General features: G+C 30.4%; 55 protein-coding genes and 1 pseudogene (2 of these 56 only partly in view). 41 read left to right on the top strand and 15 right to left on the bottom strand.

Annotated elements, in window-relative coordinates; genetic code table 4:
- The 3 genes from ABWU82_RS00830 to ABWU82_RS00820 form a co-directional block, all read left to right on the top strand.
- Nucleotides 1-4,197 carry the 3' portion of a hypothetical protein gene (locus ABWU82_RS00830; RefSeq protein ID WP_353289619.1) on the top strand. Its footprint begins 78 nt before the window's first position, so 4,197 of the gene's 4,275 nt are visible here — the last part of the coding sequence; its start codon lies off the left edge, out of view; the stop codon is at nucleotides 4,195-4,197.
- A 125-nt stretch (nucleotides 4,198-4,322) separates the two neighbouring features.
- A complete protein-coding gene (locus ABWU82_RS00825; protein WP_353289618.1) occupies nucleotides 4,323-5,819 on the top strand; it encodes a nicotinamide mononucleotide transporter family protein in 1,497 nt (498 codons plus the stop codon).
- A gap of 125 nt (nucleotides 5,820-5,944) precedes the next feature.
- Nucleotides 5,945-7,348 (top strand): alanine--tRNA ligase-related protein, encoded by a 1,404-nt coding sequence (locus ABWU82_RS00820; protein WP_353289617.1) that lies wholly within the window; start codon nucleotides 5,945-5,947, stop codon nucleotides 7,346-7,348.
- 136 nt (nucleotides 7,349-7,484) lie between these two features.
- Here the strand turns inward: ABWU82_RS00820 and rpsT are convergent, their stop codons facing one another.
- Complete coding sequence (gene rpsT / locus ABWU82_RS00815) at nucleotides 7,485-7,739, bottom strand: 30S ribosomal protein S20 (RefSeq protein ID WP_353289616.1); 255 nt, start codon at nucleotides 7,737-7,739, stop codon at nucleotides 7,485-7,487.
- A 93-nt stretch (nucleotides 7,740-7,832) separates the two neighbouring features.
- Here rpsT and ABWU82_RS00810 point away from each other — a divergent pair, with 93 nt between their 5' ends.
- From ABWU82_RS00810 to ABWU82_RS00785, 6 genes are all read left to right on the top strand, one after another.
- A complete protein-coding gene (locus ABWU82_RS00810) occupies nucleotides 7,833-8,093 on the top strand; it encodes a hypothetical protein (RefSeq protein WP_353289615.1) in 261 nt (86 codons plus the stop codon).
- A 37-nt stretch (nucleotides 8,094-8,130) separates the two neighbouring features.
- On the top strand, nucleotides 8,131-10,845 hold the full coding sequence (gene alaS / locus ABWU82_RS00805; RefSeq protein WP_353289614.1) for an alanine--tRNA ligase: 2,715 nt from the start codon (nucleotides 8,131-8,133) through the stop codon (nucleotides 10,843-10,845).
- Nucleotides 10,838-11,281, top strand: a complete 444-nt coding sequence (gene ruvX, locus ABWU82_RS00800; protein WP_353289613.1) for a Holliday junction resolvase RuvX — start codon at nucleotides 10,838-10,840, stop codon at nucleotides 11,279-11,281. Before alaS ends, ruvX begins: the two co-directional genes overlap by 8 nt.
- Complete coding sequence (locus tag ABWU82_RS00795; protein WP_353289612.1) at nucleotides 11,281-12,027, top strand: hypothetical protein; 747 nt, start codon at nucleotides 11,281-11,283, stop codon at nucleotides 12,025-12,027. The genes ruvX and ABWU82_RS00795 overlap by 1 nt, the downstream gene beginning before the upstream one ends.
- A gap of 582 nt (nucleotides 12,028-12,609) precedes the next feature.
- On the top strand, nucleotides 12,610-12,855 hold the full coding sequence (locus tag ABWU82_RS00790; protein ID WP_353289611.1) for a hypothetical protein: 246 nt from the start codon (nucleotides 12,610-12,612) through the stop codon (nucleotides 12,853-12,855).
- A 205-nt stretch (nucleotides 12,856-13,060) separates the two neighbouring features.
- The gene (locus ABWU82_RS00785; protein WP_353289610.1) at nucleotides 13,061-14,059 is read left to right on the top strand and encodes an MSC_0882 family membrane protein; all 999 of its coding nucleotides are present in this window, start codon (nucleotides 13,061-13,063) and stop codon (nucleotides 14,057-14,059) included.
- A gap of 82 nt (nucleotides 14,060-14,141) precedes the next feature.
- Here the strand turns inward: ABWU82_RS00785 and ABWU82_RS00780 are convergent, their stop codons facing one another.
- A complete protein-coding gene (locus tag ABWU82_RS00780) occupies nucleotides 14,142-14,681 on the bottom strand; it encodes a nucleoside 2-deoxyribosyltransferase (RefSeq protein WP_353289609.1) in 540 nt (179 codons plus the stop codon).
- Nucleotides 14,682-14,882: 201 nt separating this feature from the next.
- Between ABWU82_RS00780 and ABWU82_RS00775 the strand changes: the two genes are divergently transcribed.
- The 16 genes from ABWU82_RS00775 (at nucleotide 14,883) to ABWU82_RS00700 (ending at nucleotide 29,305) form a co-directional block, all read left to right on the top strand.
- Nucleotides 14,883-15,194, top strand: coding sequence for a hypothetical protein (locus tag ABWU82_RS00775; RefSeq protein ID WP_353289608.1), 312 nt, complete (start codon nucleotides 14,883-14,885; stop codon nucleotides 15,192-15,194).
- Between the two features lie 43 nt (nucleotides 15,195-15,237).
- Nucleotides 15,238-15,912 carry a hypothetical protein gene (locus ABWU82_RS00770; protein ID WP_353289607.1) on the top strand — a complete coding sequence of 225 codons (675 nt, stop codon included), beginning with the start codon at nucleotides 15,238-15,240 and terminating at the stop codon, nucleotides 15,910-15,912.
- Nucleotides 15,913-17,709, top strand: coding sequence for an excinuclease ABC subunit UvrC (gene uvrC, locus ABWU82_RS00765; protein WP_353289606.1), 1,797 nt, complete (start codon nucleotides 15,913-15,915; stop codon nucleotides 17,707-17,709).
- The gene (locus ABWU82_RS00760; RefSeq protein WP_353289605.1) at nucleotides 17,702-18,547 is read left to right on the top strand and encodes a phosphate acyltransferase; all 846 of its coding nucleotides are present in this window, start codon (nucleotides 17,702-17,704) and stop codon (nucleotides 18,545-18,547) included. Before uvrC ends, ABWU82_RS00760 begins: the two co-directional genes overlap by 8 nt.
- Nucleotides 18,548-18,769: 222 nt before the next feature.
- Nucleotides 18,770-19,345, top strand: a complete 576-nt coding sequence (gene infC, locus ABWU82_RS00755) for a translation initiation factor IF-3 (protein WP_353289604.1) — start codon at nucleotides 18,770-18,772, stop codon at nucleotides 19,343-19,345.
- A 32-nt stretch (nucleotides 19,346-19,377) separates the two neighbouring features.
- Nucleotides 19,378-19,569 carry a 50S ribosomal protein L35 gene (gene rpmI / locus ABWU82_RS00750; RefSeq protein ID WP_353289603.1) on the top strand — a complete coding sequence of 64 codons (192 nt, stop codon included), beginning with the start codon at nucleotides 19,378-19,380 and terminating at the stop codon, nucleotides 19,567-19,569.
- A 46-nt stretch (nucleotides 19,570-19,615) separates the two neighbouring features.
- Complete coding sequence (gene rplT, locus ABWU82_RS00745; protein WP_353289602.1) at nucleotides 19,616-19,963, top strand: 50S ribosomal protein L20; 348 nt, start codon at nucleotides 19,616-19,618, stop codon at nucleotides 19,961-19,963.
- A gap of 197 nt (nucleotides 19,964-20,160) precedes the next feature.
- Complete coding sequence (locus ABWU82_RS00740) at nucleotides 20,161-20,850, top strand: hypothetical protein (protein ID WP_353289601.1); 690 nt, start codon at nucleotides 20,161-20,163, stop codon at nucleotides 20,848-20,850.
- A 6-nt stretch (nucleotides 20,851-20,856) separates the two neighbouring features.
- Nucleotides 20,857-21,930: a nicotinate phosphoribosyltransferase gene (locus ABWU82_RS00735; RefSeq protein WP_353289600.1), complete on the top strand. Its 1,074-nt coding sequence runs from the start codon at nucleotides 20,857-20,859 to the stop codon at nucleotides 21,928-21,930.
- 208 nt (nucleotides 21,931-22,138) lie between these two features.
- Nucleotides 22,139-23,908, top strand: a complete 1,770-nt coding sequence (locus tag ABWU82_RS00730; protein WP_353289599.1) for an ABC transporter ATP-binding protein — start codon at nucleotides 22,139-22,141, stop codon at nucleotides 23,906-23,908.
- Nucleotides 23,908-26,094: an ABC transporter ATP-binding protein gene (locus tag ABWU82_RS00725; protein WP_353289598.1), complete on the top strand. Its 2,187-nt coding sequence runs from the start codon at nucleotides 23,908-23,910 to the stop codon at nucleotides 26,092-26,094. Before ABWU82_RS00730 ends, ABWU82_RS00725 begins: the two co-directional genes overlap by 1 nt.
- Before the next feature lie 81 nt (nucleotides 26,095-26,175).
- Nucleotides 26,176-26,346 (top strand): 30S ribosomal protein S21, encoded by a 171-nt coding sequence (rpsU, locus tag ABWU82_RS00720; RefSeq protein WP_353289597.1) that lies wholly within the window; start codon nucleotides 26,176-26,178, stop codon nucleotides 26,344-26,346.
- Nucleotides 26,347-26,465: 119 nt separating this feature from the next.
- Nucleotides 26,466-28,391, top strand: coding sequence for a cysteine peptidase family C39 domain-containing protein (locus ABWU82_RS00715; RefSeq protein ID WP_353289596.1), 1,926 nt, complete (start codon nucleotides 26,466-26,468; stop codon nucleotides 28,389-28,391).
- Between the two features lie 34 nt (nucleotides 28,392-28,425).
- On the top strand, nucleotides 28,426-28,746 hold the full coding sequence (locus ABWU82_RS00710; protein ID WP_353289595.1) for a hypothetical protein: 321 nt from the start codon (nucleotides 28,426-28,428) through the stop codon (nucleotides 28,744-28,746).
- A 30-nt stretch (nucleotides 28,747-28,776) separates the two neighbouring features.
- On the top strand, nucleotides 28,777-29,052 hold the full coding sequence (locus ABWU82_RS00705) for a hypothetical protein (protein ID WP_353289594.1): 276 nt from the start codon (nucleotides 28,777-28,779) through the stop codon (nucleotides 29,050-29,052).
- Between the two features lies 1 nt (nucleotide 29,053).
- The gene (locus ABWU82_RS00700; protein ID WP_353289593.1) at nucleotides 29,054-29,305 is read left to right on the top strand and encodes a hypothetical protein; all 252 of its coding nucleotides are present in this window, start codon (nucleotides 29,054-29,056) and stop codon (nucleotides 29,303-29,305) included.
- A 38-nt stretch (nucleotides 29,306-29,343) separates the two neighbouring features.
- Here the strand turns inward: ABWU82_RS00700 and ABWU82_RS00695 are convergent, their stop codons facing one another.
- The gene (locus ABWU82_RS00695) at nucleotides 29,344-30,177 is read right to left on the bottom strand and encodes a phosphotransferase (RefSeq protein ID WP_353289592.1); all 834 of its coding nucleotides are present in this window, start codon (nucleotides 30,175-30,177) and stop codon (nucleotides 29,344-29,346) included.
- Between the two features lie 61 nt (nucleotides 30,178-30,238).
- Between ABWU82_RS00695 and ABWU82_RS00690 the strand changes: the two genes are divergently transcribed.
- Together ABWU82_RS00690 and ABWU82_RS00685 are read left to right on the top strand one after the other, a co-directional pair.
- Complete coding sequence (locus ABWU82_RS00690; RefSeq protein ID WP_353289591.1) at nucleotides 30,239-31,021, top strand: hypothetical protein; 783 nt, start codon at nucleotides 30,239-30,241, stop codon at nucleotides 31,019-31,021.
- Nucleotides 31,005-31,511 (top strand): metallophosphoesterase family protein, encoded by a 507-nt coding sequence (locus tag ABWU82_RS00685; protein WP_353289590.1) that lies wholly within the window; start codon nucleotides 31,005-31,007, stop codon nucleotides 31,509-31,511. The genes ABWU82_RS00690 and ABWU82_RS00685 overlap by 17 nt, the downstream gene beginning before the upstream one ends.
- A 1-nt stretch (nucleotide 31,512) precedes the next feature.
- Here the strand turns inward: ABWU82_RS00685 and ABWU82_RS00680 are convergent, their stop codons facing one another.
- From ABWU82_RS00680 to ABWU82_RS00670, 3 genes are read right to left on the bottom strand one after another with little or no spacing between them, the layout of a single operon-like run.
- A complete protein-coding gene (locus ABWU82_RS00680; protein ID WP_353289589.1) occupies nucleotides 31,513-32,505 on the bottom strand; it encodes an NAD(P)H-dependent glycerol-3-phosphate dehydrogenase in 993 nt (330 codons plus the stop codon).
- Complete coding sequence (der, locus tag ABWU82_RS00675; protein ID WP_353289588.1) at nucleotides 32,489-33,829, bottom strand: ribosome biogenesis GTPase Der; 1,341 nt, start codon at nucleotides 33,827-33,829, stop codon at nucleotides 32,489-32,491. Before der ends, ABWU82_RS00680 begins: the two co-directional genes overlap by 17 nt.
- Before the next feature lie 56 nt (nucleotides 33,830-33,885).
- Nucleotides 33,886-34,152 (bottom strand): MG284/MPN403 family protein, encoded by a 267-nt coding sequence (locus ABWU82_RS00670; RefSeq protein WP_353289587.1) that lies wholly within the window; start codon nucleotides 34,150-34,152, stop codon nucleotides 33,886-33,888.
- Nucleotides 34,153-34,422: 270 nt separating this feature from the next.
- Here ABWU82_RS00670 and ABWU82_RS00665 point away from each other — a divergent pair, with 270 nt between their 5' ends.
- The 13 genes from ABWU82_RS00665 (at nucleotide 34,423) to ABWU82_RS00605 (ending at nucleotide 46,665) form a co-directional block, all read left to right on the top strand.
- Complete coding sequence (locus ABWU82_RS00665; protein ID WP_353289586.1) at nucleotides 34,423-35,559, top strand: ComEC/Rec2 family competence protein; 1,137 nt, start codon at nucleotides 34,423-34,425, stop codon at nucleotides 35,557-35,559.
- Between the two features lie 51 nt (nucleotides 35,560-35,610).
- A complete protein-coding gene (gene mraZ, locus ABWU82_RS00660) occupies nucleotides 35,611-36,048 on the top strand; it encodes a division/cell wall cluster transcriptional repressor MraZ (RefSeq protein WP_353289585.1) in 438 nt (145 codons plus the stop codon).
- The gene (gene rsmH, locus ABWU82_RS00655; protein WP_353289584.1) at nucleotides 36,041-36,991 is read left to right on the top strand and encodes a 16S rRNA (cytosine(1402)-N(4))-methyltransferase RsmH; all 951 of its coding nucleotides are present in this window, start codon (nucleotides 36,041-36,043) and stop codon (nucleotides 36,989-36,991) included. Before mraZ ends, rsmH begins: the two co-directional genes overlap by 8 nt.
- A 737-nt stretch (nucleotides 36,992-37,728) precedes the next feature.
- A complete protein-coding gene (leuS, locus tag ABWU82_RS00650) occupies nucleotides 37,729-40,164 on the top strand; it encodes a leucine--tRNA ligase (RefSeq protein WP_353289583.1) in 2,436 nt (811 codons plus the stop codon).
- A gap of 140 nt (nucleotides 40,165-40,304) precedes the next feature.
- Nucleotides 40,305-40,604 (top strand): 50S ribosomal protein L21, encoded by a 300-nt coding sequence (gene rplU / locus ABWU82_RS00645; RefSeq protein WP_353289582.1) that lies wholly within the window; start codon nucleotides 40,305-40,307, stop codon nucleotides 40,602-40,604.
- A gap of 5 nt (nucleotides 40,605-40,609) precedes the next feature.
- Nucleotides 40,610-40,912, top strand: coding sequence for a ribosomal-processing cysteine protease Prp (locus ABWU82_RS00640; protein WP_353289581.1), 303 nt, complete (start codon nucleotides 40,610-40,612; stop codon nucleotides 40,910-40,912).
- A gap of 15 nt (nucleotides 40,913-40,927) precedes the next feature.
- The gene (gene rpmA, locus ABWU82_RS00635; protein WP_353289580.1) at nucleotides 40,928-41,248 is read left to right on the top strand and encodes a 50S ribosomal protein L27; all 321 of its coding nucleotides are present in this window, start codon (nucleotides 40,928-40,930) and stop codon (nucleotides 41,246-41,248) included.
- Between the two features lie 111 nt (nucleotides 41,249-41,359).
- Nucleotides 41,360-43,189 carry an APC family permease gene (locus ABWU82_RS00630; RefSeq protein WP_353289579.1) on the top strand — a complete coding sequence of 610 codons (1,830 nt, stop codon included), beginning with the start codon at nucleotides 41,360-41,362 and terminating at the stop codon, nucleotides 43,187-43,189.
- Nucleotides 43,190-43,300: 111 nt separating this feature from the next.
- Nucleotides 43,301-44,311, top strand: a complete 1,011-nt coding sequence (locus ABWU82_RS00625; RefSeq protein ID WP_353289578.1) for a ribonuclease H1 domain-containing protein — start codon at nucleotides 43,301-43,303, stop codon at nucleotides 44,309-44,311.
- The gene (locus ABWU82_RS00620) at nucleotides 44,260-44,706 is read left to right on the top strand and encodes an RNase LS family HEPN domain-containing protein (protein ID WP_353289577.1); all 447 of its coding nucleotides are present in this window, start codon (nucleotides 44,260-44,262) and stop codon (nucleotides 44,704-44,706) included. The genes ABWU82_RS00625 and ABWU82_RS00620 overlap by 52 nt, the downstream gene beginning before the upstream one ends.
- A gap of 26 nt (nucleotides 44,707-44,732) precedes the next feature.
- A complete protein-coding gene (locus ABWU82_RS00615; protein ID WP_353289576.1) occupies nucleotides 44,733-45,092 on the top strand; it encodes a type II toxin-antitoxin system RnlB family antitoxin in 360 nt (119 codons plus the stop codon).
- A 475-nt stretch (nucleotides 45,093-45,567) separates the two neighbouring features.
- Nucleotides 45,568-45,927: a type II toxin-antitoxin system RnlB family antitoxin gene (locus ABWU82_RS00610; protein ID WP_353289575.1), complete on the top strand. Its 360-nt coding sequence runs from the start codon at nucleotides 45,568-45,570 to the stop codon at nucleotides 45,925-45,927.
- Nucleotides 45,928-46,401: 474 nt separating this feature from the next.
- Nucleotides 46,402-46,665 carry a type II toxin-antitoxin system RnlB family antitoxin gene (locus tag ABWU82_RS00605; RefSeq protein ID WP_353289709.1) on the top strand — a complete coding sequence of 88 codons (264 nt, stop codon included), beginning with the start codon at nucleotides 46,402-46,404 and terminating at the stop codon, nucleotides 46,663-46,665.
- A 282-nt stretch (nucleotides 46,666-46,947) separates the two neighbouring features.
- Here the strand turns inward: ABWU82_RS00605 and ABWU82_RS00600 are convergent, their stop codons facing one another.
- The 4 genes and pseudogenes from ABWU82_RS00600 to ABWU82_RS00585 all read right to left on the bottom strand — a co-directional run bounded on the left by ABWU82_RS00600 (nucleotide 46,948) and on the right by ABWU82_RS00585 (nucleotide 52,237).
- Complete coding sequence (locus tag ABWU82_RS00600; protein WP_353289574.1) at nucleotides 46,948-49,365, bottom strand: ATP-binding protein; 2,418 nt, start codon at nucleotides 49,363-49,365, stop codon at nucleotides 46,948-46,950.
- Between the two features lie 313 nt (nucleotides 49,366-49,678).
- On the bottom strand, nucleotides 49,679-50,194 hold the full coding sequence (locus ABWU82_RS00595) for an IS30 family transposase (protein WP_353289573.1): 516 nt from the start codon (nucleotides 50,192-50,194) through the stop codon (nucleotides 49,679-49,681).
- Nucleotides 50,195-50,529: 335 nt separating this feature from the next.
- A pseudogene (locus tag ABWU82_RS03630) lies at nucleotides 50,530-50,655 on the bottom strand (helix-turn-helix domain-containing protein); the annotation flags it as partial.
- A 115-nt stretch (nucleotides 50,656-50,770) separates the two neighbouring features.
- Nucleotides 50,771-52,237, bottom strand: coding sequence for a catalase (locus ABWU82_RS00585; RefSeq protein WP_353289571.1), 1,467 nt, complete (start codon nucleotides 52,235-52,237; stop codon nucleotides 50,771-50,773).
- 415 nt (nucleotides 52,238-52,652) lie between these two features.
- Here ABWU82_RS00585 and ABWU82_RS00580 point away from each other — a divergent pair, with 415 nt between their 5' ends.
- Nucleotides 52,653-53,009: a hypothetical protein gene (locus tag ABWU82_RS00580; RefSeq protein ID WP_353289570.1), complete on the top strand. Its 357-nt coding sequence runs from the start codon at nucleotides 52,653-52,655 to the stop codon at nucleotides 53,007-53,009.
- Between the two features lie 49 nt (nucleotides 53,010-53,058).
- On the opposite strand, the gene ABWU82_RS00575 is transcribed toward ABWU82_RS00580, so the two are convergent.
- The 5 genes in view from ABWU82_RS00575 to ABWU82_RS00555 are tightly spaced (at most 31 nt apart) and all read right to left on the bottom strand, a layout consistent with a single transcriptional unit that may run on beyond the window.
- Nucleotides 53,059-53,499, bottom strand: a complete 441-nt coding sequence (locus ABWU82_RS00575; protein WP_353289569.1) for an RpiB/LacA/LacB family sugar-phosphate isomerase — start codon at nucleotides 53,497-53,499, stop codon at nucleotides 53,059-53,061.
- Nucleotides 53,500-53,530: 31 nt separating this feature from the next.
- The gene (gene trmB / locus ABWU82_RS00570) at nucleotides 53,531-54,196 is read right to left on the bottom strand and encodes a tRNA (guanosine(46)-N7)-methyltransferase TrmB (protein ID WP_353289568.1); all 666 of its coding nucleotides are present in this window, start codon (nucleotides 54,194-54,196) and stop codon (nucleotides 53,531-53,533) included.
- Between the two features lie 6 nt (nucleotides 54,197-54,202).
- Nucleotides 54,203-54,709, bottom strand: coding sequence for a TrmH family RNA methyltransferase (locus ABWU82_RS00565; RefSeq protein WP_353289567.1), 507 nt, complete (start codon nucleotides 54,707-54,709; stop codon nucleotides 54,203-54,205).
- Between the two features lie 6 nt (nucleotides 54,710-54,715).
- Nucleotides 54,716-55,603, bottom strand: a complete 888-nt coding sequence (gene ispH, locus ABWU82_RS00560) for a 4-hydroxy-3-methylbut-2-enyl diphosphate reductase (RefSeq protein ID WP_353289566.1) — start codon at nucleotides 55,601-55,603, stop codon at nucleotides 54,716-54,718.
- A gap of 1 nt (nucleotide 55,604) precedes the next feature.
- Nucleotides 55,605-57,671, bottom strand: the 3' portion of a protein-coding gene (locus ABWU82_RS00555) for a valine--tRNA ligase (RefSeq protein WP_353289565.1). The gene runs 540 nt beyond the window's last position; 2,067 of the gene's 2,607 nt are visible here — the last part of the coding sequence; its start codon lies off the right edge, out of view — the gene reads right to left on this strand; its stop codon occupies nucleotides 55,605-55,607.

Here is a 57,671-nt window from a genome sequence, read left to right as displayed (position 1 = left end):
GTTGCTGCAACCAGTTGTTCAGCGACAGCAGAAACTAATAATGCGACTCCTGTCAATTTTAATCAAGCGAATGTAACCAGTTTAGTGGCTCAACACACTAACGATTACTGATTAGAACCAAGTAATAAGGCTGAGTTACAAAAAAATGTAGCAGAAAACTTATCTATTACAGATAAAAACTTAACTTTAGACCAAAAACTAGCTTTAATTCAAGATTTAAATATTACTAACAGTAATAATCAAGGTAATGGTATAAACATTACCATTTGATTAAACCCTGACTACAAGTTTAGTAACGGCACTGCTGAATTAGTTTTAAACAATACTCAAACATTACAATGAACTAATGTGACATTTAACCAAGATAAATTTATCGATACAACTAGTCCATTAGCTTATGATTTATTAAATACTCCGAATAAACTAGCTCATTATTTTGTAACAGCTGGCGGTTTAAGCGCGCAATCTTTTGATCCAGACCAAATTCAAATTACTCCTCAACCTGCTCAAACTGATGGCAATTTAACTATTAAGGTTACTGTTCCATTAAAAAATGGTTACCGTGTTTTACATGGTAACGGTCAATATAGCACACAAATTGTTGTTTATGTGACAACTAATACCATTAGTCAAACGGTTGATTTTGATCAAGTCAACTTCTGCAAAGCGGTTAATAAATTAAGTTTAGCTGATGTGGATACTCCGGCTGAAGTACAAGTCTTGTTAAACAAATACGGTTTAACTAATGAAATGGCGCCAGTTCAAAACATTAATGTAACTTCTGTGGCTCATGAAGTTGGTCAAAAACAATCTATTAATGTAACCGTTCAATTAGCTTTTGGTTATTTGTACAATAACAGTCAAGTTATTCGTTTAACTAATATTGCTACAACTACATTAACAACGGCTGAAGTTAGTTTTGAAAAAAGTAACTTTATTAGTTACGTACAAACGATTACTACAACACAAGCACAAAATCAACAAACTTTAGAAGCCGCTTTAAATAATTACGGTTTAGCTCAAGGTCAAATTCAAAAAATTTCTGTAACACCACACGAAGCAGCTAAATATGGTGAAGCTGATACTGTTGATGTGGTTATTAACTTAGCTCCAGGATACTTGTACAACAAGCAAACTACAATCACTTTAAATAATTTAGCTACAGCAACTGTCAAAAGTATTCCTAATTACTGAGTAAGTAGCTTGTTAAGTAATTCGACTAATGATTTATCTAACATGCAAGTAGCTACAGCACCTGTCGCTCTTATCACTAATAAAACTTTAACTAATGCTAATGTTAACGAATTGGGCTTAAAAGGAACTAAAGGCTTAGTAGATAAAAAAACAGCAGAACAATCACCAATGCTCGCTAACATTTTTAAACAATTCTTAGGTTCAATTTCAATTGATCATTCTATTAAAAACGAATTATCATACAATTTTTACCAAAAGTTTATTCAGCTAGTTTACGCAACAGGTATTAACTCAGCTAACTTAAATCCTAATAACACTTTCATGGTAAATAATTTAACATTTGCTAAAAATAGTGAAGGACAAACCACTGTTAGCGGAAAAATTGGTTTTGAATATTTTAATCAAGGTAATACCACTTTAACTATTACTCCGAACGCACCGTTATTAAATAACTCTGATTACATAAACGTAAATCCAGGTCAAGTATTCGGTGCGTGTTACGAATTTAATAACAGTGTGTTAGCACCGAAAATTTATTTTGATGATAGTCAAATTATTGGTGGGACTCAAACGAATACTAATCCTAACGGACAACCATTAGGTAACGCTATGTTAGGTTATGACTTAACTAATGTGAATGTGTATTCAATTTCTGGAACTCCAAATAATAAAGCAACAACTAACGCTGAAAATGATGTAACAAATACTGAAGTAGAAAAAGCTACAACAATATTACCGTTTGCAAAGAATACGAAACTAATCAAGGTGGAACTACCAGATGTTTTAAACCAAAACGCAAATGATTACTACACTGAGCAACCTGAATTTAACAAATATTTACAATCTTTATCTAAAGAAGTTATTACAAATCAATTAAATACACAAGACGACAAGATTTGAAACTTTGTGAATATTATGGCTAATAACGTTCAAATCATTTTTAATGATTTAGGTAACGATGTGACATTAGATCAATTCTTCCATGATTTGCAAATTCCGGTAGCAACTTCAGTAGCTCAATTTACACATAGTGAATTATTGGGTCAGTTAGCTGGTGGCATTTTCAGCAAAGAACCGGTGATGACTTACATTAAAAATAATGAACAAAATTTTATGACCGTGTTTAAACAGTTTAAAACAATGATCATAAATAACCCAGAATACTACGAACAATTAATGAACAAAATTAACAGTTTAATCGGTGATAAACTAAACCCAATTAAACAAAAATTAGGTTTAATGGGAGCTTCATTTGTTCAACTAGCAGTTACTCAAGCTAATAAACCAACGGCTCCTACTAAAGAAAATTTAGGTAACGAGTTTGTTAACATTATTAAATCATTCGCTAAAGGTCCAGAATTAAAAAAATTAGCCCAACAATTGTATAACGAAATTCAAACTGAATCATTGGGTGAAATTTTAGGTACTCAATTACAGCCTTTATTAGGTCAAATTTTACAAGCCGCTAAGTCTCAATATTCTAATACAACAGCTTACCAATTCTTAGATGCAGTAAATAATTTAATTGCTGGTCTAGAGAAAATGCAAGGCGTAACCGATTTAAAAGACTTTAGAGTTTTAGATATTTTCAAAAATCAAAATCAAGCTAATGCGGTTGTTAATTTCTTAAAAACTAGTGTTGTAGCTTTATTGGGAGCGATTTCTCCAGAAAAACAAAAAGCTTTTGAAACTAAAACTTTACCATTGATTGAAATTGCGGTAAATGCAATGTTTGAGCTACATATGAATGATTTACCATTATTGTTCAAAACTTTAGCTCACCCGATTATCGACGGACAACCAAGCACAATTGTAGAATTTTTTAAACAATGTGTGAAATTCACTAAGACCGTTAGTGTTACTGCTTATGACGCTCAAACTCACAAAGTGTCATTTACAAATAAAATGCAATTTGACATCATTAAAACGGCAACCTTTAATTTACAACCAATCTATGATTTGATTCAAAACGATACTTTAGGTCAAATTATGGTAATTGCTAACAAAGTTTTAAAACTAGGTTTAACTGGAGATAATTTTGGTACTAAAGCATTTATTCAAGCTGTGATGAAAAAATATAATTTACCATCAGCTATCTCTATGGCTTTAGGCTACTTACCAGTTTCTAGTCCTAATGATGAAGTGTGAACATTAACTTTAGGTAGAATTTTAAAAGGCGCTGAATTTGGTTTATACCAAGGCGAATCAGTTCAAGAAGAACAACTAGCTGAAAACGTTGTGGTTAACCCAACTGTTAAATTCAATAAGTTTACTTGATGAGTAAACGCTAATATGCAATTAAGATTGCAATTATTACAAACTGGTCAAAAATTCTTCTTACCAATGGCCAATAACTTAGCAAATTTCTTTGATGTTTGAAAAAACCAACAATATGCAAACGAATGATGACCTTACATTGGTTGAACTTTAAACAACAACATTGTTCAAATTTTACATACTACCCCAGAACAAATGTTGAATACATACGCTAATACAACATATAACTTTGCGACTGGTTGAGTAAACCAAATTAACACGCCAGGCCAAACAGAAAACGTTTATAATTATGTTCCTAAAGTTCAAAATGCGGACTACAAAGTAATTGCTTACAAAATTACAGATAATAAATCACCAAACTATAACGAAATTCAAACTATTCTTCGTGGATTCAACAAGTCTTCTGCCTTATATGGTCAGTATATTCCAACAGATAGTTCTGTTATTGATGAAAAATTACTACCATTGATTATCAACGAACAATCAACTCCTTGATTGCAAAACGCAATCGAAGCATACAAGCCAACATTATTAATTCAATACAACCCAACTAGAGAAGTAGATATTAATATTGATGTTTCAGGCTTGTTTAATAAAAGTATTCCGATCAGCATTCCTGGTGGATATGTAGTTCAAGTCAAATTCCCAATGGAAGTTCCGGTAAGTTATGATAATGGTCAAACTTACACGATGACTAATACAATTACAGTGAAATTAGCTGTATAAAAATAAGACACTTAGAGTTCGAACTCTAAGTGTTTTTTTATCACTCATTAATAAGGATTGCTAAAAGAAAAATTTTATATTACGATAAATAGTAATTTAAATAAGGAGTTTAATTTAATGAAAAAATGAGACTACATAGCGAGAATAAGCTAACTCAATCTTTTCAAAAAGAGTGAAAAGAGAATAAATTCGACTGAATTGTTATCTGATTATTAACCCTAACTACGACTATTTTAAGCTTATTTTCAATTAACCAAGGACGTTTTATTTGAGAAGAAAACGTTAACACGGTTCAAAAGGTTCTAGGGATTGCAGTAGCGGTATCTGCTATTACAGGATTCTTAGGTACATATTTATTTTTTAGGAGAAACCAGTGAGCGTTTCTGTTTGCAATTTTTAATGCCGTTTTATACGGTGCATACTGTTATAGTTTAAATTTATTTGCTGAATTTTTAATTTATGTAATTATTTACACACCCACTTACATTGTGTCTTGGTGAAAATTAAAAGTTGGCAAAAAAATTAAGACTTATCGGTTAAATTGAAAGATTAGTCTAATCTTTCTAACTTTATTTATCGTTTTAACGATTGTCTTTTATTTTAGTTTTCCACTAATGACATATCGTTGAAACTTAGCAGTGCACAACCCTCATCCTCAGTTTGACTATTTTTTTAAAGATAAGTTGGCTGGGACGATTTTGGCAATGATTATTGACGCTACTTTAATCGTAGCCTTTTTAATGATGATTTTGGGTTTTAAAGAAACTTGAATTGTGTGGCAAGTTAAAAACGTATTATCGATTATTTTATTTGCCGGGGTAGGCATGCTTAATTATTCGGTAATTGGAATTAATATTTGTTATTTAGTTATAGCTACCTATATTTGTATTAAGGAGTATAAGATGAAAGGAATTAGAATAGGTTTCACAGGGGTGGGATCATCAGGAAAATCTTATATGATCAATGATTTGAGAAGTTGATTCGAAGAACAAGATTTTTTAATTAAAGATGAAAGAGAATACGGCTTAGACCAAGATTCTCAAAGCCAAACAAACGACAATAAGTATATGAATTATTTAAAAGGAGATGCTACTGCTTTTGAGAGCCAAGAACAATTTTTCATAGGCCAAATGGCAGTTGCGGAAGCTGCAGAACAGCATTTAGGTAATGTGTTATTTAATCGAACATTACATGATTCGTTCTTGTATTCAGAAGTTCATGTAAGGAATGGTAACTTTAGTCCAGCAGAAATACTAAAATGGCAGAAATTAAAACAACAAGCTAAAAGATTTTTAGCTACAAAAACCAAATTAGATATTCTGTTTGTGTTTCTACCTAAATCTTGAGATGTGGTGCAACAATTTCGTGAAGAAGGTTTAAAAAATACTTCAGTCGTTGATCACGAAAGAAGAAAATTAGAGTTTAAGAAACTCTCAGAATATCAAGAGTTTTTCAAGGCGTATTTTGATGACTCTTATAATGAATGGTTAGAAATCGCTAGAAGTTCATGTAAAGAAATCATCTTTATTGACTCAAGCAAAGAAAATTACACAATGAATAAAAAAATTATTCAAGAGAAAATTCAAGCGTTAAAAAATAAAAAAGTTTTAAAAAATAATTAAAATAGTTGAAAAACTACCTCTGGATTTAGCTTAGTCCTAATAGAGGTAGTTTTGCTTTCGCTGGATAATTGGCCTTTAAAAATTACTATAAAATTTAAATAGAGTTTGAAATTTGAGGTTAAATTATGGAAAATGGTTTAGAAAAACAACTTGATAAATCTACTACTTTGGAAAACGGGTGAAATGTACCAGGAGATTCTCAATTTTTATATGATACCTTTGCTTGTGAAGCTAAAATTTTAGCATTATTAGACGACAATCACCAACCAGTGACTCATTTAAATGACGATGGTTATGTTGTTTTAGATAAAACACCATTCTATGCAACTGCTGGTGGTCAATTACATGATATCGGTGTTATTAATAAAGATATTATTGTAGATGATGTAATTAAAGCGAATAATGGCACTCATATACACCACGTAATTAATGCTCACTTAACAGTGAATGACTTTGTCAAAGCAGAATTAAATGAAAGTCAACGTCAAAAATTATCTAACCATCACTCTGCTGAACACTTATTAGGTGCGGCTTGTATGAACATCTTGGGTAAAACGTTTAAACAAGTGAGTGCTTTTAAATATCCAGAAAAGTTTACATTTGAATTTGAATATCCTGAAAAATTAACTGACGGGCAATTAAAAGATTTAACTGATTGAATTAATGAACAAATTCAAAAACGCATTCCGATTACAACTTTAGAAATGAGCTTAGCCGAAGCTAAAGCGATTGGTGCGGGGGCGGATTTCGAAAATGTGTACGAACAAATTGATGGTAATCTAAGAGTAATTAAAATAGGTGATATCTCTTTAGAATTATGTGGTGGCACTCACGCACATAATACTGCTGATTTAGAAACTTTTGTGATCACAGAATATTATGCCAAAAATTCTAAAATTTGAAGAATAGATGCTTTAACTGGGAATGAAAACTATCAAACTTATTTAATAAAAGAACAACAAAAATATGTAGATGAAATTATTAGTTTAAAAAATGAATTTAAAGCAGCACACTTAAATGAACACGCTATTGATGAATTATGTCAAGAATTCTGAAAAGCATGAGAAAATACTCCACTTTGAAATCACACAAAATTGTTTAATCAATTAAAGAAACAAGTGAGCGAAGTAAAAACTAACTTGCGTAAAGAACAAATTCAAAAAAATGTTGAATTCTTAAAGGCACAATTTACAGCAATCAATGCGGATAAGAAATTAATTATTTTACACGGTGATTTCATTGAAGATGGTGCTATTACTACAGCAATTTATGACTTAAGCCGCGAAACTGCAGGTGAACAATTTGCTGTTTTAGTTAATGATGTAAAATTGCGTTACTTTATTGGTACTAATCAAGATGTGGCTAAAGCTCGCAGTGTTAACTTAAACACTTTGGCCCAAAGTATTAACGCTGTTTGTTTTGGGCGCGGCGGAGGAAAACCATCTTGTGTTAGCGGTGGCTCAGCACAAACCGATAAACTGAACGACATTATCACTGTATTATCAGAAAATGGTTTCACACAACACTAAGAAATTAGTGACGTTTGAAATAAATAACGAAAAATCTAAAATTAGACAATAAAAAACTGGTTAACCACATCGTTAACCAGTTTTTCTTAAACCAATATCATTAATTAATTAATTTATGATAACCAAGATCATTTAATTATGCAGCTTTTGCTTCAGCGTTAGCTTTTTTAGCCATACGTGATTTTAAACGATTTGCTTTGTTTTTGTGGATGATACCTTTTCTTGCAACAGTGTCAACTGATTTGTATCCAGCGCTTAATTGTCCTTCAGCAGTTGGGTTGTTACGAGTTTTCTTCACCATAGTTCTCATGCTAGCTAATTGAGAGTGGTTGTTTGCATTACGTCTTGCGTCTTGACGAATACTTTTTTCGTTTGATTTAATGTTTGCCATTTAGTTCACCTCCCCTTAAACAAAATTTTATAACTTTTTAATTATACTAATTTATTTTATAATTATAAATTATATATACTCGATAGGAAGAAAATGACCTCAGAACGCGCAAAAAAACCACCAGTCGTGTGAACAAATGCTTTAGATAATCTGTTTGATAATTTCTGGTTGGATCTACATTTGCATTTTGTCAGACAAAATGATTTTTGACAAACCTGCGAAGATCTGTACCAATATTTACACAAGGAGTGAATTGACTTTTTAACACAAGCATTGCAACGTCTCGATGTAACTGATATTGAAGGTCATGTCGATGCCATCCTCTTACGGGTAATTGAATATTTTAAATTGTAAAAAACGCAAACAAACATTGCACAAGGAGAACAAATTTATGAAAAAGATGTCTTCAAACGAAATTAGACAATCATGAATTGAATTTTTTCAATCAAAACAACACAAGTGAGTCGCACCGGTATCTTTAATCCCTCACAACGACCCATCATTGTTATGAATTAATAGTGGGGTAGCCACTTTAAAAGATTACTTTAGTGGAAAAAAGAATCCACCTGCAAATAGATTAGTTAACTCACAAAAAGCTTTAAGAACTAACGACTTCTTTAACGTTGGGGTAACTTCACGTCACCATACATTATTTGAAATGTTAGGTAACTTCTCAATCGGTGATTACTTCAAACTTGAAGCGATCGAATTTGCGTTTGAATTATTAATGAAAAAGTGAGAAATCGAATTAGACAGATTATGATTCACTGTCTTTGAAGATGACACTGACACAATTAACAAATGATTAGAATTAGGTGTTCCTAACGAAAGAATTTTAAGATGTGGTAGAGACCGTAACTTCTGAGATGTAGGTAACGGACCTTGCGGACCATGTACAGAAATTCACTACGACCGTGGTGAAATTTACGATCCAGAACACTTAGGTGAAAAATTAATCTTAGAAGATATTGAAAACGACAGATACGTGGAAATTTGAAACATCGTATTCAGTCAATTCAACAATGATGGTAACAACAACTACCAAGAATTAGCTCGTAAAAACATCGATACTGGTGCTGGTTTAGAAAGAATTGCAAGTATTTCTCAAGAAGTACCAACTAACTTTGATACTGACTTATTCCAACCAATTATTAAAACGATTGAAAAATTTACTGACAGAAAATACAGTACTGAAGCTTACTTCACAAAAGACCCAGAATTTACAAAAAACAACTTTGCTTATAGAGTAATTTCTGACCACTTAAGAGCTTCAACTTTTGCTATTGCTGATGGTGCTATTCCATCAAACAAAGACCGTGGTTACGTTTTAAGAAGATTAATCAGAAGAGCCTTAGTCTTTGCTAACAACTTAGGTATTACAAACGATGCATGATTAGAAGAAGCTGTAAACAGCGTAATTCAAGTAATGCAACCATACTACTCATACTTATTAGAAGAACAAAACAAGATCATTACAGTTATTAAAAAAGAAGCTAACTTATTCAAAAAGACTTTAGACCAAGGTTTAAAACTATTTGAAGAATCAATTACTGATAACGCTGTGGATAACGAAATCGTCTTCCAATTAGTAACAACATACGGTTTTCCAATTGAATTAATTAAAGAAATCGCTAGCGAAAAGAACATTGCAGTTGACTTAGAAGCTTTCGAAAAGAAGTTCAAAGAACACCAATTAATTTCTAACGCTAACAAAGATAAAAAAGCAATGGAACAACAAAACACTGCTTTATTAGCTTTAGATGTTCCATCTGAATTCTTATACGATACATTCGAAATGAATGCCAAAGTGGTGAAATTATTTGACGAAGAATTTAACGAAGTAGACCACTTATTTGGTGATGGTTATGCTGTCTTTGACAAAACACCATTCTACGCAACTTCTGGTGGACAAATTCACGATACAGGTTTAATTAACGACAAATACTTTGTCTTTGACGTAATTAAAGCACCTAACTTCCAACACATCCATGCTGTGAAAGAAGCTGATTTAACTGTGGGTGAAACTGTAAAATTAGCAATTAATGCAGACGACAGAATTAGAGTAACACGTCACCACTCAGTAGAACACTTAGTACAATCATCATTAAAAAACAACATTGATAAGAACATTAAACAAGAAGGGGCATTTAAATCTCCTGATAAAGTTACTTTCGACTTCCAACACCACCAAAAATTAATTGAAGAACAATTACAAGCGGTAGAAGACTGAGTAAACGCAGTTATTCAAGCACAAATTCCAGTTGAAGTATTAAATATGACTTTAGATGAAGCTGAAAAATCAGGTGCTACAGCTTACTTTGGTGAAGTATACAAGAAAATTAAAGGTTTATTGAGAGTTATCAAAATGGGTGACAAATCAATGGAACTTTGTGGTGGTACTCACGTGAAGAATACTGGTGATATCCAAACTTTCAAAATTGTGAACTACTACGCTAAAGGTTCAGGTTCTTGAAGATTAGAAGGTATGGCAAGTTTAAGTAACGTAGAAAACTTTGTTGCCGAACAAACTAACCTAATTAAGAGCGAAATTGAAAAATTCATTAATGAATTTAAAGCAAATGGTTACTCAACTGTTGAATTAGAAGCATTAGCCCAAGAATTATTAGTAAAATTAGAATCAGCAAAGGTAAGACATTATGTAACATTATTCAACGAATTCAAAGACCAAGTGGCTGAATTAAAGAATAAGTTATTTGTAGAAAAAACTAAAGCTGAAGTCCAAGTGTTAAAAGCAAGATTCAATGCAATCGAAGCAACAAGAAAAATCTTAGTAATTAAAGAAGATGAAAACTTCGATAACAGTTCATTAACTAACGCTTTAGATGAATTGAAAAACGAACAACCAAACAATATTTACGGTTACTTGATTGTAAGTGGTTCAAAACTACAATACATGATGGCAATGAACGAAAAAACAGCTAAAGAACAAGGTATTAATTTAAATACTTTCGGTAAAGAATTAAACACATTAGTTGTTGGTAAAGGTGGTGGAAAACCAGCCTTCGTTCGTGGTGGCGGAAACGAAGTTCACCAATTACCGAATGTATTAGAATACTTAGAAACTCAAGGATTTAAACATGCGTAAACTAGGATTAGACTTAGGTACTAAAACTTGTGGAATTGCGATCAGTGATGAAATGTGCATCATTGCTACTGGTTTAGAAAACTTCCACTATGATGAAGGCAACTTCCCAGCCTTACTAGACAGAATTCAATATTGATTAGAAGAATACCAAAACAAGGTAGACACAATTGTTTTAGGTTATCCAACAAACGCTTACGACGGTTCAATGAACCCAAGAAGCTATTTAGTATTAGACTTTAAAGAATTATTAATTAAAAGGTTCCCTGAATTAAGCGTTCAATTATATGACGAAAGATTCACAACCAGAATTGCGACTAACTATTTAAAAGAATATAACGTCAAAAATTCACAAAGAAAAAAAGTGAAAGATAAAATGAGCGCTGTGGTAATCCTAACCGACTACATTACTGCCAATAAATACCAACATTTTAACTAATGTCAAAATTAGCTAAAAAATCATCTATTGTAGCAGCGCTATTCTCGAGAATTTTCTTAATTATCACTTATCTAATTTGTCTCGTTACTTTTATTTTGGGAGCCATTATTTTGCTCCTACCAAATTACGTGCAAACTGTTACTGATTTAACAGTAAATAGCATGACTGAGCACGGGTTAAAAACCGTAGAATTAGCAAAAGGGGTAGCGTTTGGTTATTGACAATTTGTGGATAACGAAGCCATCACTTCAAAACCAACTAGTTTATCTGCTGCCGGGATTGCAGTCGTAGTATTATGAGCTTTTTCGGTCGTAATGTCTTTAATCTTATCGATCTCAATCTCTAAAGCTAAATATACTATTGGTAAGAAAAACAAAGTAATTAGAGCCTTTATTCCAATTCATTTAGCTATTATTTTTGTAGTAGTGGTTGGTTTATTAGCGCAACCTAATTACTTAACTATGGAATATAAAGATAACGGAGCAGTCCAACACAGTTTTAGTTTAGTTTCGAAAAAAATGAACATTTTACTTGCTAACGGGGCAGATAAAAATGCTGAACAAGTAAAATCAACAATTCTAAACACTAACACTTTAGAAGCTAACTTCAAAAACTACACAACCGCTGGTTATGTCTTCTTTGGGGTAGTTATCTCAATTGGTTTAGGTATTGTTATTGATATGTTCATGTTCTTGTTAAGAGTTTTATTTAACAGAACTAGAGATAAAGAACCGGTTAACGCTTAGTTTAAAAATATCACCTTCACGGGTGATATTTTTTTTCTATATTTTTTGTGTAATTTTTTAAAAATGTGTAATAATTAAAGTAGAAGGAGGAAAGTAATGAACAGTCATTTATCACATAGTTGATAGACGTAATTACTTTCTAATTGTTTGTTACGAGAACAAGAATTACTAGTAATTATTACTCTATCAAACCAATCGTATTCTGTCGCAAGATAAGATTAGTTTTTACAAAATATATCTAATTAATCATCGTTTAGCAGCAAGTGAGTAATACCTTTCCTAAGTGCCTCACAATAATAATCATTAATACTTGTACTTATAAATAAACTAACTTATAACTACGCAGAATATCCTTAACGTACACTAGAATAAATATTATATTGGATTCGTTGGTAGTGTTTATTCGCAATAACAATGTAGTGTAGACCAAATATAAAGAAAATCTAAAGAGGTTTCATTGCTTCCTCTTTAGATTTTTTATTATTAAAAGAAGTAGAATTTTCTACTTCCAGACTGTTAAAATATTAGAGTTTGTATTATCATTAAAGAGGAATACTTTAATCAATTAAAAGGGCCCGATTTATGAAAAACGATATGATGGTACAATTCTTCTTTAATGATGAAGAATTAGTCAAAAAAGCTTACAGAACTTTAAACTCAAACAATTTCGTTAGTTCATTCTGTTTCGACAAAGAAACGCACCGTAAAGGTGTAACTGTAGATATTTTAACTTACTTAGACGCTTTAAATTGTTTAATGAAAAGTTCTTCATTTACTACAGAAGAAAAAGTTATTACTTTACGTTTAGAAAACGTAAGAAAAATTTAATTTATTAAAGAAAGGAGCGCATTTGGCTCTTTTCTTTTTTTGTTTGATCAAAAACTAATCAGTCTACAAAAATTACTCCTTTAAAACTGACATTATTTTTTAGTGAATCCAAGGATTTTCGAAATTACGATAAATAATTTTGTATATTATTAATAGAGATTGAAATTGTATTTACAATTTTCTTACGTCAATTTAAAGGTTAATTATGCTTGATAATACAGTCGATACTGAAGAAGAATTAGAATATGACTCTCCATCTGAGACTCAAGCCATGCTTGCATCAGAAGAAGGTGCAGAAATGAACAATCCTTATGAAATTATGGCACAAACCATTAAAGCCACTTTTGATAAGGATGAAATGGAAAAAAAGTACCAGATGTCTGAGTACAAACAAAGACAAAAACTGGCTAACGCCATTGAACAAACCCAACACGATAAACCAAATAAATTACCTGGTTTTTTCAAATCAGAATTAGTGATTTTACAAACTAAAATTGTTCTAACTACATTCTTGATTTTTGCGTGTATTGCTTTAGCAATCACTTTCTACATGATTCAAAGAGAACAAGCGGCCACTTGGTTCCATACCACATATTATGCGCCAATCGGTATTGTTGGCATTCCATGTGTCTTTTTGTGGTGTTTTTATATCGTACGGATCTCGATTTTTAGCCGAGAAGTTCACCGTGCTAAACAAACGTTTGACGCTAATAAAGTGTCGATTATTGTCCAAAAACTGTATAAAAGATTAATCTTGTCGTTTATTAATATCAATTGATTTGCGGCGTATATTTATCTAACAGGAGCCTTTGTGATTTTATTGGTCTTCTTAATTGATTACTTTGTGGGCATTTGATACTTAGGTGGTCATTTAGCTCCCCAATTTGGTACCTTAAACTGAGAAGAACTAGCCAAAAGTGCCCAAGTACCAGCGCGTTACGGTAATATGAATTTCTTGACAGTGGTGATTGTGTGCAGTATCGCTGGGGTAACTTTAGTTTACCAAGTGTTTGCTCAAATCTTTAACTACTTAAGAGTAAATAAAATTGAATTAAGTTACAATGTGCCCATTTTAGCAATGGAAGAAATCCGTTTACTAAAAAAAGACACCAACAAGAGAAATTTAATTATTTTCTGTGTGTTAGCTATTGTGTTTGCATTAGTCTTATTAGCAATTTACTTAATTTTAAGAAAAAAGAAATAATGAAATAAAAAAAAGAATCTCTGTAATCTATTTGTGATTACAGAGATTTTTCTTGCTCTCATTGGTTTTAATGAGATGAAAATTATTTATTTTCGTCCAGCATTGCTTGAATGGCTAATAAATATGAAGGATAAATGTTACCTAGTTCTTCAACACAACCAATTAAGAATTGGTTAATCCCGTAAGGTAAATGATTACCTTGGTATTGGTGCCCAGTCGATAATCTAATATCGCTATGGTGCGCATAAATAGTTTTCTTAGGATATTGGTTCAACAAGTTTTGTAAACTTTCGGTAGAAACGTTACCACTACGAATTAATTGTTCTAATTCTTGTCTCATAAAATTCATGCCAAAGGCTATCCCAATTTCTACGGCCTGACCGATATCATTATCATCTAAAGCACACATCATCAAGTTTGCATCCTTAATTTGGTTAAAATCACCTCATAAGATATCTTTAGCTGTAGGTAATTTAGATTTGTCATTAATGTCTGCAGTAATAGGGTTATAAACGGTTCAGTCAGGTGCTTGTTCTCTGACCGTTTTTTCTTCTAAAATTCTTTGGTTAATGTCTGCTTCTTTAAATAAACTTCCGGCCACATATAATTTATTTGATTTCATAAAAGTCTCCATTATTTTTGGAAAAAAAGTATGTTTTCAGATAATTATTTTATTGAAAATTATTAAAAAATTATTCAGGAAAATTTGTACGAAAGATAATTGTCACTTTATACCATGAAGTGCTAATGAGCAAGTTTTTGCGTTATAATATAAACAGAAGGAAAATGATTTTTAAATTCATTATTAGTGAGGTATTTTTCTATGGAAAACACAGCTAACATTAAAGTAGAATTCGCATGAACTATTGATAGATCAGTTGCATTAGAAAACGAAATGCACGAAAAAGTGGTTGCCACTTTATCAAAGTTTGAATTCGATTACATGAATGTAAAATTAGAAATTAAGAAAGACGGACAAACAACATTTGCTGTTAGAGCAATTCTTGAATTGCCAAGATATAAAACTATTGTCTTAAACGCTGAAGACAATGACGTTATGAACGCTTTTGACAAAGTAAAACACATGTTATTTGACGAAGCTAAAAAAGCAAAAACAATTAAACGTAGTTACTAATTGTTAATTCTGATTAACTCTCCTTCTTGTTAAAATAAAGAGTATGGACTTAAAAAACAGAACTTTATTTTTTAGAGATGGAATTGTGACGCCAGATAACCAACACTTTTATGACGAAATCGCCAAAGTGCTGAACTTATCGACGTTAGAAAACTGAACTTACAAAAAAACGTATAAGTGATTTCATCCTCGGTTCGAACGAGAATATCTCGCTTATCGTTTTTATGTTTTAAGACAGTGGATTAAAAAGAACGCTTTTTATAATAACCATTTCGTAAATACCTTACAAGAACTCCTATCCATCTTAGGGTTAGATGCTGAACTAACCACTCGTGAGCAACAATACATTGAACATTACAAAGCTGTTGTCTTTGCTAAAAACAGAAACATTAAAAACTTGATTGTTGATTTTCAAGTAAACGATAAAGAAGAAGTATGGTACCGGTACGATATCGAATTTTTGTACCAAAAAATTGAAACTAAGTATGTAAATTTGACTAAAAAGTCAGGGATTTATTTCACGAACCAACGTTTAATTATTGATAAAGGTAACGACTACATTTCAATTTATTACAAACAATTAGATGAAGTGAAACTCCATAACAATATGTTATTAATTCGAGCTAATAATTTAAATTTAGTCGTAATTAGTAGTGAGATGCACACAATGTACGTTTCTTTAGAAAGAATTGGAAAATTAATTAGGTTAAAACTGTAAATGAAAAACGCATATTTAAAAGAAAAAATGGCTTTAATCCCTAAAAAGCCAGGTTGTTATTTATGAAAAAACCAAGCTGGTAAAGTTATTTATGTGGGTAAGGCCAAAAATTTATTTAACAGAACCCACCAGTATTTTGATAAAAATGTAAATTACAAAACTTCTAAGTTGGTTAATGAAATTGCTGACTTAGACTACATTGTGGTCAACAATAACAACGAGTCGTTAGTATTAGAAAATAACTTAATTAAAAAGTACTGACCCAAATACAATATCTTATTAAAAGATTCTTCAGAATATCCTTATATTTTGATTACCGATGAAGAACATCCGCGGATTCTATATACAAGACATTACGGCACCATTAAAGGAAAATATTATGGTCCATTAGCTGACGCTTCTTTTAACCGCTACGAATTGTATAAAATGTTAAACGAAATCAGTCCTTTTAAAAAACAAGGTCCATTATACAACCAGTCTTCTTTGTATACAGAAGTTTATAAATTAAAAAATAATTTAGATGATGAGTCTGTAAATATACAAGCTTTATACAAAGAGTGAAAAAAATATATTGATGACTTATTTAACGGCAAATCAGACAGTTTAGTAGCTATTATGCGTGAACGGGAAGAAAAGTCCGTGCTGCGCTTAGATTTTGAAGAAGCGAACCGCTATAAAGAATTAGGCGAAGCGTTAACGAAATTGTCTAAGAGTCAAATTGTTCAGTTAGCTAGTAATAAACATACTGATTATGTAGCTTACTATAAAAATGAAGATTATTTAAGTATTAATATTTTCAGCTACATTGATGGTAAGCTATTAACTAAACACAACTCTATTCACCAAATTTATTCTGAGTTAGAAGAAGAAGTTTGTATTTTTTTAAACCAATATTACTCTAACAACGTGGTACCACCCAAAGTGGTAGTTTCTTTAGATAATGAAGACTTAATGAATCTATCAGAAATTTATAACACTAAATTTGAATCTCCTAACCAAACTAGCGATGCAGAAGTGTTAAAAATGGCTTTACTAAATGCTCAAGATTATTTAAAAAATCATTTCTTAATTACTAAGAAAAAAGAAGAACGAACAATTCTAGCGGCAGAAAAACTAGCTGAATTAGTCAACATTCCGTCAGCTCGGCACATTGAGTTGTTTGACAACTCCAATATTAATTTACAAGATCCGGTTAGTGGCATGGTAGTGTTTATTGATGGTCAAGCTAACAAACGATTATATCGAAAATACCGTTTAATATCTGATGATAACGATAGTGATTATCACTTTATGAAACAAGTAATTTACCGCAGATACAGTAATTTATTAAGAACCGGCGGAGAAATGCCAGATTTAATTATTGTAGACGGTGGTATTATGCAAATTCACGCAGCGTTAGAAAGTTTAACTAAATTAAATTTAGACACTACTTTAAATATTATTGGTTTAAAGAAAGATAACCAGCATAAAACGGACGCAATTGTTTTAAGAAATGGCGAAGAAATTAAATTAGATAAAAAATCACCGTTTTATTTCATGCTTTTAAACATGCAAGAAGAAGTGCATAATTACGCTATTTCTTTTTTTAGAAAAGAACATATTCGGAACGCATTTAAAACCTTTTTTGATGACATCCCCGGTTTAGGTCCAGTGAGACGCAAAAAGTTGTTAGAACATTATCCTACTATGAGTGATATCGAAAAAGCGGAATTGCACGAATTGGCACAAATCATCCCTTTAAAACTAGCAGAATTAATTAAACAAAAATTAAACTTTGAAAAGGACAACCATGCATAAAATTTTAGTACCTGAACAGTCAAAAGAAATTCAAGAAGCTTTAGAATTAGCTCAAACACACCAGATTCTAGCGACTAACAAAATAGAATTACCTGTCGGTTGATACGAAACTACTGTAAACAATTTTAGTGACACCCAAAAAGAATTGATTGCAAAAACGCAGTTAAATATCGATAAAGATAATTTAATCTTTCAAGCATTTGTTGCTTTAAATTTAGGTTTGTATTCAGGGCTTTTGATAGGTCATGAATATACTTCTAAAATGGTCTTTTTGTACACCATTCTCTTTTTTAGTCAAGAAAATTATCTTTCCTCTTGTTTTGTAACGTATCATAACGAACAGTTACAAATTTGAACCGATTGCGCTTTTAATATTCAGCCTAATGCTCAACAGTTAAATGCTATTGCTACTAACGCGGTGCACTTTTATCAAGGTTTGAGCAATAATGAACCTAGCGTAGCATTTTTAAGTTATGCAACTTTAAACTCTGCTGGTGGTGCACCAGTACAACTAGTGAAAGATGCCTTAACAGAATTTCAAAAAACTAACAACGCTATTGCTAGTTTTGGACCATTACAATTTGATGCAGTAATTAATACTCAGGTGTGAGCAAAAAAAGTTGGATCAACAAATACTTTGACTCCTAACGTGTTAGTATTTCCAGATTTAAACTCTGGTAACATTGCTTATAAAGTAGCAAACCAACTAGCGTATCAAGAATTTTACGGTCCGTTCGTATTGGGTCCTAGTCATTTAGTGTGTGATTTAAGCCGGTCAGCCACTAGTTCAGAAATTTTCGAAACCTTGTCTTTAATGCAGAAAATGTTATCGAAATAAGAAATTCATGGTTTTTATAACAAAAATACGTTATAATTATCGGAGTATAAAGAAAGTAGTTTTACACTCACCTGGACGCCCTTCAATGTGGTATCAGGTTATAGAGCTTTAATAATCGTATATATCCAAAGCCATCTGTAATTTACTACTTTTTTGCTATCTCAAAAGCAATTAGGTAGTAATTTTCTTTGTACACACAATAATCTATTAATTAGGAGAAATATGAATCCTCAAACAAATAATTCAAGACAATCTACAGCACCAACAAATAATCAAAATCAACCACGTAAAGATACAGTTTTAATTAACGATAAAATTAAATATCGTGAATTACTTGTGATTGACGAAAACGGTGAACAACTAGGAATTTTACCTCGTAAAGATGCATTACAAATTGCAAGAGATAAAGACCTAGATTTAGTAGTTATCGCTGCTCAAAAAGATAAAGTTATTGCTAAGATTTTAGACTACAGTAAATTTAAATTTGAGCAAAAGAAAAAACAAAAAGAAAACAGAAAAAATCAACAAGTTGTCAAAGTTAAAGAAGTTAAAGTGAAACCTTTAATTGGTGACCACGATTTAAACGTTAAAGCTGAAAACTCAAAGAAATGATTACAAGCTGGCGACAAGGTAAAATTTATCATTGAAGCTAGAGGTAGAATGTCAACTAAAGTTGAATTAGTTCAAGAAATATATGATAAATTTATTGCAATGTTAGACAACAATGGTAAAGTCCAACAAGCAAATAAAAAAGTTTCATATTCTAGATACGAAACAATTATTGAACCTAATAAATAAGAGCATATTATCTTAAAGGAGAAAACTCGTTTATGAAAATCAAACAAAAAACTAAACGTGCTGCTGCTAAAAGATTTAGTGAAACAAAAAGTGGTGAATTAAAGAGAAAACACGCATACCGTTCACACTTAGCACAAGGTCGTTCTACAAAAGCTAAACGTCATTTAAGAAAAGACTCTATCTTAACAGCATCTGATAGACAACGTTACAGCAACTGCTTATAGTTGTTATAAATTAAGTACACACAAATATATTTAAAGGAGATCAATCATGAGAGTTAAAGGTGGAAAAGTTACACGTAGACACCACAAAGCTGTCTTAAGACAAGCTGAAGGTTCATGAGGTACAAGACATACTTCATACAGAATTGCAAAACAAACAGTTATTCGTGCTGGTGAATATGCTTACCGTGACCGTAGAAACAAAAAACGTGACTTCAGAAGATTATGAATTGCACGTATTAACGCTGCTGTAAGAGCAAAAGGTTACACATACAGTGCATTTATGCACCAATTAGCAGTGAATAATATCGAAGTAAACCGTAAAATGTTAGCTGAATTAGCTATCAACAACATCGAATCATTCAATGCTTTAGTTGACCAAGTAATGGCTAAATAATTTATTCAATTTATAAAAAAGACTTGGACACACGTCTAAGTCTTTTATTATCGTTATTTAACTGATTATTTTGTAAAATAGAATAAACTAATGGCTCAAGCTATTACATATAGTAAAGCTTGAGTTGTTATTTTATTAGGTAAATAAATGTTGCAGATGTTATTTGCACATGCCAATTTCAAATTAAAGAATTAAATATGGAGTTAAATATCACGAAAACAAATTTTAAACAAAAAGTTAGTACGGCAGTGAACCATTCGTTCTTTGGCAATGATATGGCGTTCGCTTGAACTTATTTAGGGTTAGCGATTGCGTTTTGATTCTTATCAATTCCCTCATATTTATTACCACAACATGATCACTCAAAGTACATCATTTTAGGCGGATTAATTCCTTTATTAATCTTGAATATTATTATTCAAACAATTTTACTAATTAATGTTTTTAATGAATTTGGTAAAGAGTTCTATAAAACATGGAGATTTTATATTTTAGTTTGAATGTTATTGTGTTATTGGATCGGTTTACCAATCGCGTTCCACTATATTATTAAAGATTACACAGCGTATGCGCATCTCTTTGATGGTTTAAACGGAGCTGATAAAGCCGGTACCAATATCCCTGGGGTTGATACAGTTCATGACCCAAAAGTCACTGAAATTACTATTGGTATTTGATTTGACATTATCTTTACATTTATGAACTTAATTGCTTCTGTTGTAATGGTGGTGTTTATTTGAAAAGAAAGACACCAAATGAACAATCTTGCGATTGTTGACGAAAAAGAAGTAGAAAAATATGTCCTTGAACATAAAGATCAATTAGAAGCAGATACTACTAATAGATTGGATACTAGTTCAAAGGATAAAATCAAGAAAACGGAATAAACATATATGTCACATGTAGATTTTTTAAAAGACGTAAAATTTAGCTTTGATCCATTGCTAAAAGAATATTACTATACTACTGATTACTTTATTAAATCTAAGCAAGTGATTGACAAATATAGACCTAACCAAACCGTGACCATGCAATTCATTCATTTCAGTAACCAACCAATTATGGTGTGTGGGATTGAAGAAGTTAAACAATTATTAGAATTTGCATTAACGACTGAACAGTTAGAACGTTTAGAAGTTAAAGCGGTGGAAGATGGGACTATCCTAAACGATTCTACTTATCCTATTATGACGATTACAGGCGATTACAGAGATTTTTGCCACTTAGAAAATATTATTGACGGTATTTTAGCGAGAAGAAGTTCAGTAGCTACAAACTGTATGATGGCACTAGCCAAATTAGATGCTGAACAAAAAATTATTTATATGGCCGATAGAAGTAATGATTACATTACACAAGCCGGTGATGGCTATGCGGCGTACGTAGCTGGAATTACATTATTTGTGACTCCAGCACAAACTCACTACATTAAAGGACTACCTGGTGTTACAGTTGTAGGGACTATGCCACACTCCTTGATTCAACAATATAAGGGTGATTTAGAAGCGGTTATTAATGATTACTATGAAGTCTTCCAATCTAAACCAGCTGCTTTAATTGATTATCATAACGATGTTATTGGTGAATTACAAAACATCAGTCACGTCTTAGACAAAATTGGAGCTGTACGGATTGATACTTCTAAATATCTAATCGATAAAACTTTATTGCAAAATAAAGTGAAAGAACACGGAATTAATCCGTTCTTAGTAAAAATCGTTAGACAATGATTAGACACACACGGTTATCCAAATGTAGAAATTGTGGTCTCTTCAGGAGTTACACCTTCAAAGATTGAATATTTAAACCAACAAAATGCCAAAATTAATGTCTTTGGTATTGGAGCATATTTCTTAAATCCGTCTGTCTCAGTTACCGCTGATTTAGTACAACTAAACTTTGAAGATGAAGCTAAAGTCGGTCGTCATTTATTAGATGACAGAAAATTATTTACAAAAATTATCTAATTATCGTTCAATATAAAACAACTTGCTGAATTTAGCGAGTTGTTTTTGTTTTATGGTTTTATAATGAAAGATAGTTAATATGTTTACCTTCTGGTAGCTTAACTCAAGCAAGTGCTTATAAGTTGAGTCATATTGACAAGTTAAAAAATCTAAAAACCCTATAAACATGTGATATTTAATTAAAAAAAGCTTAACCAAACAGAACTCATTGAAATTGAGTTTAGTCTTCGTGATTCGTTTGGCTCAACTGATTTTAGACATTATCATTCCGTTATTATTAACGGTTTTAAATAATGTCGTTGTGGATATGTCGCAACATGTTGACAATATTCATGGTCCAGGTTCGATCCAAGGGATTCATTACAAGGACGTTTATACGGGCGGTATTCACTATCTATTAATAGCTGCGGCTATTATGATTGGAGCGTGTATTTTAGAAATGACGTGTGGACTAATTGCTCAATCGTTAGCTTCTAAAGTCGCTGTAAAAATGTCAACGGATCTTAGATTTCAACTTTATAACAAATTACAATACCTTTCAAAAGCAGACTTTGACTACTTCAGCACATCATCATTAATTGCAAGATTAACGACCGATGTTCAAATTATGCAAGATAGTTTTATCTACATTTGAAGAACTGGTTTAAGAGCAGTGATGTTATATATCGGTGGGTTAATTGGTACAATCGTTGTTGTTTGTACGAATAACTCAAAAGATGCTCACATTTGAACCATTCCGGTTGTAATGGCAATCGTAACAATTTCAATTATTGCTATTATTTGAATTTTCGTTAAGGCTAGTTTGAAATGATATAAACTTTCAAAATACGCAACTGACGAATTAAACGGCAATTTAAGAGAAAATATTTTAAATAGTAAAAGTATTAGATCTTTAAACTTAAAACAATACGAAATTAATAAATTCGATGGTTTAAATACAAAGACTACAAAATTTACTCAAAGAGCATACATTATCAGTATGTTAATTATCCCGTTCTTAAACATTGTTATTAGTACATTAGTAATTGTATTAGTTTGAGTCGGAACACCTTCAAAAGCAATTACTGTTGCTAACGTTGGTACTTTATTAACTTTAGCAAACTTTATTCTTTTAGGATTATCATTAATGATTAACGTAATCTTAGAAATCAGTATTGCGATTAGTTCAACGACAAGAATTAAAGAAATCTTTACTTATGAATCAATGATTAAGTTTGATGAAAACGGACAAGAAATTCAATCAGGAAACTGTGGTTTACAAAACGTAAACTTTAAATATTTCAAAAATAAAGAATACATCTTGAAAGATGTTTCAATTACTGTAAAAGATAAAGAAATGGTAGGTATTATTGGTACTACTGGTTCTGGAAAATCTACAATCTTGTCATTATTGGCAAGAATGTATGATGCGAACGACGGTACTGTAACAATTGACCATAGCAATATCAAAAACGTTAAGAAAAACTCTTTAAGACAAAATGTTTCTATCTGTTTACAAGACCCTAAATTATTCACAGGAACAATTATGGAAAACTTGAAGATGGAAAATAAAAACATTTCTGATACAGATGTAAAGAATGCTCTAAATTTCTGAGCAGGCGAAAAATTTATTGACAGTCTTCCTCAAGGTTTAGACACTCAAGTAACTTATAATACCAAAGAGTTGTCTGAATCACAAAAGCAAGTTCTTTGTTTAACTAGATCCATTCTTAAAGACTCACCAATTTTATTAATTGACTCTGCCACTTCAAATATGGATAATGAGGTTGAAAGCGATTTCTATAAGAAATTGAAAGATACCCACAAATTTACGACTGTAGTAACAAGTCAAAGAGTGTCAGCGGTAAGAAACTCTGACATTATCTACGTTCTTGATGAAGGAACTGTAGTAGACTATGGTACTCACGATGAATTAATTCAAACTTGTCAAGTTTATAAAGACATGTATACAAGTCAATATGAAGGAGAGGTCAGATAATGGTAACTAAGAACCAACCTTCACCAAATCAAAAATTGACTGATTATTATAACGAATTGATTAAAACGGACATCAACAAGTTTTTTGAACTTGTTGATAGTCACCAAATCGATTTTAATTGTTTAACAAAGAAACAACAAAAGATTATTAATGGTCGAAGAAAGAAACATTATTATAAAGATAATAAAAACACTTTCAAGACGTTATGAATGTTCTGTAGACAATACAAACAATTGTTAATTTGAGCGTTAGTGTTTGCGTTAATTAACGTAGTGTTAAATGCGGTGTCAACCTTTGGTATGCAACAACTGACAGAATTGATTTCTTATTCACAAGTGTCACATACGTCAGAACATGCAGCCACTTGATACACAATTAATTGAACTAACTTTAAAATCTTGTGTGCTTATGCTGGGGTGTTAACACTCTTCTGTGTGGTGATGTCCGGAGCTTTATGAATCCAAACGAAGTTATTGATTAAAGTATCTCAAGGAATTGGTTACAGAATTAGAAAAGCTTTATTCAAAAAGATTTCTAATTTACCAGCCAAATACTTTGATACTCATACTTCTGGTGATATTATTTCAAGTTTTACAAACGATGTAAATAATATTACAAACGGTTTATCACAAAACGCCGGAATTGTCTTGTCTGGGCTATTAACTTCATTCTCAATGTTAATTTCAATGTTCTTAATGAGTTCATACTTAGCTTTAATTACTTTAGGTTTATTACCTTTATTAATTATTCCTATCCTATACATGACAAAAAAATCACAGCCGTTATTCAAGAAAACACAGGAATCTTTAGGTAAAATGAACTCTTTCATTGAAGAAACTATCTTCAACCAAGATATCATTTCTACTTATAGTTTAGAAAACAAAACAATTAATGAATTTAAAGACATTAACAATAAATTAAGTCATTCAGCGCAACACTCACAAGCCATTTCTTCTTTAATGTTCCCTTACACAAACTTCTTTATTAACGTGTTAAACTGTATCATTACTGTGATCGGTTTATTATTTGTTATTAAAGGCATTCCGTTTGCTGGTATTGATATGCCATCAATTATTGGGGTTAAAGAAACTGTGGAACAAACAAGTCATATTAACCAAGCCTTATTTAACCAATATATGGGTGGTATTGCGGTTGTAGCTGCCTTCTCATTAATGGCTGGTGGTTTCATGGCACCGTTTGCACAAGTTGGTAATGTAATGAATATGTTACAAATGATTATAGCTGGTGCAACTCACTCATTTAAGCTGTTAAATACTGAAGATGATTTAAACCATATGGAACGTTTTGTTTTAAGTATGACAAGTACTTATAACAACAATAGTTCTTCAAGTTCTGCTGCTGTAAGTGGTTTAACTGAAGTATGGTCACACTCTCATGAAACTCATGAGGAAGAGAAAAAAGTTGATACAGAACAAGAAAAATCTTTTGAATCAGTGGTTACAAACACACAGATTGAATTTAAAGATGTTAGCTTAACTAACAAGGACGATGTTAAACTATTAGATAATTGTAATTTTACTATTGCACCAAATGAAACGGTTGTAATCTACGATAAATCTGGTTTTTCTAAGAGATCAATTGCTGATCTGTTAGTAAAAATTTATAACCTTGATAACGGAGAAATTTTGTTAGGTAATAACAAAATTCCGTTATTAGAGGTTGAGAGAGGCTCACTAAGAGAAAACATCATAATTGCGTACCAAGATGGTTTCTTAACTAACGGTACAATTAAAGAAAACTTAATGTTATTAAACAAGAGCATTAGTTTTGATGAAGTGATTGCTATCTCGAAAAAATTAAAACTACATGACTGAGTGATGACTTTAGAAAATGGTTATGATACAGTCATTGAAGATAACGGAGAACAATTCTCATTAGGTCAAAAACAACTTCTATCTATTTGTAGATGTTTATTGACTCACGCTAAGGTATTAATCTTTGATGAATCCTTAAGTCAGTTAGACCCACGTTCACAAATTCGTGTGAGACGGGTAATTAACGAAATTAACGAGAATAAAACCGTAATCTATTTAACTCATAAAATCCATGATACTTTGAATAGTCATTCAATCATGGTAATGAAAGACGGCAAAATTATCGAAACAGGTTCTTATAATGACTTAATCAGTCGTGACAGTTATTATAAAAAATGTCTCGAAGAATAAAAGAAAATTTTTGCGATTTCTTAATTTTAATTTATAATTAATTACATATTAAATTCTTTAAGATTGTGTGGTGAATGCGTTATGTCTAGAGGAGTAATCGTTGAAGAAAACGATTTAGAAAAAGCTTTAAAGAAATTCAAAAGAATTTCTAACGAAACTAAAAGAGATTCTAAACGTCACGAATATTATTTAAGACCTGGTCTTCGTAGAAAAGAAAAATCTAAAGAAGCTAGAAAACACAAAAATTACTAATAAATAATGCCATTAGCTAGAAATTCTAGCTAATGGTTTTTTTGTTATCTTTTTAGGGTTTATTACAAAAATAAGCAAATTGTTAGTCTTGCGCATTAATTTATTGTGGAGACATAAAGATGAAAATTACAGTACAAAACACTTTCAATGAATGTGGCATTTGTGTGGCACACATGCTCATTAATTATTATGGTAATACAAACATTACTAAAACTGAAGTGGCTCAACACACCAAACTAGCTCCATCAGGATTAAGCCTCAAAGATTTAGAAGATTTGTGCAGCCTTTATAATGTGGAATTAGATACTTATGAAGTAACATGGCAAGAATTAATCAGCCATCATAACAGAAAACCGTTTGTGATGGTGTTAAATTATGGCGCGTATCAGCATTACGTGATTGGGGAAATTAAACACCAAAAAATGCTGGTTTATAATCCAGATAACACCGTTTTAAAACAGCCACTGAACAAACCGCTAGCTAAATTTAGTGGCGTGGTTTGCTTTACCAATTTTAAAAAACAACCCGAGAAAATTCCGTGTTGAAACACCCAAAAATTATTTCACCAAATTTTTAATGGTTTTTCGTGCTTATTTATTTTGACAGGTATTTTAGAATTTGCATTAGAAATAATTGTGAGTTTTTATACGACTAAAATTATGAACGTGAATCCTCATAGTTTAACGACAGATAGTTTATGGAAATTAAGCTTAATTTTTTTATTACTTTTAAGCTTGCATTATAGTTTTAATTTCTTTAATTATTTAATTAAAACTTGGTATTTTAAACGGATTTATAAAAACGGCATGCGTCAGTTTTTAGATTTGCTTTTACAAAAGAATTTATATTTTTATAAAACATTTAACAAGTTTGAAATTTTACAAAATATTAGTAATATTCCTAAATTATTACATTTTAGCGCCTATTATTTGAGCGATTGTTTAAGTGAATTATTTATTAGTGCAGCTTCTAGTATAGTGCTGCTATTTTTAAACCGCTGGTACGGTATTATTATTGCAAGTAATACGCTTATCGTTTTGATCGTCAATTTCTTTTTGTACAAGAATAACAAACAGTTAATCGAGAAAACTTGAAAGCGTCAATTTTTGTTAGAACATGAGTTAAATAATTTTTTTGACTACAGCCAAACCAATCAACACCAAGAATTTCAACAACGTTGATTGGATAATTTACAGCAAGAATTATTTGAACAAAATAATTTACATATTAATTTTTCTTATCGTAATAAAGTGATTCATTTTTTTACAGAATTTGTTTTACATTTATTAAATTATCTTGTCTTATTAATTTCATGAAATTTATCCTTTAACCAACCAGGACAAATTTTCTTGGCTTTAACAATTTTTCATTTAAATAGTAGTAGCGTAAAGAAAGTAATTACTACGTTTTTTGAATACTTTAACATTAAACCTTTGTATAAAAAGATGCAAGATTTATTAGCTCAAAATAATCAAAATCAAAATAATGTTAAGAATGGTTACGCTTTAGACAAAATAGAAACATTAAAATTAAACGGCCATTTAGTCAGCAAAAATTTATCTTTAAATTATAAGAATTTAAGTGAATGGCCTTACTTTGATTATTTAATCAAACAAAAAAGTTATGAAGGATTATGTTTAATTAATGATGTCAAACTAGAATGTTATAACACCCAAAATTATTTAGAAAAAATTCTTATCATTGATGAACGTAGCATTGAGTACCAAACCGACTTAAAACAATTAATTTATTATCTGCCAGACCAATTCCAAGATCGGGTTCAACAATTATTTATCACTTATAATCTCAACCCACAAATAACTAAAATTGGTGAAATACCAAAAGAAATTAAAGGAATTTTCGTTTTGTTGAATTTATTGAAAGCAAAACATAAATGTCTTATTTTAGATAAAGTTTTAGATAACACCAGTTTGTTACACCGAAATTTGGTTGTAGATTTATTCAATGAAATCAATCGGTCTAACTTTATAATTAGCAATACTGAAAACAACGCTTTTTTAGAACTATATGATCACCAATTATAAAAAGAACTGGTTACTATTCACGCTAGCTATTCTTATGGGTGCCTGTTTATTATCTGCCACTTTATTTTTATTGAGTTTTAAGATTGATATGAAATATCTTTGCCATGTACAAAATTATGATAATGCTCAATTTTTAATTGTAGATAAACCAGCAGCTCAATTTTTGCTTAATAATACCCAAGTTGCAAAACTAGAGAATAATGGATTAACATATTTATTTAAGTCAAAATTTATCAAAGAACTACAAGATAAGTATGTATTTGCTACTAATTTAAATTTAAATCTTACAGAAAAAGATTTGACGTATTTAATCGTTACACATCAACCTCTGTGAGCTGTTTTAAATCATCTTTAAGCCTCTAAATCTGAACAGAAAGGTAAATTTATGAATAAACTTAATTTACAGCAAAAAATAGCGGTACAAGCTCAGGGTTTTGCTGCTACTAGAATTTATCCGTGAAATACTGCTTTATATGCCGGTTTAGTGGGCCAGGCATTAAATGGTTTTTTGGCATTAATTAACCAAATGGTCTACAATAACAACACTCATCCTAAATATCATACGGCTACAGCTTATGATGATCATTCAACAAGGCTTTATATTAGAGCGGGTCATAATGCAATGTCATCAACTATGTCCATTGGGAGTCCCTTCATTTAAAATGACTAAAATTACTTTAGAACAAAAACTCGCAATTAAAGCTGGTGGTTTTCTAACGCCATTTATTAGTTATGGTGGCTGGGGTATTATGACGGTAGTCTCCACACTATTATCTATTATTACTGGAGTGATTACTAATTGTTTAAACATTAGTAATAGTGCGCAAACAGCCCCAGCAAAAGTGCAAGGCCCTCAAACTATGGTAATGCCAGAATTAATGAAAATGAGTTGTAAATTATTTAACAACTTTTAGTTAAGAAAAAAATGGTCGCTAATTAAAGCGATCATTTTTTAAAGTAATTGAAAATATGATTCTAAGAGTTTTAGTGTTTTTTCTCGATATTTTTGAATAGCTTCACTATAGCTAGTACTAAAAGTTCATTGGTATGCAAAGTTGGTACAAATATACATAAACTCTAACAATTCTTGATAATTGATATGCATTTTGTCTGCAATCATTTGAACTACGGTTAATTCTAATTGTGATTCTCTAATAAAGTTAGCAATATCTCAGTATGGATGATTAATTCTGCCTCATTCATAATCAATAAAGATCAATTCCTGATTTGGATTAATTAAAATATTTTGCAAGTTTAAATCATTATGACTCAAAGTTCAGGGTTTAGAATGAACTCATTTATTCACTAGTTCTACATACTTATTTTTATGTTTAATGGATAAGTCATGATTGTTATTAAAAAAGACAAAATAATCGTGTGGAATGACTTTATTTAAATTAGCATCTTGTATTTGGTGTAAATTCTGAATCTTAGTAAGCAATTCATCAATAATATTTTCGTCTAAATTATGATTGTGCGTATTGTAGTAATCTAACAACGGTTCGCCCTCGATTCAGTGTTTAACGGCATTGCCATTGTTGACATCATAGTAAAGAAAATATTGGTCTTGAATAATCTTCAGAATAGTAGCTTCATTTTGACGACTCACGATTGAATTATTTTGACCTAAACGAATTTGAAATTTATGATATTCAGTGGTAAGTAAAAAAGACTGGTTAGTATAACCACAGTGAATAGGTTCGATGCTTAAAATGGCTTCGTTACGATACTGAGAGGCATTTTCTTGAAATAATTTAATAGCTTCTGCTGTTAATGGATGGTTCATATGAAACTCCAGTTCTTCTTTTGTTTATAATTTTAATTATACATAGAAGGAGCCAACACTTATGCTTATTACAGAAAAACCGATGTTTTATAAATGAACCAAAAACATTTTATTTGTAATTCCCGAATACACAGAATCGGCAAAATATTATCAAGAAATTTACCGTCCTTTTTCTCAAGAGTTTGACATTATTATTGTGGATTGAGAAAATTTATACCATTTAGGTAAGGATTTAAAATTTAATGACTTACAAGAATATGTGTTACATATTATTGAATATTTAGAAATCGATACCTCTAAAATAGTGTTTATTGGCAGTGGTGTCGGTGCTAGTATTATTAGCTTAATTCACCATTATATGAATCCGTTAGGTTGTTTATTTATCTCACCAATTTTTTCTACAACCCTTGTTAACCCTTATACTTCGAATATTCCATCATATAAAAATAATCTAAATTCATATTTCATCAGAATGCAAAAAGAATATTACAAAGTTGATGAATATTTTGGCGACAGATCAAGTAGTTTATTTACAGCTAAATTTAGACATTACTTAAAGTACCAAGATTTCTTTGATACAGCCATTGCCCAAATTTGCTTATACGATTCTTTAAAAGCAATTAGAAAGAAAGAAACACACTTTTGTAAAAATACCGCAATTTTTATGGGTGTTTATGATGAAGTAGTGGACTTATCGTCATTGATTAAATCCTATAAATTTAAGCATTTTAAAAACCAAGTACCAATCTTAGTATTCGAAAAATCTTCACACCATATCGAATTAGAAGAAACTAAACTATATTTAAAAGAATTAAAAAAATATTTAAATGAATGAACTAAATAAAATAGAGTTAACTTTTAATAATCTAAAAAAAGTTTTAGTGGTTTCTGATATTCACGGCTATGGTTATTTACTTGATGAAGTTATTGAATTAGAACAACCTGATTTAGTGTTGTTAGCTGGTGATCATTGTTTAAAACCTGAGTTTTTGGATGAAAGACATATTGTATATGTAGCAGGAAATAATGATGATTGAGGACCAGAACGTTTAGTTATAAATCTTAACGGAATGCGTGTTGGTTTAATTCACGGTCATAAACAGTTTAGTTTTACACACTGAGAAACTAAGTTGGAAAATGAGTTTGCTGAAGATAATGTAGATTTAATTATTTATGGTCATAGCCATAAAGAAAGTTTTGATAATTACAAAAAACCATATATTTTAAATCCAGGTTCTTTAGCTCTACCGCGTAATAAAAATCTATCAAGAACATACGTCTTGATAGATTTCATAAATAATAAAACCGAAGTTTTATTTAAAACTTATCGTTAACTTATTTAAATGCTTGTCATACATCTTCAACAAAAGAGGTATGACTTTTATTTTCGTAGCAAATTTGGTAAAGAATATCAAATAAAGGCAATTGTAACTGATATTCTTCAGCATAACGGTGGATGAAGGTTAATGTTCTTACTCCTTCGATAGTGGTTCCAGATTGTTGCTTATTAGCTTCTGCGAATCCAACTTTTCCGATGAGTTTACCAAATGAATAGTTTCTAGACATTTCGCTGTTGCAAGTCAAGAAAATATCACCAATACCAAAGAAATGCAAAATAGATCTTTTAAAATGCGGCTCTAGAACATTAATAATTTTTTGGATTTCACTAACACCGATGGTTAAATAAGCGGAACGAGTGTTTAATGATTCGGTAAAAGTACTTAATAAACCTAAAGCCAAGGCTAATGAGTTTTTAAACGAAGACGCTAAAGAAGCTACGAATTCGTCACCGAATGGAATCATTTTAAAGTAATTATTGTTGAATATATTACAAACAGATAAATTAAATTCTGGATCATCAGAGACGACATTGACAATAGTTTTTTGTCTAGTGACAATTTCATCGGCAAATGATGGCCCCACAATAAGTGCGTAATGTTCGTTTAAATTATCTTTTTTAAATAAATTAGATCAAACTCCTTCAGCGTTATTAGCTAATCCCTTAGAAGTGTTAATAATAGCGATTTCTTTATTTAAAAATGGTTTTAATTCTTCGTATACAACAGGTAAAGCTTTTGATGGCACAGCTAATAAAATAAAATTAAATTTCACTGTAGCGAAAGCTTCTTGTAAAGAAGAGAATGTTCCTGTAGGTGTGCTTAAATGAGTATTAGGGAAAAGGTGATGTTGTCCTTTAGTTAACTCTTCTAAAACAGCTTGGTTTTTAGAAAAGAAGTAAACTTCATGACCGTTATCAATCAACGGCTGACTTAACGCTGTCCCAAATGCTCCGGTTCCTAAAATTAAAATTTTACTTTTCGTAATCATTGCCGCCTCTAGTATTGGCGTTCTTAGACTTTCAGTATAAAGTTACAGGAACATTTTGTAAATCAAATGAAGTTCTTATTTGATTTTCAATATATCTTGCATAACTAAAGTGCAAGTATTTTGGGTCGTTACAGAAAATTACAAAAGTAGGAATTTGACTTTGCACTTGTGTGGCATAAGAAATTTTTACTCTGTTACCCTTAAAAATTGGGGCTTCTTGTAACATTTGCGCTTTTAAGATGACATCATTTAGTAAAGATGTAGAAATTTTCTTACAAATTTCGTCTCTTAAAGTATTAATTGTAGAGAAGATCGTGTGAATTCTCTTGTTATCTTGAGCACTAATAAAAACGATTGGTGCTCAAGCTAAGTATTTAAATTGTGCTCTAATTTTTTTAGTCATTTGAGACATTGTTGAGCTATCTTTGTTAGCAACTTTGTCTCATTTGTTTACTACTATAATAGTAGGAATGTTGGCTTTGTAAGCTAAACCGCCAATAACTTCATCTTGTTCTTTGAATTCTTCAGAACCGTCAATCATAAATAAGATACAGTTAGATTTAGCAATTGCTCTTTCTGCTCTTAAAACAGAATATTTTTCTACGTTATCTTGGACTTTACCTTTTCTTCTAATACCTGCTGTATCAGTGATAACAAAGTTTTCACCGTTGTATTTGAAAGATGAATCGATTGAGTCTCTTGTTGATCCTGGAATATCACTAACAATAACTCTTTCTTCGTTTAGGATTGCGTTTACCAAACTAGATTTACCTACATTCGGTCTACCAATTACACAGAAATGGTAATCATCAGTATTTGTGACTTCTGCAGTATCGCTGTATTTAATAATTTCATCTAATAAGTCACCAATTCCAATCCCATGAGCTGAAGAAATGAAAATTGGTTTACCAAATCCTAATGAGTAGTATTGGTTAGCGCTTTCTCTCGCGCTATCTTGTTCAGCTTTGTTTACGACTAAGATAACTGGTTTACCTTTAGCGTTTTTCTTTAAAGTTTTCGCTACGAAACGGTCGTTTTCGTCAATTCCATTTTTATGAGACACTAAAAAGACGATTACTTTTGCTTCGTCAATTGCAAAATTAACTTGGTTGTTAATGTTGTATTGGAAATCTCTTTTGGAGTTTTCTAAGCCACCAGTATCAATTAGTTCAAATTTTCTTGTTAATCATTCGGCATTATCGTAAATCCGGTCACGTGTAACTCCGGGTTGATCGTCAATAATAGACTTCTTTTTACCGATAATTCTGTTAAATAAAGTAGACTTACCTACATTAGGTTTTCCTACAATTGCTACTGTTAGCATTTAAAACTCTCCTTCGTCAATTAAATAATTAATTAGTATATTTTACCATTTTTATACTAATAGAGAAAAGGCTTGACGTTATTTACTAAATCAGCAAACACTTTTTCGGTATTGTAATCATTAATTAAGATACCGATGAACTCGCGGGTAGCTCTTTTCTTTTTTTCGTAATAAACAGATTTAGAGTAAAAAGTTTCGTTGTATTTTAATCTTTTTACAAAAATTAAGTTAATTACTTCTTTGTTTTCTGGGGTCAGGTTATTACAAGCCATGTCAATAATATTTAAGTAATCTTGAATGGCTTCATAATTACAATCGTGCATTAAGAAATTATTAGAGGAACTAACAGAATTTTTTAATTCGCATTTAAAGCGATAATTTCTGTAAATAGCGAAGATATCTTCAAGGGCACTATAAAGTTGTTTATAGTTAACGTTTTTGTTTTTTCAGTCAAAACTAGATATCGACAAAATTGTATCTTTGTTCAATGGTGGTAAACCTCTAAAATTGGTAAATGCGTCTTAACAAAACCATAAAAATGGCAAAAAATAAGACAAAAGTAATTTTTTATATTCATTCATTATTAATAATGAATGATACATTTAGAATTATACAAATATAAATTGACTTGATTTCAATTATTAACTGTTTTTTGTACAGTTATTTTATTTTCAGTTTCAATTACTGAAAAAAACTACTGATTTTTAATTATTACCACCCCATTTTATGTGTGCTTAATTTTTTTAAAAACATCGGTTTTTCAATGATTAAATATAGGAATTTTAATAGGAATTAGTCTATTAATTATTTATTTTATACCACCACTTTCGTTAAAATTTTTGAACCAATTTTTAGAGAAAAAAACGCAATTTTTTTACTTAAGAAAAATATTGATGATTTTTATAGAATCCCGTTACAGTAGCGATTCAGCTAGCTTTATCGAAATGTTGCTCTTTAATTTTCGTAATCAAAATAGTTATCAATTATTGCGCCAAATTAATAGTTTAAATATTGGTTATTTATTCGTGGTTTCTGGTTTTCATATTAGTTTATTATTAAATCTGATAAGCCGGATTTTTTGCTTGAAAAAACGGCCATTTTTCCGAGATTTTTGTGGATTTTGTTTTACTGTAATTTATGGTTATTTTTTGGGTTATAGTATTGGAATTTTACGGATTTGTTTAAATCTCTTATTTAGAGTACTATTCAGAGTAAAAGATAACATTATACTTAATTGTTGATCTGGATTAATTATTGGGTTTTGTTTTAACCAAGAGTTGAATAATTTGGGTTATTTAATGACTTTTTTGTGTTCAATATACATTAACTTTTTAATGAAATATCTAAGTGGACATAAATTTGCTTTAAGTATGTTAATTTCGTTAGGTTGTTTTTTCATTACCCTACCCATGGTATTAAAAATTTCTCCAAAAATTAATGTGTATTTTTTGCTGTTAAACTACCTTTATTCGGCTCTAATTCCGTTCATTTATTCATACTTATTATTAACGTTTTATCTTCCTCGATTTAATGTGTGAAATACACAAATAATTACAGGAATAATTCGCTTAATTCACATGAATCTAGCAGTGTCTAGTTTCGTATATTTTAGTAAAATTAGCAACTATTATAGTGTGCTTTATTATTTCGCTTTAGAAGCGGTATTTTTTCCTATATTTTTTTGGAAAGAAAAAAAATTACAAAAAAATTACAAAAACAATATAAATTAATGTCTTTTTCTTATATACTATAAGAGTATTTGTGTTAGAAAGTGGGAGAAAGTGTTACTAGGTACTTACGAACATTCATTAGACAGCAAAAAACGTTTAACTTTACCAGCTTCTATTCGTAGAAAATTAGATGCTGTTGTTATGATTTCAGCTTCGCCTGATAAATGTATTGAATTACGTACTCCTGAAGAATTTCAAAAATACGCAGATGCACTTAACCAAAACGGTAGTAACAAGGCTAAATTAAGAGCTTTACAAAGAGCCATTTTAGGTAATACATTTGAAGTACAAATTGATAGTGCTAACAGAATTTTGTTACCGAGTGTCTTAATTAAAGTTTGTTCTATTAATAAAAATGTCGTTTTAATTGGTGTTGGCAATAAAGTAGAGATATGAGATGCTGACATTTACAACGAAGAAAAAAGAGTTGACGACATCAACTCTTTAAGTTCAATATTTGAGGAAATGGATGATGATAACGATGAATAATTCAAATAAACACATTAGTGTATTGTTAAACTCATCTGTTGACGCATTGGAAATTATTCCCGATGGTATATATGTTGACGCCACTCTTGGTAGAGGCGGACATTCAGAATTATTGCTAAGCAAATTAGGTCCTAATGGACGGTTAATCGGAATCGATCAAGACGATGAAGCCATTAAATTTTGCCAAGCAAAGTTTGTAAATGATCAAAGAGTCACAATTGTTAAAGACAACTTTTGTAACTTAAAGAAAGTTTTGACAGATCTAAAAATTGATTTCGTAAATGGAGTCTTGATGGATTTAGGTGTATCAAGTCCTCAATTAGACAATTCTTATCGTGGCTTTAGCTATAAGCTTGAAGGGCCGTTAGATATGAGAATGGATCAAACTGCTGAACTAACAGCAGCTAAAATTGTTAACGAATATCCTGCCGGTGAACTAGTTCGCATTTTTAGACAATACGGCGACGTCAAAAATCCAAAACCCGTTGTTAGCAACATCATTAAGCATCGTACGCTAAAACCAATCGAAACTACGTTGGAATTAGTAGATATTATTAAAGAAGCTTTCCCAGTAAGGGAACTATATAAAAATAAACACCCAGCAAAAGTTTATTTTCAAGCTTTAAGAGTGGAAGTCAATGATGAATTAGGTGTTTTAAACCAAGCAATTGACGAAATTACTAGTTGTCTTTGTCCTGAAGGTCGGTTAGCAATAATCACCTTCCAATCTTTGGAAGACAAATTAGTAGTAAAAAAATTCAAGGAATTGAGTAAAAATCAATTACCTGCTGAAATTCCATTAAAAGAAGTTTGACAAGAGTTTCAAATCATCAATACAAGAGCTATTCTTCCGTCGAATGAAGAATTAGAAAGAAACAATCGTGCACACTCTTCAAAATTAAGAGTGTTAAAACGGACTGATTTTAATAAACACGCTGAATAAAATTTATTAAATAAATTCAAAAAATAAACCCCAAAACGAAGAATTATTACGTGCTTTTAAAATTTATAAGACCCCTTTAAATTTTTAAATGACCCCTTATCGCATTTAGTTTTTCTTCAAACTAGAACTATTAATAAAGAATATTTAAAAGTCAAAAAGAATCAACTTAAATAACTTCTAATAAATGAAAAAATTCAACAGAATAGTTTTTTACGATTCCATGAATTATTTATTTAACAATTAGAATTATAGAAATTTCTTGATTAAACCGATAAGAAATTTTGACGAAACTTTATAAAGTAACATTTTGTTTTTCTTGAAAACGACAAATGTTGGGTATTTTATTTAATATATAGCGAAATTATTCGGAATAGAATATTATAATTATAGATTAACCATTTTAAAACAAGTGCTTATCTGTCTGAAATTACATAATACTTTTCTTACGAATTTAACATAGATACACTTTAAAAAACAAAACTTATTTAACCAATTCTTAACTTCAAGCGCGCAGGAGTTAATAAAGGAAATTGGCTAAATAAGTTTTTTTGTATTTTTTTATATTAGAAAAAATTGTCGTAATTTAGTAAGTTTTTTTCTTAAAAGAGAGTTAGACGAAAAAAACCTAAGCTTGTTTTAAAAACTACTCATTTTTTCACGATAGGATAAGCATTATATTTGGTCTATCGTTTATAATTAATACATTTAAATTACCATAAAAAGAGGATTTTACATTTATGTATAACCATAATAAAATTGAAAAAAAATGACAAAAATATTGATTAGATAACAATACTTATCAATTCTTAGACAATAAGTCTCAAAAGAAATTCTACGCTTTGGACATGTTTCCTTACCCATCTGGTAAAGGTTTACACGTCGGTCACCCTAAAGGTTATACTGCAACAGATATTATTAGTAGATTTAAAAGACTAAATGGGTTTAATGTCCTTCACCCAATTGGTTGAGATGCTTTTGGTCTACCTGCAGAACAATACGCATTGGAAACAAATAACCATCCAAGAACTTTTACACAAACTAATATTGATCACTTTAGAAGTCAATTACAAAAATTAGGGTTCTGTTTTGATTACGATAAAGAAGTAAACACAACTGATCCTAAATACTTCAAATGAACACAATGAATTTTCTTACAACTATTCAAACGCGGTTTAGCTGAAATTAAAGAAGTAGACGTAAACTGATGTGAAAAATTAGGTACAGTATTAGCTAACGAAGAAGTCTTAATTGATAAAGAAGGCAACAGAGTTAGTGAACGTGGTAGTCACCCAGTAGTTAGAAAACCTATGAAACAATGAGTGTTAAAAATTACTGAATACGCTGATAAATTATTAGAAGGTTTAGAAGAAATTGACTGACCAGAAAGTTTAAAACACTTACAAAAAAACTGAATTGGTAGAATGGAAGGAACTAACGTTGACTTCAAAGTATTTGGTTCAGATGACAAAATTAAAGTGTTTACTACAAGAATTGACACAATTTATGGAGTCAGCTACTTAGCTTTATCACCCAAACATCCATTAATTGATGTTTTAACAACAAAAGAACAAAAGGTAGAAGTAGAAGCCTACTTAGATGAATACAACAAGTTATCAGACAGAGAAATTAAACAATTAAAAGATAAAACTGGTGTATTTACAGGTAGTTATGCAATTAATCCAATTAACAACAAGAGAATTCCAATTTTTGTTTCTAACTATGTTTTAGTTGGTGTTGGTACAGAAGCTTTAATGGGTGTACCAGCTCACGATGAAAACGATTTTGAATTTGCAGAAAAATTCAACTTAGACATTATTCCAGTAATCGAATGTAAATCAGAAGCCTTACCTTACTTAGAGGATGGCAAACACATTAACAGTTTAATGGTAAACGGAATGGTAACAGCTGACGCTTACAGAACATTACAACAATTCTTAATTAACCAAGGCATCGCGTCAAAACAAGTAAATTACAAATTACGTGACTGATTATTCAGTAGACAAAGATACTGAGGTGAACCATTCCCAGTATTATTTGACGAAAACAACAACATTTTAGCTGATGAAGCTTTACCAGTATTATTGCCTGAAATGAGTGAATTTAAACCATCAACTACAGGTGAAGGTCCTTTAGCTAACGCAACTGACTGATTAAATGTAGATATTAAGGGTAAAAAATACTTAAGAGATACAAATACAATGCCACAATGAGCTGGTTCATGCTGATACTACATTGGTTACTTATTAAAGAATCCAGATGGCAGTTACACTGACTTAGATTCAGCTGAAGCTAAAGAAAGATTAGCAAGATGATTACCAGTTGACGTATACATTGGTGGTCAAGAACACGCTGTATTACACTTACTATACGCAAGATTCTGACACAGATTCTTATACGATATTGGTGTAGTACCAACTAAAGAACCATTCTACAAAGTTATCAACCAAGGTATGATCTTAGGTGAAGATGGTGAAAAGATGTCAAAATCTAAGGGTAACGTTTTAAACCCAGATGATATTATTGAATCACACGGTGCGGATGCCTTAAGACTATACGAAATGTTTATGGGTCCATTAACATCATCAATGGCTTGAAAAAATGAATCATTAGACGGTGTAAGAAAATGATTAGACAGAGTTTACCGTCTATATATGGAAAGAGATACATTAGATATTGCAACAGTTACTACTGAAGCTGATGTAAATGAAGACTTAGTGGTAGCTTACAACTTAATGGTGAAAAAAGTTACTGATAACTTAAACGATAACAACTTCAACATTGGTATCTCTGAAATGATGATTTTCATCAACCAAGTTTATAAAACAAAACAATTCTATGTAGAGTACATGAAAAACTTTGCAATTATTCTTTCATGTTACGCTCCACACTTAGCTGAAGAAATTTACCATTCATTAGATAATGATGAAACAGTGTCTGTTACAAAATTAAACTGACCAACATTTGATGAAGCTAAAACAGTGGCTACAACTATTAATATTCCGGTAGTTATTAATGGTAAACCAAGAGATATTATCTCAGTTTCAGTTGATACACCAGAAGATAAATTATTAGAATTAGCTTTAAATCAAGATAAAGTTAAAGCTTATATTAATGACAAACCATTGAAGAAAACAATTGTGGTTGTCAACAAAATTGTTAATTTAATTATCTAATTGCTAGATTTTCTAGTAGAATAAACAAGACTATGTAAGAATAATGTTTACATAGGTAACCGCATTCAACATGGTAAAACACTTTAATTTTGCACAAAAATTAGAGGACCATCTGAAGCGAGATTTTAGGAGGATTTTATATGTTCGCTGTATTCCAAACAGGTGGAAAACAATATAAAGTTCAACAAGGCGACGTTATTTTCGTTGAAAAATTAAACGTTGCTGAAGGCCAAGACATTACTTTTGACCAAGTATTAATGACTGAAAAAGGTATCGGTAAACCATTCGTTGCTGGTGCTTCAGTAGTAGCTACTGTAGAAAAACACGGAAAGCAAAAAAAGATTGACATTGTTAAATTTCAATCTAAAAAACACCACTACAAGAGACAAGGTCACAGACAACCATACACAAAATTAGTTATTAAATCAATTAACGCATAATTTCAATGATTAAAATTAAGTTCTACAAAAACGGTTTAGTCGTTTCTGGACACGCCAACTATGCTCCACACGGTCAAGACATCGTGTGTGCAGGTGTGAGTGCCATTACGATGGGAGCTATTAATTGATTTGTAGAGGAAGATGTTGAAATTGTCGTTGAAGAAGGATATCTTAGCTTAAGACTGCTGCACCAATCGCAAGCTAATTTATACTTATTAGAATTATTACAAACACAATTATCAGCACTTAATCATGAAGAGTACTCTCAGTATATTTCTTTTCAAGAAATAAACCATGAGTTAAGTTAGAAAGGATTTAATCTTATGAAAAACACTAAATGTTTCAACACTAAATGTTTAATAAACTTACAACTTTTTGCAAGTAAAAAAGGGGTAGGTTCTACTAAGAACGGTCGTGACTCAAACCCTAAATACTTAGGTGCTAAACTTGCTGATGGACAATCTACAAAAGCTGGTCAAATTATTTATCGTCAAAGAGGTAATAGAATTTACCCTGGCAAAAACGTTGGACAAGGTAAAGATCACACTTTATTTGCTTTAACTGCTGGTGTAGTTAAATACACTAAATTCATGGGAAGCAAAACTAAAGTTAGTGTTATCGAAAACGAAATTATTGAAAAATAATTTTTTAACCTACGCTAAACATTAAATAATTTATAAACCTATACTTTTGAAGTATTGTCTTCAAGAGTATGGGTTTTTTCGTCTATTAAAAATCATAGAAAGGAGATTTTAATGAATAAAAGAGTAAAAAACAACAGTATTGCTAAAGAAGATTTAGTAGTTACAAAATCTATTCCTAAAAGAATTGGCTTCTTCTCTGCTGTCATTATGACAATGGGTGGCTGTATCGGATCGGGTATCTTCTTTAAATCTGGTGGTGTTATGGGTTACACCCACAATTCCATTGTACTTTCTTTAGTTACTTGATTAATTGCAGGTTTATCTGTTATTGCAATGGCAATCGCATTGATTGATATTGCATCCCAATCCAAAAAAGATAACCGTGGGTTCTTAAGTTGAATTAGAAAATTTAATAGCCTTATGGTTTATAAAATGGCCAAAAATTACTTCTTGTACTTTTATGTGCCAACAAACTGGTTCATTGTGCCAGTATATTTATTGCAAAGTTTGCAAAGTGGTTTGGCTTATATAGACGCTTCATACGTTAATGGTGTTTTAGTCTATGGCCATATCGGCCTAAGTGTTCTTAACTTCCCATGATGGGGAATTATGTTAGTTACATTAGGTTTGAACTTCTGATTCTGTTTAGTATCGGGGTTCTCTTTAAAAATAGGAAACGCGACAAGCTTAATGGTAAACTTGATTAAATTTGTTCCATTAGCATTCGCCTTACTAATTGGTTTTATTATTATTGGTCTGAGTCACGGACAGTTGCCAACAGAAAATAACATTGGTTACATTCCGTACGATACCACAAGTACCGCACAAACTCAACCATCATTCTTCATGTTCTCTCCAGTCCTTGGAGTGTTCATGGCCTTATCTGCAATTTTCTTTGCATATGACGGATTCTATGTTGCTTCTGGAATGGGCGACAAATTAAAAGAACCAAAGAAAATTCCTTGAATTTTATTAACAGGATTATTAATTGTTACAGCTATTTACTTAGCTATTTCATTAGGTATCACATTAGGTGCACCTGGTGGAAAATGAGATAGAATTGGGATTTTCTTTGTTAAAAAACATATCGCATGAGTGTATGCGTTAATTAATATTATTATTACGTGTGGTATTCTCGGTAGCTTAAACGGCTATGGCATGTGAGGGCCATACTTATACCAAACCTTTATTGAATCTAGAGAAGCTTTATTTGCTAAAGGTTTAATTAAACACATCAATAAATTTAAAAAACCAGTTGTTGGTATTTTCTACCAATTAATCTTTGGTCAAGTTGTATCAGTCATTTGCTTTGTGATTGGTGCTTATGCCTACCGTTTAGTAGGGGGTTATGGTCTGTATGTTTCGCAAGGAGCACATAACCCAACCTTGGCTCATATCTATGCGTTCTGTGACTTGATTTCAAACTGACAAACGATTATTGCTTTCTTGTTTATTGCTTTAGCCATTTTATCTTATGGTTTTAAAACATCTAAATTAAAAAACAAAACTAAGAAACAATGATTGTATATCATCTGTGCCTTTATTAGTTCACTAGTTGTATTAATTGCGATGGTGGCCCAAATCATCAGCCCAATCGTAAACTTGATTATTGAAGTTCAAGCATACAATGAATTTAACTTAGGTCACAATTCTGGTGTTTGAGATGCGATTATTTCTAATACATGTTTAATTGCTGTATTAGCAGGAATTATTTTATTATGTGTAATTCCAAGTTTATGCGAAAAATACAACAAGACACTAAACCGTATTTACTACATGGAATTAGAAAAAATGAACTTAGAAATTCAGTTAACTGAATTAGAACACAAGAAACAAGCTTTATTAGATAAAGACCCAAACAAAACTTTAGAAGCTAAGAAAAACAGAAGATTCTTCTTTAAGAAAAAACAAGAAGAACCATTACCGTTAGCAGATATTTAAAACTTAAAACCTTACCAGGAAACGGTAAGGTTTTTTACACGATTATTTCCAGACTGTAATGTGATCACCGAATTATATAATGGGGGCAGATTAACAAAAGAGGTGATAAATATGACAAAATTTTATGCAGTTAAAAAGGGTACACAAACTGGCGTTTTTGAAACTTGAGATGAATGTCAAAATTCAATTAAAGGTTTTAAAGGAGCTGACTACAAAGCCTTTATATCTAAAGAAGAAGCTCAAGCGTATTTAACGGATAGAGATATCTGAGTGGAACAAGTGCAAAAAGATAACCAAGATGGCTATTTGGTAGCGTTTACTGATGGTAGTTACAATAAAGAATTAAATAGATATGGTTATGGAGTACAGTTAATTAAATCTAATGGTGAAGAAGAAAATATTTGTGGTTCTGGATCAAATGAAAAATATCTACCTGAAAAGAATGTTGCTGGAGAAGCTTTTGGAGTGATTAATGCTTTAGATTGAGCTATTTCGAATAATTATGACAAACTCAAAATTTATCATGATTATGAAGGATTAAATAAATGATTAACTGGTGAGTGAACTCCTAAATCTAATGTAGCTAAAATGTATACTAATTTATTTGAGTCTAAATTTAAAGCATTATTACAAGTGGAGTTTGTCAAAATTAAAGGTCACAGTAATATTGTTTATAACGATAAAGCTGACGCTTTAGCAAAAATGGCTTTAAATGATAAATATAAGAATGGCATTATGGGTGATAACTGATTCACCATTCCTTATTTTAAATTAACTGATTTTTATTTAATTAAAGAAAAAGTAACAGAGACATACAATAACATTTTGATTGAATTAAATGATGAACATGCAAATAAACAAATTTATAAATTTAAAAATAAGGGTGAAAAAATTACCATTACTTTATTTGATAAAGGTCAATTATTACTCCAAGGCAAACATTCGCCTTTATTCCAAACAATAACCTCAATTATTATTGAGGTATGTTCGAATATTAAAGTAGAAGAAATTTTAAGTAGTGCTTATCGCACTAATATTGATAAAGATTCGTTTATAGTCTTTATGATGATTTGTCTAATAATTTACCCAAAAACTATCCTAATGATATTAAAAGATTATTAAGACAATGTTTATTTAATACACAATATTTAAATTTGAAAGTAATGGATTATTGTGAAGATTATTCAATGTTTGCAATACCAGCTTTTAGAGCTTTAGAAGGTCACATCAAATACTTAATTAGTGAAACTGGTATTGTATTAAAAACTAATTTTAATTATTTTCAAAAAGACACTAACAATTTAAATCAATATATTTTTACCCCAAAAATTTCTGACTTAAAGAAAAAGACTAATATAGAAATATGCTATAATTTTTACAAATTACATAGAGACACCTTGTGTCACTTTGGAGAAGTAAGTTATCTTAATTTAAGTAACACTAGATTTATTTATTCCAAACAAGAATCTAATGATTTAATAGACCGATGCTTAAATTTAATAACTACGAATTGTTAAAGTAAAAATAAAAAAAGGAGTTTGTTATGAAAGAATTTATTGTATTAGATGTAGATTCAACTGAATGTGATAAACTGATTTTATTTTTAACTTATGAGGGTATTTTTAAACACATAAAAAAAATTGAACATTTTTTAAAAAAACAGTCTAATGTTCAAACCGTTCTTTTGGATCAATTGTTTATTACTGGTAACGGTTATAATAGATTTATTAAGTGTAATTATGTTAACGGTAAACTAGACTTTACTCAGGCATATCACGTAAAACCCAGTTTAGAAATCAAAAATGTAACCATTCAATGGTTGCATAATAATTATGAACTTGTGCAAAATTCGATTTTGACAGACAGTCAAAGACAAAATATTAAAGATAATGTAGTCTTTTAATAAGAAATTCTTTTCAGTAGTCAGTCAAATGATTGCTGAGGAGAATGTTTTTATGATGTCGGTTTTCAGAAACTACATAGAATCCTTTTTATAATCATTATTTATTAAAAATGGTGAACTATAATCGTTTATTAATCTATCAATTTTAAATTCATATTAGTAATTTTTTCTGTTTATTTTGTGTACAATATGATTGTTTAAGAGAGAGCGTATCATTATTTATTAGTGGAAGGTCTCTCTGGTTTCAACTGATTAGATATATCTAATTACTTTGGAATGCTTTATTTTGAAAAGGCCGCTTTTGAAAGTGGCTTTTTTATTTCATGAACCTAATAAGATATTATTTATTGTTTTAACGTTATCAAAATTTAATTTTTAAATTAGACATAAATAAAGAAGTAAACAATTGAATACAAGAGTGTATCGATTTAATCGTTATAAAGCAATAAAATATACAAGAATTGGAGGAGTTTACATGAAAGAATTTGTAGTTATCGATATTGATTCTTTAGAGTATGATAAACTCATCCTTTATCTTACTCACGAAAGTATCACTACATATTTAGATAAAATTGAACAGTTTTTATCAAAGAATCCAGATGTTAAAACCGTTTTATTAGATCAATTATTGGTAACAGGTAATGGTTATAATCGTTTTATTAAATGTAAATGTATAAATGGCAAATTAGATTTGAATACATCAGAAATAATTGAGCCACAACGAAACATAAAGTTCAGTACTATGCAGTGGTTACATGATAATTATCAATATGTTAAAAATTCTATTTTAACTAACAGACAAAAACAAAACATCAAAGATAAGATAGTCTTTTAACAGAAAATTCTTTCAGTAATCACTTAACTGATTGCTGAGAGAATTTTTTTATATAATTGGTGCTTAGCAACTACATTAAAATCTGATTTTAGATTAATTATTAATTACAATAAGTTTTAACAGATATTTTGGGCTACTACTACTCTCCTTTTACCTCCAAAATATCTTAATTGCAGAAAAAAGACTAATATAGAAATATGCTATAATTTTTACAAATTACATAGAGACACTTTGTGTCACTTTGGAGAAGCAATTTATCCTAATTTAAGTAACACTAGATTTATTTATTCCAAGCAAAAATCTAGTGATTTAATAAACAAATGCTTAAATTTAATAACTGCGTATTGTTATTAAAGTAAAAATAAAAAAGGAGTTTGTTATGAAAGAATTTATTGTATTAGATGTAGATTCAACTGAATGTGATAAACTGATTTTATTTTTAACTCATGAGGGTATTTTTAAACACATAAAAAAATTGAATATTTTTTAAAAAAACAGTCTAATGTTCAAACCATTCTTTTAGATAAATTATTTATTACTGGTAACGGTCATAATCGATTTATTAAGTGTAATTATGTTAACGATAAACTAGACTTTACTCAGGCATGTCACGTAAAACCCAGTTGAGAAATTAAAAATGTAACGATTCAATGGTTACATAATAATTATGAAATTGTCAAAAATTCAATTTTGACAGACAGTCAAAGACAAAATATTAAAGATAACATTGTCTTTTAATCAGCAATTCTCTTCAGTAGTCAGTTAAATGATTACTGAAGAGAATTTTTGGTGATATTAGTTTTCTATTACTAAATTTTAAAATACGATTTAGAAAAGACAATATAGTGTTCAATTCATTTTACTCATACCTATAAAAAGACCATTTTATTTTTACTAGAAAATAATTTAATGATTATTTTTTCTAAAATTAAATAATTTAACAAGAATGTTTAATAAACCGCCCCCATAATTGACTAAACAATTACGAAGGCAGTGTAATGTTTTATATTGTTATTTATTTTAATTGTATTTCTTTATAAAATTTATAAAATATTTATTCATATTATTTACAAGGCTTTCTAAATTTTTAATTGTTTTTTTCGTGCAGTCACCTTTTATTATGGCTTTTTTAAAAATAGCACAAAAATCTGGATTTTTATTATTTTTTCCATGTTCATCTCAAATTAAATGGAATTTTATTTTGTCAGTTTTAGAAATGAAATCTTCTATTTCTTTTTTCTTTCCAAACGTTATTTGTTTTAAATTACAACAACAGATTAATGGTGTGTTCTTAACATTACTTTTTAATCCAGAATCATCTCCATCTGTAAGTATAAATATTCTTTGGTTTATATTATTATTTTGTAAATTTTTAATTTTTTCTCTTACTATTTTTTGTTTCTGTTTTAGTATTTTTTTCTTTTCAGAAATTTCTAATTTTAATTTATTTATTTCCTCATAATGTTTTTTTATTAAATCATTTATTTTTTCTAGATTTTTATAATAATTAGGTTTATTTTTATTTAAATTCGTTATATTTGTTTGTTGTCTTTTAATTTCTTTTTCAATATTTTTTATTTCTTTACGATGACTTTTTATTTCTTGGGTATAAGAATCACCAACTGTTTCTGATTTGCCATTAATTTCAACTTCGCCTAAACCACCTATTGGTATGAAAATTCAATTTTTTATGTAGTGATTTGAATTTTCTCTCAATATATAGTGTTTTATCCCAGTTAAATACAAATAATCAGTAATTCCTTCCACATAAATAAAATAAGGATTTTCTGTTTCTAAAACATTTCCTGTAAATGTTTTCATTGATTGAGTTATTGGTTTTGAAGTGTTTTGGAAACCTTCATAACCATCATATTCTCAATAATTATTTTTTAAAAAACACTCATTATTTTTATTTGTTGCAATTCTTATATTTTCTAAAAAATCAAAATCAACTAAAGCTGGCAAATGTGTTGCAATAATTATTGTAATTTTTAAATCATTACATAACTTTCTTAATCAATTTCTAATGTTTACAATAGTTAAAGTTTCAAGATTTGTAAAAGGTTCGTCAAATAACAAAATATCTCCTGGTCTTAAAATTGTTTCATTATCGTTCATGATACAACTTTGCAAAGTAATTAACATTTCGAATATTGTTTGAAAACCCACTGACTGTTTAGAATATTTTTGTAATTCATTATTTACTTTTATAAAAAAAGACATTTTTTCATTAAAATTTATTTGAATTTTAAACTCATAAATATTTTCTTTAAATCCAAAAAAATAGTTAAACTGACTTGATAATTTACCACAACATTCGTTTAAAATTTCTTCTTTATTTTTTATTTCATAGTCATTTAAAAAATCTATAAAATTTAATTTTATTTTTTTGTTATATCTGTTGAATATAAAAAATAATTTATTTCAAAACAACTTTTTGTTTTTGTTATCTTCCAACTTGTTTATTTCAAAATAATTATCATCAATTATTTGGCTAATTTTGTCATAAAAAAATATTTTAGGAAATAAAATTTTATTGTTATTGCCTTCTATTCTTTGTAAAAGATTTCACGCCGATTCATCTTCAAACTGCATCAATTCTCTTTTATCAAGATATTTTTGAATTTCAACTTGTGATATTAAATTCTTGTCATTTAATGGCAAATTTTTATATTTGAGACCATCGATCATGATGGAATTGTCTATATTTTGGTCAATTCCATTATCATTAAGTCACTTTTTGGTTGTATTTAACTTAAATGATATTCTATTTTCTTGATTATTTATATCCTTTACTGTATTGAACGAAAATGCAATAAGATTATTTTCGTCTTTTTGAAAACCTGTTTTATAAATAAAAAAAATACATGGTAATAAATTTGTTTTATTAAAATTTTTATAATCATTTATTTTTTCGGTATTGTGATTATAAGAATATTCATATGTTTTACCTAACAATTCTATAGAATTTAAAATATTTGTTTTACCAACATTGTTAGCACCAACTAAAACAATTAATTCACCAATATAATTATCATCTATGGTTCTATCTATTATTAGACTTAATCCGTTATTTATAGGAAACATTCTTTCTTCTTTTTTTGTGGTCTCTAATTCTTCTATAAAATTTTCACCAAAACAATTTTTGTTATATCTTTTTGGCAGAGTTACTTCGTTTAATTGTTTATAAACACAACTCGCTTTTAGCTGTTGTTCTTTTGAATTTGAGACATTAGTTTCACTGATAATTTTTTTAATTCTATAATCAACTTCTTCTTTTAATAAATCATCTATCAATTTATTTCCCTCTTTATTTAAATTTAATAATGAAGAAACATGTTCAAAAATTATCTCTTGTTGTTGTTTTTTAGAAAAAATACCTAAATTACATGAATTTGAAATATTTATTATTCTCTTTCCTACTAATACACCTTTCATAAACACCCTCCAATTTAATCAATTTTAAATATCATTTATTTTATATATATTATTTATTGAAAATAAACAAAATTTAAATATTAACTAATTAGCAAAAAAACAAGAACCCAACTAAAAGGTTCTTGTTTCTTTATTGTAATAACAAGTGCAACGATTGGGTTTTAAAACCTGATATTATAATTATAAATAGATAACTCATGAAAAAACTGGGATAAGTTTACACAAATCCTTAATTTAATCAAATTTATAGTCTTGTTTTATGAGATTGTTAGTGAGTTATTTACTCGGAAATATGAAATGGATCACTATTCTTCTAGTGGTTCATTTTTTTCATTTCTGATTGATACATTTGGTAACTAGAAGTTCAATTAAACATTTCTCTATCCATTAAATTAATTTGGTTTTGCATGGCTAATAATTCTTCATCAGTTACATCGTTAAATGATGTGCCTTTTTTGTAGAAACGTCTAATTAAACCATTAATGTTTTCGTTGCTTCCTTTTTGATAAGAAGCGAATGGTTCACAATAATAAACCAAGCAGTCAGCTCAATTAGCTAACAGACCAATCTTTTCAAATTCAATCCCATTATCAGTTGTGATAGTTTTTACATAAAGATGGTTGTCTTTAATTAATTTTCAAAGAGCTGAATTAACTTTCATTGGATTCTTGGATTTAAGTCTTGTAACGAATAACATTCTTGTTTTCCGTTCTGTGAATGTAATAATATTGTCGAATCCATTAGCTTTCTTACCGATAACTAAATCTAGTTCTCAGTGGCCAAATTCTTGGCGAAGATCAATATATTTTGGTCTAACTCAAATTGGCATTACTCTTTTATCTTTAAATTTGCTGAAAATACCCGACTTTCTCTTGCCACCTTTTATATAGTATTTTCTAAGTTTGCCGCTCTTTTTCACTGCCCATCTATTCGAGTTAATTCAGTTGTATATTTGCTTATAACTAACCTTTTTGTAGTCTGAATTCAAACTTAAAAGATGTCAACAGTTTTTCACTCCACACACTCTTCTGTCGTATATAGACAAAAACTTATCTGTGTAATCTGAATACTTTAATAGATACATTGAATGATTGTGTCAACTTCTTCGGACAAATGATTTATGAGCATGTTCATAGTCGTAATATCCATCAATAGTATTACGTTTAATTCTCTTGAAATTGTCGAAGGACTTCTATTGAGGAACTTGGCAATTTTTATTATTGATAAACGTTCTTGATTAAATAACTTATCGATGGTGTAACGTTCTTCTTTGGATAATTGATAGTACATAATTTTTACCTCGTAAATAAAAATAACAACCCAACACCTTTATTGTAAGTGTTGCAGTTGTTATTTCAATTGAGGAACAAGAGCCCAATCAAAGGGTTCTTGTTTTTTGTTATTATTATAACTGTACGTATTCTTCAGTTAAGTTTAATTTTTTAGCAACGTTGTTGCCGTATTCAAATGAAATTTGTTTGAATCATTTTAATTGACGCATAATGATGTCGTGATCAACACCAGCCATTGAGTTCGCGATGTTAGTCGCTAAAACATCTTTTTCTTTGTCGTCAAATAAGTTGAATAAGGCTAATGGTTGGCTGAAGTAATCAGTGTCATATTTTCTGAAGTCATATTTCATAGCTTCGTGACTGTCACCGTAACTAAAACCAGGTTCAATACTCATCTTGTCATCATTGTATTGGTTGTATGAGTTTGGAGCATAGTTTAATACATCTTTGTAATCGTTTTGGTTGTTGTAACCACCACGGTGTGTAGTTGCGTATGGACATCTTGGACGGTTGACAGGGATTTGGTCATGGTTGATGCCTAAACGGTATCTTTGAGTATCACCATAACTAAAGATTCTACCTTGTAACATTCTGTCTGGACTGAATGAGATACCAGGAACTACGTGAGCAGGACTGAAAGCTGCTTGTTCAACGTGGTTGAAGTAGTTGTCAGGAACTTCGTTTAATTCTAAGACCCCAACTTCAATTAATGGTGCCACACTGTGTGGTCAAACTTTAGTTACATCAAATGGGTTAAATGGTAAGTCTTTTAATTGTTCTTCTGTTAAGACTTGGATCTTTAAAGTTCATCTTGGGAAATCTTTATTGTCAATAGCGTTGTATAAATCTCTTGTAGCGCTATCACGGTCTAAACTTGCAATTCTGTTAGCTTCTTCTTGCGTTAAGTTCTTAATACCTTGTTGTGTTTTAAAGTGGAATTTCACAAACACACGTTCGTTGTTAGCGTTAATCATACTGAAAGTGTGACTACCGTAACCGTTCATATGTCTGTAACCATCAGGAATACCACGGCTACTCATTAAGATTGTAACTTGGTGTAATGATTCTGGAGAGTGTGATCAGAAGTCTCACATCATGTTGTTACTTCTTAAGTTTGTTCTTGGGTCACGTTTTTGTGAGTGGATAAAGTCTGGGAATTTAATAGCGTCTCTAATAAAGAAGACTGGTGTGTTGTTACCAACTAAATCTCAGTTACCTTCTTCTGTATAGAATTTAATAGCAAACCCTCTTGGGTCTCTTTCAACATCAGCACTACCAGCTTCACCAGCAACAGTTGAGAATCTTAAAAAGACTGGGGTTTCTTTACCAATTTCACTGAATAATTTGGCTTTTGTGTATTTAGTAATATCATGAGTCACAGTAAATTTACCGTAAGCTCCGGCTCCTTTAGCGTGAACCACTCTTTCAGGAATTCTTTCACGGTCAAAGTGAGCTAATTTTTCTACTAATCAAGTATCGTCTAAAGTGACAGGTCCATAAAAACCTGCAGTCTTTGAATTATCGTTATCGTCGATTGGGCAACCGACTTCGTTTGTAATAAATTTGTTTTTATTTTGCACGGATAAAAACTCTTTCTTCTTATTTAAAAATGAATATTTAGTTTTAAAAATAAAACCAGTAATCCAATTATTATTTGTTAGGTATATTAGTTTTAAAAGTAAAACTAGTAATTAATTTATACCAAATTTGCGAAGTGTTAGTCAAGTAAAACGCATAACAAAAACACAAAAAGGATTAATCACTCAATACAAAATTAATGCGAAAATGTCAGTATTATATATAAAAATATAACCTCATCTTGTAAAGATGAATTTATAAAAGTTTATCCAACTTCAGTATTTTTATCAAAAAACAGCAAGCATTCTCACTACCTTATTGACTCTAAAAGCGTGAATAATCGTTTACAATCAACCTAGATAGATTAAAACTGACTTTTTAATCTCAATAATACAATTCAGTCAAAGGAGAATATTGATGAAAGAAGTATTATTAAAATTAGAAGTGGGTCAAGCCCCGATGAATAGTACTAGTGGGACCCAAGCTGACGGCCAAATTATCTACCAATTAAATACTGGGATTCAAGAAATTGATACAGATCCAGAATTAAACGAATTAAACAACGCCATTGCGATTTTGCACCGTTCTTATTACACTTTATTAGCTGATGGAACTTACGAATTAAACAAAGCGTTTGCACAAAGACAAACTGAAAATCTGTTACAGTTAATTCGTCAAATGATTAAACGTCTAGATACCATCCAAATGGCGTTAAACAGTTTTTACACTTCAGATGAAATGACTAAATGAGTGTTACAAACTTTTAAAGATTAATTATGATAAACAAAACCTCATCCCAGTTAGGAATGAGGTTTTTCTATTCTTAAATAATTTTGAATCTGTAACAGCTACATTCTTCGTTTTCGTCTTGGTTTTTGTTAAAAGACTTTAAGAATTTTAACGCAATTTCGATGATTTCTTCTTCGGTAAATTCTTTGACACCCATAGAAATGATGTTAGATCTACCTAATTCATCTTGACTAGTAGTTTTAATAGTTTCTTTGTTGATTAAACTGTTCTTTACGTTTTCTACGTATTGAGTGGCGTTAATCATACTTCTACCAGTGTTACAAATTAAAATTCCTACTTTGTGTAATTTGTCACCCTTGACTTCGTTGGCTAATTTAATAGCGTCTTGTACGTAGTCATTTGTTGGGTGAAAGTCTTTCACATCGTAATGTAATTCTGTTAATTTTTGAATCAAGCTAATTCTTGCTGATTCTGAGGCATAATTACCTGTAATGTAAATGGTTGGTTTTAGCATAAATGGATTTTCTTCAAAGGTATTTTCAGAATTATTTAAATCTGAAAATCACTTTATTAATGTTTTTACCTAAATTATAGAACTTAGTTTCGTATTCTGTCGGAATATTGTTTACGTTATATGGGTTATTTAAGTCTTGGTACAAGTCAGTAGTGTGGTAAACGATTTCGTAAGCTTCAGGATGAGCTAACAACACTTCTTCCATCGTTCAAGTAAATAAACCATCGTTATCAGTTTTAAATTGCACAAGACCGTCAGCTTTTAAAATCTTTTTGTATTTTTCTAAGAAGTCAGGGTGAGTTAGTCTTCTCTTGGCGTGTCTTGCTTTGGGTCATGGATCGCTGAAGTTTAAGAATAGTTTGCTGATTGAGTGAGGAGCAAACAATTCATCAATCTTAACTGCATCATAAGACATTAATTTTAAGTTGTTTAAGTCTTCGTGGGTTTGAGCTTTTCTCATAGCCTTTCATAAGACTGTATCAAATTTTTCTAAACCAATGTAGTTGTTTTCTGGGTAAGTTAACGCATTGTTAATAATGAAATTACCTTTACCAGAACCAATTTCTAAATAAACTGGTTTGTTAACGTCAGCAAAGTAAGTGTTGGGGTTAATTTGACTTAATTCTTCCGTGTTAATAAAAAACTTTGTATCGTTTTGTAAGTTAGTACTGGCGTCTTTGTTAAATCTTAAGCGCATAAATGATTATCATTCCTTGTTGAAAATTTCTTCTAATTCTAAATTAGGGTAATTGTTTTGTTTTACAACTTCATAAGCTGCAATGGCTGCGGAGTTAGCAACGTTTAAGCAGATTAAATCGCTTGTCATGGGAATTCTCACACAAGTGTCTAAGTGAGCTTTTAAAATGTCTTTATCGATGCCATAGTGTTCGTTGCCAAAGACTAAATAAATGTCTTTACTGGTTAAATCGTAGTGAAAGTCACTTGGTGCTTTCTTGCCGTATCTAGTGTAGAAGTAGTATTCAGAATTATCGTGATGAGTAGCTGCATAGAATTCTTCTCAATCATCGTATTGGTGAATCACGCATTGGTCCATGTGATTTGTAGAACTACGAGCGATTTTCGAAGGGTTTCAAATGAACCCGTATGGTCTAATCATGTGAAGCTCTGCACCAAAGCCGACGCAAGTTCTAATGATATTACCGATATTTTCAGCGATAGATGGTTTTTGAAACACGATGTGTAAACTCATAGTAATTTATTCCTCTTTTCAATTTTCTAAATACTGAATTACTTCGTTAGTAATCCGTGTAGGGGTTGATGCTCCAGAAGTGACTGCAACTTTATGAACGTTTTTTAACCAACATGTATCTAGTTCACTTAAGTTATTGATTAAATAACTTGGGATTTTTCTTCGTAAACCAATCCGTAATAACTGGTTGGAATTATTCGATTTAGGATCGCCCACAACGATTAATAAGTCCACTTTAATGCTTAAGTTTAATAAAGCGTTTTGTCTTTCTTGAGTGGCATCACACAAATCATTTCTAATTTCGTAGTGGTGAAAATGTGTGGTGATAAAGTCGTAGTAATCTTGTAAATCAAGTTTAGATAAAGTGGTTTGGTTGGTAACTAAGATTTCTTGATCTTGGTACTCAGGCACTAATTTTTCTAAGTCTTGTAAATTAGTAATGAGTTTAATTCTGTCTTTATCTAAAGCAATTGAAGCGTTAGACTCAGGGTGATAAGTTTTGCCTAAGTAAAAGATAATCTTGTTATTTTTTAAACCTTCTTTAATCACATTATGGGTGTCTGTTACATAACGACAAGTAGTGTCAACCACGTGATAACCAATTTCTTTGGCTAACTGAATGGTTTTTTCGTCAGTACCATGAGCACTCAAAATTAAAATATCACCAGGCTGGAACGGATTATTTTTGACCAAGTCATAGCGTGAAGTATTTTTGTCATCTAAGACAATAATGTTTTGGTCTAAGATGTCTTCCACCATGTGTTTGTTGTGCACAAACCAACCTAACATATAAATCCGACTATTAGGAAATTCTTTTCTAGTTTGTAAAACAATTTTTCAAGCATTAACTACTCCAATACAAAAACCGCGCGGAGTAATTTTAATGACTTCCATCTTATTTACTTAATTCTTGAATTTTAACTAACACAGCTTCTAATTGTGTTTGGTAATCTTTTAGTTTGTTTTGTTCTAGTTCAACTTTTTGTGCAGGAGCTTTTTGAACGAAAGCCGCATTACTTAAAATGCCTGTACTACGTTGAATTTCGCTTTCTAATTTTGCTTTTAAGACTGTTAATTTTTCTAATTCAGCAGTTTTGTCTACTAAGTTAACAGCGTTAATTAACATTTCAAAGTTAGTTGTAATTAATGAGAAAGTATTATCTCATGCAACTGTTTCAGTCATGATTTGAGCATTAACTAAGGCTAAGTAGTAGTTAGCAAAACTAATAAATTCGTTTGAAATAGTGTTTGCTTGGATTGAGTGTAATTGAACTTCTAAAGCTTCTTTGAATTTAATGTTGTTATCAGCTCTGAATTTTCTGATTGAGTCGATAATTTCAAAGAATCAGTTCACGTAATTAATGTCTTTATTGATGCTTACTTCTTTTGGTCAACTTTCAATCATAATTGAAAGTTTTTTGTTAGGTAACATTTGGTAAATGCTTTCAGTCACAAATGGACATAAAGGATGAAGCATAATTAAGATTTGTTTTAAAACGTATAGAAGTACTTTCTTAGTTAAGTGTGAGTTATTTCTGATGTCAATCTTAGAAACTTCTAAGTATTGGTTGTTGAAAGTGTTTCACACAAAGTCGTATAACTTCTTAGTGGCTACCACAAAGTTGAAGTTATCCATGTTCTTTGTCATATCACTAATTAAAGTGTTTAATTCAGACAGAATTCATGCATCCATGTGGCCTAAGTTGTTGAAGTCACTTGCAGTTAATTCATAATCTACATTATCTTCTAATAGTTGTAAAACGTATCTTGCCCCGTTTCATAACTTGTTTAAGAAGTTTCAGTTAGCTTTTAATTTTTCTGGAGAGTAGTTTAAGTCTTCACCTAAAGTTGCAGTTGAAGTTAAGAATAATCTTAAAGCGTCAGTACCGTATTCGTCGATAACGTCCATTGGATCAATACCGTTACCTAAAGATTTAGACATTTTTCTACCTTGTTCGTCACGAATTAAACCGTGGATTAATACGTTTTTGAATGGTTTTTCTTGAGCAAAGTGTTTACCGCTCATCATCATTCTTGATACTCAGAAGAAGATGATGTCATAACCAGTTACTAAAACGTCAGTTGGGTAGTATTTTTCAAATAATTCTGATTTTTTAGGTCAGCCTAAAGTAACCATTGGTCATAAAGCAGATGAGAATCAAGTGTCTAAAACGTCTTCGTCTCTGACTCAGTTTTCAATGTCCTTTGGTGCTACTGTATCACAGTAAATTTCGTCAGTATGTTTGTTGTATCAAATTGGAATTTGGTGACCTCATCATAATTGACGACTAATACATCAGTCTTCGATGTTTTCTAATCATTGTAATAAAGTGTTGTTGAATCTTGCAGGTTCAAATTGCGTCATTGTGTCATCACTAGCTTGCATTTTTAAGATTTCTTCAGCTAATGGTTTCATTTTGACGAATCATTGTCATGATAAGTAAGGTTCAACGATTGCATCAGTTCTTTCAGAGTAACCTACTTGGTTTACGATGTCTTCAATGTGGTCTACTAAGCCTTTAGCTTCAATGTCAGCCACTAATTGTTTACGACAAGCTAAACGGTCCATACCGTTGTATTTACCAGCTAATTCGTTCATTGTAGCATCATCGTTTAAGACGTTAATGATATCTAATTTGTGACGTTTACCGATTTCATAGTCGTTGAAGTCGTGAGCTGGTGTACATTTCATTACCCCAGTTCCGAATTCCATATCAATGTAGTTATCAGTAATTACTGGTAATAATTCATCGTTAGCTGGGTTTACAAACTTCTTGTTTAGGATGTGTGTAAATCTAGCATCATCAGGGTGAACGACTAAACAAACGTCCCCAAACATAGTTTCAGGTCTTGTTGTTGCCACGATGACTTGGTCTTGTTTGTCTTCTGAGATGTATTTGAAGTAGTACATCTTAGAGTGTGTTTCTTTGTGGATTACTTCGATGTTAGAAATCGCAGTTTT

This window comes from Ureaplasma ceti (assembly GCF_040369755.1).
Classification (GTDB): Bacteria; Bacillota_I; Bacilli_A; order Mycoplasmatales; family Mycoplasmoidaceae; genus Ureaplasma; species Ureaplasma ceti.
Note: the sequence above shows the minus strand (reverse complement) of the source record. Positions and strands in the feature narration are given on the sequence as shown.